The organism is Burkholderia sp. LFS061 (genome assembly GCF_047978125.1).
GTDB lineage: Bacteria > Pseudomonadota > Gammaproteobacteria > Burkholderiales > Burkholderiaceae > Burkholderia > Burkholderia pyrrocinia_C.
The window spans coordinates 1-55,712 of sequence record NZ_JBFPFS010000032.1; the positions used below are offsets into that span (position 1 = coordinate 1).

The 55,712-nt window shown below is 68.0% G+C and carries 47 protein-coding genes, 1 tRNA gene and 3 pseudogenes; 25 read left to right on the plus strand and 26 right to left on the minus strand.

Features of this window, described 5'->3' with window-relative positions; genetic code table 11:
• From ACNQQL_RS24600 to ACNQQL_RS24610, 3 genes and pseudogenes are all read left to right on the plus strand, one after another.
• Positions 1-946, plus strand: a pseudogene (locus ACNQQL_RS24600) (DUF802 domain-containing protein); the annotation flags it as partial.
• 3 nt (positions 947-949) lie between these two features.
• Positions 950-1,594, plus strand: a complete 645-nt coding sequence (locus ACNQQL_RS24605; RefSeq protein ID WP_347066311.1) for an OmpA family protein — start codon at positions 950-952, stop codon at positions 1,592-1,594.
• Positions 1,591-2,217 carry a DUF2894 domain-containing protein gene (locus tag ACNQQL_RS24610; protein WP_347066313.1) on the plus strand — a complete coding sequence of 209 codons (627 nt, stop codon included), beginning with the start codon at positions 1,591-1,593 and terminating at the stop codon, positions 2,215-2,217. Before ACNQQL_RS24605 ends, ACNQQL_RS24610 begins: the two co-directional genes overlap by 4 nt.
• Before the next feature lie 40 nt (positions 2,218-2,257).
• On the opposite strand, the gene ACNQQL_RS24615 is transcribed toward ACNQQL_RS24610, so the two are convergent.
• Both ACNQQL_RS24615 and ACNQQL_RS24620 read right to left on the minus strand, forming a co-directional pair.
• On the minus strand, positions 2,258-2,830 hold the full coding sequence (locus ACNQQL_RS24615; RefSeq protein ID WP_347066316.1) for an NADPH-dependent FMN reductase: 573 nt from the start codon (positions 2,828-2,830) through the stop codon (positions 2,258-2,260).
• Between the two features lie 104 nt (positions 2,831-2,934).
• Positions 2,935-3,561, minus strand: coding sequence for a histone acetyltransferase (locus ACNQQL_RS24620; protein WP_347066318.1), 627 nt, complete (start codon positions 3,559-3,561; stop codon positions 2,935-2,937).
• On the opposite strand from ACNQQL_RS24620, the gene ACNQQL_RS24625 reads away from it, so the two are divergent.
• Positions 3,560-3,808: a hypothetical protein gene (locus ACNQQL_RS24625; protein ID WP_347066320.1), complete on the plus strand. Its 249-nt coding sequence runs from the start codon at positions 3,560-3,562 to the stop codon at positions 3,806-3,808. The genes ACNQQL_RS24620 and ACNQQL_RS24625 overlap by 2 nt on opposite strands.
• A gap of 340 nt (positions 3,809-4,148) precedes the next feature.
• Here ACNQQL_RS24625 and ACNQQL_RS24630 read toward each other — a convergent pair whose 3' ends face one another.
• The gene (locus ACNQQL_RS24630; protein WP_347066322.1) at positions 4,149-5,432 is read right to left on the minus strand and encodes an isoprenylcysteine carboxylmethyltransferase family protein; all 1,284 of its coding nucleotides are present in this window, start codon (positions 5,430-5,432) and stop codon (positions 4,149-4,151) included.
• Positions 5,433-5,552: 120 nt separating this feature from the next.
• A complete protein-coding gene (locus ACNQQL_RS24635) occupies positions 5,553-7,727 on the minus strand; it encodes a collagen-like triple helix repeat-containing protein (protein ID WP_416392711.1) in 2,175 nt (724 codons plus the stop codon).
• A 366-nt stretch (positions 7,728-8,093) separates the two neighbouring features.
• Here ACNQQL_RS24635 and ACNQQL_RS24640 point away from each other — a divergent pair, with 366 nt between their 5' ends.
• Positions 8,094-8,492 (plus strand): carboxymuconolactone decarboxylase family protein, encoded by a 399-nt coding sequence (locus ACNQQL_RS24640; protein ID WP_072442106.1) that lies wholly within the window; start codon positions 8,094-8,096, stop codon positions 8,490-8,492.
• A 54-nt stretch (positions 8,493-8,546) separates the two neighbouring features.
• On the opposite strand, the gene ACNQQL_RS24645 is transcribed toward ACNQQL_RS24640, so the two are convergent.
• From ACNQQL_RS24645 to ACNQQL_RS24655, 3 genes are read right to left on the minus strand one after another with little or no spacing between them, the layout of a single operon-like run.
• Positions 8,547-9,533, minus strand: a complete 987-nt coding sequence (locus ACNQQL_RS24645; RefSeq protein ID WP_204422434.1) for an alpha/beta fold hydrolase — start codon at positions 9,531-9,533, stop codon at positions 8,547-8,549.
• Between the two features lie 7 nt (positions 9,534-9,540).
• Positions 9,541-11,124 (minus strand): NAD(P)/FAD-dependent oxidoreductase, encoded by a 1,584-nt coding sequence (locus ACNQQL_RS24650; protein ID WP_347066328.1) that lies wholly within the window; start codon positions 11,122-11,124, stop codon positions 9,541-9,543.
• Entirely contained in the window at positions 11,121-12,023 is a 903-nt protein-coding gene (locus ACNQQL_RS24655; RefSeq protein WP_347066330.1) for an SDR family NAD(P)-dependent oxidoreductase, read from the minus strand. Before ACNQQL_RS24655 ends, ACNQQL_RS24650 begins: the two co-directional genes overlap by 4 nt.
• A gap of 103 nt (positions 12,024-12,126) precedes the next feature.
• On the opposite strand from ACNQQL_RS24655, the gene ACNQQL_RS24660 reads away from it, so the two are divergent.
• A complete protein-coding gene (locus ACNQQL_RS24660) occupies positions 12,127-12,768 on the plus strand; it encodes a TetR/AcrR family transcriptional regulator (RefSeq protein ID WP_256345941.1) in 642 nt (213 codons plus the stop codon).
• Positions 12,769-13,085: 317 nt separating this feature from the next.
• Here the strand turns inward: ACNQQL_RS24660 and ACNQQL_RS24665 are convergent, their stop codons facing one another.
• Positions 13,086-13,349: a fucose-binding lectin protein gene (locus tag ACNQQL_RS24665; RefSeq protein ID WP_072442095.1), complete on the minus strand. Its 264-nt coding sequence runs from the start codon at positions 13,347-13,349 to the stop codon at positions 13,086-13,088.
• 209 nt (positions 13,350-13,558) lie between these two features.
• The gene (locus tag ACNQQL_RS24670; protein WP_347066333.1) at positions 13,559-14,503 is read right to left on the minus strand and encodes a LysR family transcriptional regulator; all 945 of its coding nucleotides are present in this window, start codon (positions 14,501-14,503) and stop codon (positions 13,559-13,561) included.
• A 127-nt stretch (positions 14,504-14,630) separates the two neighbouring features.
• Here ACNQQL_RS24670 and ACNQQL_RS24675 point away from each other — a divergent pair, with 127 nt between their 5' ends.
• The 11 genes from ACNQQL_RS24675 to ACNQQL_RS24725 all read left to right on the plus strand — a co-directional run bounded on the left by ACNQQL_RS24675 (position 14,631) and on the right by ACNQQL_RS24725 (position 30,981).
• Positions 14,631-15,305, plus strand: a complete 675-nt coding sequence (locus ACNQQL_RS24675; RefSeq protein WP_347066335.1) for a glutathione S-transferase — start codon at positions 14,631-14,633, stop codon at positions 15,303-15,305.
• Between the two features lie 35 nt (positions 15,306-15,340).
• Complete coding sequence (locus tag ACNQQL_RS24680) at positions 15,341-17,413, plus strand: pyridoxamine 5'-phosphate oxidase family protein (RefSeq protein ID WP_347066337.1); 2,073 nt, start codon at positions 15,341-15,343, stop codon at positions 17,411-17,413.
• 121 nt (positions 17,414-17,534) lie between these two features.
• Positions 17,535-17,738 (plus strand): DUF2970 domain-containing protein, encoded by a 204-nt coding sequence (locus ACNQQL_RS24685; protein ID WP_034182111.1) that lies wholly within the window; start codon positions 17,535-17,537, stop codon positions 17,736-17,738.
• A gap of 602 nt (positions 17,739-18,340) precedes the next feature.
• Entirely contained in the window at positions 18,341-20,572 is a 2,232-nt protein-coding gene (locus ACNQQL_RS24690; RefSeq protein WP_347066339.1) for a TonB-dependent siderophore receptor, read from the plus strand.
• A 59-nt stretch (positions 20,573-20,631) separates the two neighbouring features.
• Complete coding sequence (pnuC, locus tag ACNQQL_RS24695; RefSeq protein WP_347066341.1) at positions 20,632-21,264, plus strand: nicotinamide riboside transporter PnuC; 633 nt, start codon at positions 20,632-20,634, stop codon at positions 21,262-21,264.
• Positions 21,265-21,300: 36 nt separating this feature from the next.
• Entirely contained in the window at positions 21,301-22,491 is a 1,191-nt protein-coding gene (locus ACNQQL_RS24700; RefSeq protein WP_347066343.1) for a phosphotransferase enzyme family protein, read from the plus strand.
• Between the two features lie 229 nt (positions 22,492-22,720).
• Positions 22,721-24,022, plus strand: a complete 1,302-nt coding sequence (locus ACNQQL_RS24705; RefSeq protein ID WP_347066345.1) for a TolC family protein — start codon at positions 22,721-22,723, stop codon at positions 24,020-24,022.
• Positions 24,023-24,048: 26 nt separating this feature from the next.
• The gene (locus tag ACNQQL_RS24710) at positions 24,049-25,515 is read left to right on the plus strand and encodes an efflux RND transporter periplasmic adaptor subunit (RefSeq protein WP_347066347.1); all 1,467 of its coding nucleotides are present in this window, start codon (positions 24,049-24,051) and stop codon (positions 25,513-25,515) included.
• Between the two features lie 137 nt (positions 25,516-25,652).
• Complete coding sequence (locus ACNQQL_RS24715; protein ID WP_347066349.1) at positions 25,653-28,877, plus strand: CusA/CzcA family heavy metal efflux RND transporter; 3,225 nt, start codon at positions 25,653-25,655, stop codon at positions 28,875-28,877.
• Positions 28,877-29,560, plus strand: coding sequence for a heavy metal response regulator transcription factor IrlR (gene irlR, locus ACNQQL_RS24720; protein ID WP_006490455.1), 684 nt, complete (start codon positions 28,877-28,879; stop codon positions 29,558-29,560). Before ACNQQL_RS24715 ends, irlR begins: the two co-directional genes overlap by 1 nt.
• The gene (locus ACNQQL_RS24725; protein WP_347066351.1) at positions 29,557-30,981 is read left to right on the plus strand and encodes a heavy metal sensor histidine kinase; all 1,425 of its coding nucleotides are present in this window, start codon (positions 29,557-29,559) and stop codon (positions 30,979-30,981) included. Before irlR ends, ACNQQL_RS24725 begins: the two co-directional genes overlap by 4 nt.
• Before the next feature lie 82 nt (positions 30,982-31,063).
• On the opposite strand, the gene ACNQQL_RS24730 is transcribed toward ACNQQL_RS24725, so the two are convergent.
• On the minus strand, positions 31,064-31,348 hold the full coding sequence (locus tag ACNQQL_RS24730) for a DUF4148 domain-containing protein (RefSeq protein ID WP_347066353.1): 285 nt from the start codon (positions 31,346-31,348) through the stop codon (positions 31,064-31,066).
• 64 nt (positions 31,349-31,412) lie between these two features.
• Between ACNQQL_RS24730 and ACNQQL_RS24735 the strand changes: the two genes are divergently transcribed.
• Positions 31,413-31,886, plus strand: a complete 474-nt coding sequence (locus ACNQQL_RS24735; RefSeq protein WP_347066355.1) for a hypothetical protein — start codon at positions 31,413-31,415, stop codon at positions 31,884-31,886.
• Positions 31,887-32,089: 203 nt separating this feature from the next.
• Here ACNQQL_RS24735 and ACNQQL_RS24740 read toward each other — a convergent pair whose 3' ends face one another.
• A complete protein-coding gene (locus ACNQQL_RS24740) occupies positions 32,090-32,227 on the minus strand; it encodes a hypothetical protein (RefSeq protein ID WP_347066437.1) in 138 nt (45 codons plus the stop codon).
• A gap of 92 nt (positions 32,228-32,319) precedes the next feature.
• Here ACNQQL_RS24740 and ACNQQL_RS24745 point away from each other — a divergent pair, with 92 nt between their 5' ends.
• Both ACNQQL_RS24745 and ACNQQL_RS24750 read left to right on the plus strand, forming a co-directional pair.
• Entirely contained in the window at positions 32,320-32,595 is a 276-nt protein-coding gene (locus ACNQQL_RS24745) for a DUF4148 domain-containing protein (protein WP_347066357.1), read from the plus strand.
• 65 nt (positions 32,596-32,660) lie between these two features.
• A complete protein-coding gene (locus tag ACNQQL_RS24750; protein ID WP_347066358.1) occupies positions 32,661-33,164 on the plus strand; it encodes a hypothetical protein in 504 nt (167 codons plus the stop codon).
• 18 nt (positions 33,165-33,182) lie between these two features.
• On the opposite strand, the gene ACNQQL_RS24755 is transcribed toward ACNQQL_RS24750, so the two are convergent.
• Positions 33,183-34,478 carry an O-acetylhomoserine aminocarboxypropyltransferase/cysteine synthase family protein gene (locus ACNQQL_RS24755; protein WP_347066360.1) on the minus strand — a complete coding sequence of 432 codons (1,296 nt, stop codon included), beginning with the start codon at positions 34,476-34,478 and terminating at the stop codon, positions 33,183-33,185.
• 150 nt (positions 34,479-34,628) lie between these two features.
• Here ACNQQL_RS24755 and ACNQQL_RS24760 point away from each other — a divergent pair.
• Positions 34,629-34,730 (plus strand): annotated as a pseudogene (locus ACNQQL_RS24760) (methyltransferase); the annotation flags it as partial.
• 24 nt (positions 34,731-34,754) lie between these two features.
• On the opposite strand, the gene ACNQQL_RS24765 reads toward ACNQQL_RS24760, so the two are convergent.
• The 5 genes and pseudogenes from ACNQQL_RS24765 to ACNQQL_RS24785 form a co-directional block, all read right to left on the minus strand.
• Entirely contained in the window at positions 34,755-35,903 is a 1,149-nt protein-coding gene (locus ACNQQL_RS24765) for a DUF1176 domain-containing protein (protein ID WP_347066362.1), read from the minus strand.
• Positions 35,904-36,162: 259 nt separating this feature from the next.
• Positions 36,163-36,294 (minus strand): annotated as a pseudogene (locus ACNQQL_RS24770) (nucleotidyltransferase); the annotation flags it as partial.
• The gene (locus ACNQQL_RS24775) at positions 36,295-37,518 is read right to left on the minus strand and encodes an RtcB family protein (protein WP_347066364.1); all 1,224 of its coding nucleotides are present in this window, start codon (positions 37,516-37,518) and stop codon (positions 36,295-36,297) included.
• Between the two features lie 68 nt (positions 37,519-37,586).
• Positions 37,587-38,726 (minus strand): slipin family protein, encoded by a 1,140-nt coding sequence (locus ACNQQL_RS24780; RefSeq protein WP_213267291.1) that lies wholly within the window; start codon positions 38,724-38,726, stop codon positions 37,587-37,589.
• 258 nt (positions 38,727-38,984) lie between these two features.
• Positions 38,985-39,057 (minus strand) — tRNA-Phe (locus ACNQQL_RS24785).
• 336 nt (positions 39,058-39,393) lie between these two features.
• Between ACNQQL_RS24785 and rtcR the strand changes: the two genes are divergently transcribed.
• Positions 39,394-41,013, plus strand: a complete 1,620-nt coding sequence (rtcR, locus tag ACNQQL_RS24790) for an RNA repair transcriptional activator RtcR (protein ID WP_347066367.1) — start codon at positions 39,394-39,396, stop codon at positions 41,011-41,013.
• A gap of 49 nt (positions 41,014-41,062) precedes the next feature.
• Here rtcR and ACNQQL_RS24795 read toward each other — a convergent pair whose 3' ends face one another.
• From ACNQQL_RS24795 to ACNQQL_RS24815, 5 genes are all read right to left on the minus strand, one after another.
• Complete coding sequence (locus tag ACNQQL_RS24795) at positions 41,063-41,824, minus strand: class I SAM-dependent methyltransferase (RefSeq protein WP_347066369.1); 762 nt, start codon at positions 41,822-41,824, stop codon at positions 41,063-41,065.
• A gap of 13 nt (positions 41,825-41,837) precedes the next feature.
• Positions 41,838-42,464 (minus strand): LysE family translocator, encoded by a 627-nt coding sequence (locus ACNQQL_RS24800; RefSeq protein ID WP_347066371.1) that lies wholly within the window; start codon positions 42,462-42,464, stop codon positions 41,838-41,840.
• Between the two features lie 149 nt (positions 42,465-42,613).
• Positions 42,614-43,885: a type II toxin-antitoxin system HipA family toxin gene (locus ACNQQL_RS24805; protein WP_347066373.1), complete on the minus strand. Its 1,272-nt coding sequence runs from the start codon at positions 43,883-43,885 to the stop codon at positions 42,614-42,616.
• Entirely contained in the window at positions 43,882-44,394 is a 513-nt protein-coding gene (locus ACNQQL_RS24810; protein WP_072439119.1) for a helix-turn-helix domain-containing protein, read from the minus strand. Before ACNQQL_RS24810 ends, ACNQQL_RS24805 begins: the two co-directional genes overlap by 4 nt.
• 199 nt (positions 44,395-44,593) lie before the next feature.
• A complete protein-coding gene (locus ACNQQL_RS24815; protein ID WP_347066375.1) occupies positions 44,594-45,514 on the minus strand; it encodes a LysR substrate-binding domain-containing protein in 921 nt (306 codons plus the stop codon).
• Positions 45,515-45,622: 108 nt separating this feature from the next.
• On the opposite strand from ACNQQL_RS24815, the gene ACNQQL_RS24820 reads away from it, so the two are divergent.
• Complete coding sequence (locus ACNQQL_RS24820) at positions 45,623-46,705, plus strand: tartrate dehydrogenase (RefSeq protein ID WP_347066377.1); 1,083 nt, start codon at positions 45,623-45,625, stop codon at positions 46,703-46,705.
• 212 nt (positions 46,706-46,917) lie between these two features.
• On the plus strand, positions 46,918-48,228 hold the full coding sequence (locus tag ACNQQL_RS24825; RefSeq protein WP_347066379.1) for an MFS transporter: 1,311 nt from the start codon (positions 46,918-46,920) through the stop codon (positions 48,226-48,228).
• 55 nt (positions 48,229-48,283) lie between these two features.
• Here the strand turns inward: ACNQQL_RS24825 and ACNQQL_RS24830 are convergent, their stop codons facing one another.
• From ACNQQL_RS24830 to ACNQQL_RS24845, 4 genes are all read right to left on the minus strand, one after another.
• Positions 48,284-48,781, minus strand: coding sequence for a shikimate kinase (locus ACNQQL_RS24830; RefSeq protein ID WP_072439127.1), 498 nt, complete (start codon positions 48,779-48,781; stop codon positions 48,284-48,286).
• Positions 48,782-48,999: 218 nt separating this feature from the next.
• The gene (argG, locus tag ACNQQL_RS24835) at positions 49,000-50,334 is read right to left on the minus strand and encodes an argininosuccinate synthase (protein WP_175960555.1); all 1,335 of its coding nucleotides are present in this window, start codon (positions 50,332-50,334) and stop codon (positions 49,000-49,002) included.
• 329 nt (positions 50,335-50,663) lie between these two features.
• Positions 50,664-51,734: an FUSC family protein gene (locus ACNQQL_RS24840; RefSeq protein WP_347066382.1), complete on the minus strand. Its 1,071-nt coding sequence runs from the start codon at positions 51,732-51,734 to the stop codon at positions 50,664-50,666.
• A gap of 155 nt (positions 51,735-51,889) precedes the next feature.
• Positions 51,890-53,437 (minus strand): sensor domain-containing diguanylate cyclase, encoded by a 1,548-nt coding sequence (locus ACNQQL_RS24845; RefSeq protein WP_347066384.1) that lies wholly within the window; start codon positions 53,435-53,437, stop codon positions 51,890-51,892.
• A 587-nt stretch (positions 53,438-54,024) separates the two neighbouring features.
• Here ACNQQL_RS24845 and ACNQQL_RS24850 point away from each other — a divergent pair.
• Entirely contained in the window at positions 54,025-55,560 is a 1,536-nt protein-coding gene (locus ACNQQL_RS24850) for an amino acid permease (protein WP_347066386.1), read from the plus strand.
• The last annotated feature ends 152 nt before the right edge of the window (positions 55,561-55,712 follow it).

The following is a 55,712-nucleotide window of genomic DNA, read 5'->3' on the forward strand; positions in this document are numbered from 1 at the left end:
GACGAAGCTTGGCGACGAATGGCAGCGCGCAGGCGTGCACAGCGCAGGCCGTCAGCAGGAAATCTGCGATGCGCTCGCACAAACGACGCGCGACCTCACCACGCAGGCCGCCACGTTCGAGCAACGCTCGAACGAACTGCTGACGACGATCCGCGATTCGCACACGGGCCTGCAAACGCAACTCGCGGCGCGCGACGAACAGCGCCTCGCCGCATGGAACGATTCGCTCGCCGCGATGACGGCCGCGCTGCGCGACGAATGGGCGCAGACGAGCGCGCTGGCCGCGACGCGCCAGCAGGACATCTGCGACACGCTGGCCCGCACCGCGAACGACATCACCGCGCAGGCGCAGGTACACGCGAGCGACACGATCAACGAGATCGCGCGCCTCGTGCAGGCCGCGTCGGAGGCGCCGAAGGCCGCGGCCGACGTCGTCGCCGAGCTGCGCCAGCGCCTGTCCGACAGCATGGTGCGCGATACCGCGACGCTCGAGGAACGCAGCCGCCTGCTCGCGACGCTCGAAACGCTGCTCGGCGCGGTCAACCACGCATCGACCGAACAGCGCACCGCGATCGACGCGCTCGTCAGCACGTCGGCCGACCTGCTCGACCGCGTCGGCGCGCGCTTCAACGACACCGTCGATGCCGAAACGCGCAAGCTCGATTCGGTGGCCGCGCAGGTCACCGCGGGCGCGGTCGAGGTCGCGAGCCTCGGCGATGCGTTCGGGATGGCCGTGCAGGTGTTCGGCGAGTCGAACGACAAGCTGCTGACCCATCTGCAGCGCATCGAGGCCGCGCTCGAGAAATCGCTCGCGCGCAGCGACGAGCAGCTCGAGTACTACGTCGCGCAGGCGCGCGAGGTGATCGACCTGAGCATGATGTCGCAGAAGCAGATCGTCGAAGACCTGCAGCAGCTCGCCGGCCGGCGGGCGCCTGTCGGAGCGTAACGCATGCACGACGAAATCGACGGCGGCGCGCCATCCGCGCCGGTATGGCCCGCGTTCGCCGACCTGATGTCGGTGCTGCTCGGCGCGTTCGTGCTGATCCTCGTCGGCGTGATCGGCATGCAGCTTCAGCTCACGTCGAAGCTCGAGGAAGCCGTGCGTGCGCGCCAGCTCGAAGCGCAGCAGCGCAAGTCGCTCGAACAGGCGCTCGCCGGGCCGCTCGCGGCCGGCCGCGTGACGCTCGTGAACGGGCGCATCGGCATCAGCGGCAACGTGCTGTTCGCGCTGAATTCCGACCAGTTGCAACCCGCGGGCCGCGACCTGCTGAAGACGCTGGCCGCGCCGCTGGCCGCCTATCTGAAGACACGCGACGAGATCCTGATGATCAGCGGCTTTGCCGACGATCAGCAGGTGCATGCCGGCAATCGCCAGTTCGCGGACAACTGGGAGCTGTCGGCCAAGCGCGCATTGACGGTCACGCGTGCGATGATCGACGCCGGCGTGCCGGCGCCATCGGTGTTCGCGGCCGCGTTCGGCTCCGAACAGCCGGTCAGCTCGAACGCGGACGATGAAGGCCGCGCGAAGAACCGCCGCGTGGAGATTGCGCCAGTGCCGCGCAAGAGCGCATCGAACGGAGGGAAGGCGAAGTGACGGACGACTCGACGCCCGCCCGCGCGACGCTCGACGCATGGCGCGAGCAGGGCGCCGACCGGCTCGATCCCGTGCGCTTTCACCGGATCGACGCGCTCGAACGGCGCGCGGCCGTGCTCGACGGCGACGCACGCGACCTGCTCGACGCGCGGCTGGCAGCCTTGATCGACGGCTTCGCGGAGGTCGTCGCGCGGGCCGATGAAGCGAAGGCCGCGCGCGACAATGCGCAAGCCACGGCCGGTGCGCCCGTACGCGGCGCGATTGCGGAACTCGTCGAACGGCTCGCGCGCGATGCGCAGGCCGACCGGCGCGGGCTCGATCCCGATCTGGTCGACTACTTCCGCACGATGTGGTCGAAAGTCCGCACGGAGCAGCAGTACCGGCAATCGCTCGACCAGGTGCCGCGCAATGCGGGGCCGCTCAATTCGAATAGCCTCGTGCACCGGTCGCTGTCGACGATGCGCGAGCTGTCGCCGGAATATCTGCAGCAGTTCCTGTCGTACGTCGATGCGCTCGCGTGGCTCGAGGATCTCGCCGGCGGCGGCGCGCAGCCCGAGAAGGAAGCGCCGCGCGCGAAAACATCGAAACCGGCGAAAAAGGTGACGCGCGCCAAGGCGCGGTAACGCGGCACGCATTCACGAACGAACACCGGGTACGTGGCGGCTAGCGGCCCGGCGCTGTGTCGTCGATCGCCGCGCGCAGCGCGTGCAACGCATCGGCCAGCGCCGACGCGAACGGCGGATGCGCGGCGATGCCCGCCGCATCGAGCTGGCTCCCGAGGATCGGCAGCGCGATCGATGCGCGCTCGACGATGCGTGCGGACATCACCGACAGCGTTTCCCGCAGCGCCGCGTCCGCGTGCGTCGCGCGCGGCGACGCATTCAGCACCGCGACCGGCTTGTAGACGAGCGCTTCGCATCCGACGACCCAGTCCAGCGCGTTCTTCATCACGCCGGTCACGCCGTGCGCGTATTCCGGGCTCGCGATCAGCACGCCGTCGGCCGCGTTCAGCCGATCGATCAGGTCGCGCACGGCGGCCGGCGACGGGTATTCGGTATCGGGATTGAACAGCGGGAATTCGCCGAGGCGATCGAAGCGCGCGATGCGCATGCCGCGCGGCGCGACGAGCGCGGCTGCATCGAGCAGCGCGGCGTTGTACGACTGCGACCGGAGGCTGCCGCACAGGGCGACGATGTCGATGCGGCGGTCGGCGTCGGTTCGGGGATCGGTGGTCATCGATGAGCGTTTCGGTTGGCGTGGTGCGCTGCCGCGTCGCGCGGACCGGACGGATTATCGCATCGGCGTTCGGGCCGCGTGGTGCGCGGTGCGTGCCGCCGACGCTACGCGGTCCGCGCCGATGCGTTGAACCTTGTCGCGGAATCGCAGCGAGCCGCTTCGGCGTCGCTCATCCCGGCCGCCCGCGCGAATTCCGTCATCGCCCACCCGTTGCCGAGCAACAGCCGCCGCGTATGCAGCGCGCCGTGCACGTCGTCAGGAACGGTGTCGCCGAGATAACGCAGCGCGCGGCCCTCGACATCGACGAAGCCGTGCGGGTAATGCTGCGCGAGCGCCGTCCACAACTGCGCGGCGCCGACCGACTGGCGCGCGCCGCTGATTAGGCACAGGCCCGCGTCGAGCCCCCAGCGATACAGCGTAGTCGTGAGGCCCTTGCGTTGCGCCGAGCCGCGCAGCCGCGTATGCGGTGCGCGCAGGTAGCGGTCGGCGCGGCGCGGGATTTCGGGAAGGCGGTTGAATACCGTGTAGCCGGCGAGCTGGCGCGCGGCCGGATCTTCGACATACAGGAAGTATTCGCCGTCCGCTTCGCGGTGGCGGACGATCAGGCCCGAGCGGCCGAGCGCGACGGCCGGGAGGCCGTGCAGGCGGTGGCCCGGCTGGTGGAGGCGTGCGTGGAGCGTGTCGAGTTCATCGTCGATGTCGTGCTGGGAATGCTGTACGTCGATGCGCATGGCAAAGGTCGCCCGTCCCGGGCGGTTCGAGAAAGAGGTTCATCGCAACAAGGGAAAGGGAACGGGGGCGGCCCCCGGGCTCGGCGAAGCGGGCCGGGGCCGCGAATCAGCTGGGGATGTGCTGGAAACCGGCGGCGATCGCGGCGAGGCCCGCGATGCAGAGTGCGAACAGGATCAGGACTTTGTGGATCACGCCTCTTTCCTCATCAATGCGCGGTACCGGCGGGCGGCATCGCGGAGACGGTGAGCGGCGGGCACGGCCCGCACGGCCGTCGTGCGGGACGACGGTCGGGTGTCCGCGCGACGGTTCGAGCGCGGACGGCCAGCACCATACGCGAGGTGCCGGGGGCGGGCAATCGGACTGGCGGAGAAAAGCGACGAAAAGCGGGGAATCGCGGCGTTTCGCGACAATTGGCCGCAAGCGGCCGCGCGCCTTCGCGCCGAACGATGCGTGCGAACACGGATCGCATGGCGATTGGGGAAAGTGCGTGGCGACTGTCTTTGTATATCCGGAACCGGTGAAACGCCGACGTCCATTCGATGACCGGAGCGGCAACGCAGCGCCTCCCCGGCCGCCGGCCGACGCGTCACGCCGGCTGCTGCACCCCGAACGCCTGCCTGATCCGTGCAAACAACCCGTGCTGCGCGATCCATTCGGCGTACGCACGATAGTCCGGATCGCGCATCAGGTGGCGTTCTTCCGTCTTCGCGCGCAGGTAATAGATCAGGTTGACCGCGACGAGCGCGGCGCAGTGCATGAGCCCGACCTCCCAGCCGAGCGGCTCGACGAACGGCACCGACACCATCCAGTACGACAGGTTCTTCGTGATGTACGCCGGATGCTTCGTGAAGCGGTACGGGCCCGACGTGATGATTCCGCGGTTGGTGAGGTTCGAGAAGCGCAGCCCGAACGAGATCGTCGACAGCGCGTAGGTCATCAGCAGCAGGATGATCACGGCGCCCCAGATCACGCGCAGCGTCGGCGCGGACAGCAGCCAGTTGTCCCAGAACAGCGAGCCTTCGTAGCGGATGTAGTGGCTCGAGATCAGCGACCAGAACGGTTGATAGCAGATCAGCGTGGCGCCCCAGCCGAGCGCCGTCGGCTCGACCGTGCGCACGTGACTGTCGAGGATGCGGAACGTGCACAGGTAGCCGACGGTGCCGAACATCAGGTCCATCGTGAACGACAGGTCGTACAGGAACGAGAACGTCGCGAGCGACATCGGCGCATTCATCGCGTGCGCGAGCGACGCGGTCAGATGATCGGCGTCTTTCGACAGGTAGACGGTCATCAGCGGCAGGAAGAACGTCTTCACGCCCCAGCCGGCGAGCATCTCGCGCACCGGCTGCCAGCTTGCGGGCCGCTCGCGGCGGAACAGGAAGCGGCCCCACAGCAGGTACGCGTCATCGGTTTCGCGCTGATGGCGGTCCATCCACATGAAATAGAACGGCGCGGCGACGATCACGTACGGGGCGAGCGCGCGCAGCAGCGACCAGAACGGCCGGTAGAAATCGCCGTGATATTCGGGCAGCAGCCAGTACAGCATCCCGATGCCCGCATAGATCGACGTGAGCGCGCCGAGCCGCGTCGCGACGCGCGCGAGGCCGAGCGGCCGCACGGCCTGGCGTGACAGCCCGGCGCTCGGGCGCAGGTAGACGCGCGAGATGAGGATTTCGTGCAGCGCGATCGTGCCGATGATCGCGAGGCTCGCGATGATTGCGCGCGTCGCGGCGTCGAGGGCCGGCTGGTCGCGCGTGAACCACAGCGCGAGGAGCCCGGCCGCGATGCCGAGCAGGCCGGCACGGAAGGGCGTGGCGGAACGGGGCGGGCGGTCCTGGACCGCGGCGATGCCGTCGAGCGTGGAATTCATGATCGGATCCTCGTCGGGATGACGGCCGGCGCCCCCGCTTGGCGGGTGACGCCGGCCGTCGGCCGGGCTTTGTATTGATGCATGCCCGGCCATTGGCCTGTGGTTCTGGTCGGTAAAGCGTTACTTCTTGGTGCCGCCGCCCAGCAGACCGCCGAGCAGGTTCGTCACCGGCGACAGCAGGTTGGCTGCACCGCCCGCGGTACCGCCGTTCGAGCTGCCGGTCAGGGCCGCCACAGTGCCGCTGCCGGCCGGTGTGGTCGCCGTGCCGGCTGCGACGCCGGGGCTGGCCGTGCCGATGGCACCTGCCGAGCCGGCCGGCGTCGTCAGCGCGCCCGTCAGCGTGCCGACCGGGCCGCTCGTCAGCAGGCCGCCGACGGCGCCCGTCACGTTGCCTCCCGGCGTCGTGACCGTGCCGGTGAGGCTTGCTCCGAGCGGCGTCAGCGCGTTGACGAGGTTGGTGACCGGCGCCAGCAGGCCGCCGACGCCCGAGCCACCGGTACCGCTCGTGCCGCTCGAACCGAGGCCGCCGAGCGCGCCGGTCACGGTGCCGAGCAGGCCGGTGACCGGTGCAAGCGGGCCGCCGCCGGTGCCGCTCGTGCCGCCGGTACCACCCGTACCGCTGGAGCTGCTGCCGCCGCCGAGCCCGCCCGTCAGCGTACCGAGCAGACCGGTAATCGGGGCGAGCGGGTTGGTGCCGCTGCTGGAGCTGCCGCTGGACAGCAGGCCGCCTGCCGAGGCCACCGTGTTGCCGAGCTGGGACACGCCGTTGCCGGCGCTCGTGCCGACCGGGTTGCCGGTCGCGCTGCCGATCTGCGAACCGGCGAGGCCGAGGCCGCTCCCGAGCGTGCTCAGCAGTCCGCTGAGCGGGGCGCCGAGCATGGTTGCGCCGCCGAGCATCTGCGTGGCGCCAGGCGTCGTGACGCCGCCGGTCAGCGTGTTCGTGATCGGGTTGATCACGCTGCCGAGCTGCGTCTCGAGTTGCTGGACCGGCGCGCTGTTCAGCGCGGTATTCAGCGCCGATGCGGTCGAGTTGACCGCATTGCCGACCGTGTTGACGAGATTGCCGACCAGGGTCGTCGCCGGCGCGAGCGGCGACAGCGGACCGGTGCCGAGGCTCGTCACTGCGTTGCCGAGGTTGTTGACCGCGCCGCCGGCGCCGGTCAGCAGGCCGGTGGTCGACGTGAGCGTCGGGCCGAGCGGGTTCGGCGACACGCCGATCGAGCCGAGGCCGGCCGCGACGCCGTTGCCGAGCGACTGCACGCCGTTGCCGAGGCTCGTGACCGCGTTGCCGACGCTGGTGGCCGTCGTCGGGTTCGTGCCGGGGATCTGCACGCCGCCGATCTGCGCGCCACCGTTCGCGACCGTCGTGCCGAGTGCCGTCACGAGGTTGCCGGATTGCTGGAGGACATTGCCGAGCGGGGTGACGCTGGTGCCGGAAGTGCCCGAGGTGCCGGAAGTGCCCGAGGTACCGGAAGTGCCCGACGTGCCCGACGTGCCGGAGGTGCCCGAAGTACCCGAGGTACCGGAAGTGCCCGAGGTACCGGAAGTGCCCGACGTGCCGGAAGTACCCGAGGTACCGGAAGTACCCGAGGTGCCGGAGGTGCCCGACGTGCCGGAAGTGCCCGACGTGCCGGAAGTGCCCGAGGTGCCGGAAGTACCCGAGGTACCGGAAGTGCCCGACGTACCGGAAGTACCCGAGGTACCGGAGGTGCCCGACGTGCCGGAGGTGCCCGACGTGCCGGAAGTGCCCGAGGTACCGGAAGTACCCGAGGTGCCGGAAGTACCCGAGGTGCCGGAAGTACCCGAGGTGCCGGAAGTGCCCGACGTGCCGGAAGTGCCCGAGGTGCCGGAAGTGCCCGAGGTGCCGGAAGTACCCGAGGTACCGGAAGTACCCGAGGTACCGGAAGTGCCCGACGTGCCGGAAGTGCCCGAGGTACCGGAAGTACCCGAGGTGCCGGAAGTACCCGAGGTGCCGGAAGTACCGGAAGTACCGGAAGTACCGGAAGTACCGGAAGTACCGGAAGTACCGGAAGTACCCGAAGTACCCGAAGTACCCGAAGTACCCGAAGTACCCGAAGTACCCGAAGTACCCGAAGTACCCGAACTCCCGCCACCCGAAGTCCCCGACGAACCGCCGCCCGACGTACCGGACGTCCCCGATGTACCGCCGCCCCCCGACGTGCTCGGCTTGATCGACGGCGGGGTCGTCGGTCCATCGACCGAGCCGCAACCGTACAGCGCGAGCAGCGACGAGACGGCCATCGTTACCGTCGTCCTTTTGAAGATATTGTGCATGTAGGCCTCGACATTGGAAGTGTGTCCAAGCCTCCTCTGCAAATTCCGCGCCATGACGGATTTATCGAAACGGCGTCGCGCTTTGTTGCACGAATCGGGAATATCAACGCGATTTAAACGGAGGAATGGCGGTTTCGCGCGACGGGCACGCACCGTGCATGGATGCGGCGGTGGCGATGTTCCCGTAAGCCGCCGTAACGCGCGGCCGGATGTTACGTAGCGTTCGACCGCCCGTCACGCGAACAGCCGCGAACCGAGGGCTGCATCTTTGACGAAACGCGCCGGCCCCGTGAACATGGCGCGAAATCTCCCGGCCGCCGGCGACGCCGCCGCGGCCACGACCACGACTTCACCCAGGACACGGACATGAGCGAACAGGACAGGGAATACGGCAAGGCGCGGCGGATCGACGTGATGGGCGAGGCGTTCGTCGAGCGCGCGATGCGTGACCTCGACGGATTTTCGCGTCCGTTGCAGGACTGGCTGAACGAACACGCGTGGGGCAGCACGTGGCACCGGGGCGGGATCGACCTGAAGACGCGCAGCCTGTGCACCTGCGCGATGCTGGCGGCGCTCGGCCGCGGCACGGAACTGAAGGGTCACATTCGCGGCGCGCTCAATAACGGCGCGAGCCTCGTCGAGATCCGCGAGGTGCTGCTGCACAGCGCGCTGTACGCGGGCGCGCCGGCCGCGGTCGAGGCATTCCGCAACGCGCGCGAGGTGATCGCGGATCTCGGGCTGTCGGTGCCCGACGACGAAGCCTGATTCCGTCGCAGCACCGGCTGCACGGCACTGAATCGAGCCCCGCGTCGTTCCCGTTCAGGACTCGATACGCGCAGCTCGTGCGACGGCGTCGGCTGGCGCGGCGGCGACTTCGAGCAGCCAGTCGGCCGTCGCATCCGGAATCGTGACCGGCAGCATGTGTCCGCCCTCGACGACCTTCAGCCGCACGCGCGCCGATTTCTTCGCGAGCGCATCGCCGTGCTCGCGCCAGTTCAGGATCGGATCGGCGTGGCCGTACAGCACGTCGACCGGCAGCGTGAGCTCCGCGTAGCGGCGCACCATCGCGGGCAGGTCGACGGGCGCCGACAGCAGGTCGGTCGCGGTCGCGTAGAACACATGCGGCCGCATCCCGAGCAGGCCGCCGCCCTTGGTGGGGAAGTCGCGCGGCACGTCTTCCGGCGCGAACACCTGGCGCACGGCGTTGCGGCCGGTCAGGATCGTCAGCGGGATTGCGAAGGTCCACGACACGAAGCGGCGCACCAGCGGCGACGGCAGCATCAGCGGCCGGAACGGCGCCGGCGGCTCGGATTGCTCGTGCGACAGCGGCGCGATCAGTGCGAGCCGGCTCACGCGGTCCGGATGGTTGAGGCCGACCGCGAGCGCGATCGCGCCGCCGAGCGAATGACCGACCAGCACGGGCTTGTCGAGCCGCAGCGCGTCGATGAACGCGGCGACCGTGCGCGCCTGCGCGAACACGTTCGCCTGCGAGCCCGCGCCGCGGGTCGAGCGGCCGGCGCCGGGCCGGTCGATGAGGATCACGCGATGCCGCTGCGCAAGCCGCGCGAGCGGCAGGTACGCGAAGTTGCGCAGTTGCCCCGCGAGCCCGTGAACGAACACGATTGGCGGGCCGTTGCCGTATTCGACGTAGTGGATGCGGTCGCCGCCGATGTCGACGAAGCGGCCTTCGGGCGGGAACGCGCGCGTCACGCGGCTGGCGACGTAGCCGGAAAACAGCGCGAGCGCGGCGAGCACCGCGACGACGCCGAGCAGCACGTTCTGGATCAGATGGAGCGTAGGGGTCATGTCGGCCTCAGCGGGTTTCGAGTGCGGGTTCGGCAACCGGCGCTGTCGCAGCCGGGCCGGTTTTCGCGCGGCGTTCGAAATGCATCGCCGAATCGGCGAGCGCGCTGAACTTCAGCGATGCGAGATCGAGCACGTAGTTCTGGTGGAATTTCCACGGCTTGCGATGGCCCTGCTTCGGCAGGATGCCGGCCGCGCGCTGGATGTAGCCCGAGCTCAGGTTGACGGCCGGCACGTCGCCGAGATCGCCGGCGCCGAGCCGCGGCACGCACGTGTCGTAGCCGTTCGCGCGCATGTGGTTGAGCAGCCGGCACACGTAGCGCGCGATCAGCTCGGCCTTCAGCGTCCACGATGCATTCGTGTAGCCGAACGACGACGCGAGGTTCGGCACGTCGCTGTACATCATTCCCTTGTACGACACGGTCTCCGGCAGGTCGACCGTGCGGCCGTCGACCGTGACGCGCGCGCCGCCGAGCAGCTTCACCTTCAGCCCGGTCGCGGTGACGATCACGTCCGCGTCGAGCTGCTGGCCGCTCTTCAGCGTGAGGCCGGTCGGCGTGAAGCGCTCGATCTCGTCGGTGACGATCGACGCGCGGCCCGCGCGGATCGACTTGAACAGGTCGCCGTTCGGCACGAGGCACACGCGCTGGTCCCACGGCATGTAGCGCGGCGTGAGGTGCTTCGCGACGTCGAAGCCGGGGCCGAGCTGCTTGCTGGCCGCGCGGATGATGAACTTCTTCGTCTGGTCGGGCTTGCGGCGCGACACGTTGTACAGGTACATCGTCAGCAGCACGTTCTTCACGCGCACGAGCCGGTGCGCGAGCCGCGACGGCAGCACGCGGCGCAGCGCGTTCGCGATCCTGTCGCGCGCGGGCAGCGACACGATGTAGGTCGGCGAGCGCTGCAGCATCGTCACGTGCCGCGCGTCGGCCGCCATCGACGGCACGAGCGTGACGGCCGTCGCGCCGCTGCCGATCACGACGACGCGCCGGTTCGCGTAGGTCAGATCCTTCGGCCAGTGCTGCGGATGCACGAGTTTGCCCTCGAACGTGTCCATGCCGGGCCAGTCGGGCAGATAGCCTGCGTCGTAGTCGTAATAGCCGCTGCACATGAACAGGAAGCGGCAGGTGTAGACGAGCGTGTCGGTCGCGCCGTCGCGCGTGCGCTCGATGCGCACCGTCCAGCGCGCGCGGTTCGAGTCCCAGTCGGCCGCGACGACCTTCTGACCGTAGCGGATCGTCTTGTCGATCCCGTATGTGCGCGCGGTGTCGCGGATGTAGTCGAGGATCGTCTGGCCGTCGGAGATCGCGTTGTCGCTGTGCCACGGGCGGAAGCTGTAGCCGAGCGTGAACATGTCGGAATCCGAACGGACGCCCGGATAGCGGAACAGGTCCCAGGTGCCGCCGATCGCGTCGCGCGCCTCGACGATCGCGACGCTCGCATGCGGGCAGCGCTGTTTCAGGTGATACGCGGCGCCGATGCCGGACAGGCCGGCGCCGACGATCAGCACGTCGAGGTCGTTGCCGTCGCCACGGTCATGGCGGGCGCCGGGGGCGGGCGGCGCGTCGCGCCGGTCGGTCGTCGTCGAGGTCATGCGAGGTCCTTGGTCGGCGTGGCCGGGCGTGCGGCCGGGGCGTGGGTGCGTTCGAGATTGCGTGCACGGGCGCGGCGCACATGGCGCAGCATCAGCCGCTGGTAACCGGCGCCGAGCAGGCGCGCGATCCGGTCGAGCCGGCGCGCGTCGGCGCCGACGAGCACGCGGCGTGCATTGCGCTCGACGCCCGCGAGGATCTGCCGCGCGGCATCGTCGGCCGTCGTCGCGCTGATCAGGCGGTTCGCCTGCCGGCGGTGGGTCGCTTCGTCCTGGCCCGTGAGCGCGTGAATGCTGGTATCGACGCGGCCCGCATCGACGATGTTCGTCGCGACGCCGCCTGGATGCACGCAGGTCGCGCTCACCGGCGCGCCGTCGAGTTCGAGTTCCATCCGCAGCGCCTCGGTGAAGCCGCGCACCGCGAACTTGGTTGCGTTGTACGCGCTTTGCGTCGGCATCGCGACGAGCCCGAACAGGCTCGACGTGTTGACGACGTGGCCGTCGCCCGACGCACGCAGGTGCGGCAGGAACGCCTGCGTGCCGTGCACGACGCCCCAGAAATTGATGCCGACGATCCATTCGAGATCGGCGATGCGCGCGGTTTCGGCGCTGGCGGCCAGCGATACGCCAGCGTTGTTGAAGATCAGGTTGACCTTGCCGTGTTCGGCGCGGACGAAATCGGCCCACGCGAACACCGCATCGCGGTCGGCGACGTCGAGCCGCCGCGTGCTCACGCGCACGCCGTGCTGCGCGCACGCGGCCGCCGTGCCGGCGAGCCCGGTTTCGCCGACGTCGGCGAGCGCGACCTCGCAGCCGCGCCGCGCGAGCTCGACCGCGAGGCTGCGACCCATGCCCGAACCGGCGCCCGTGATCGCGGCGACCTTGCCGGAAAACCCGTTCATCCGTTGCTCCTCCCGCTCCGCTGGTACTGTGCCGGCGGAGCGTCTATTGTGGTGTTGGTCGTCACCACTTTAGTTTTAGGGTGTCCTGATGTCAAATAGCGGAATGGAGAAAGCACTCGAAACGAAAAAACGGGGCCGGTCGTACGGCGGCGTGGCGCCCGAGGTGCGTGCCGCCGAGCGGCGCGATGCGCTGATCCGCGCGGCGACGCGCGTGTTCGGCACGGTCGGGTTCCGCAAGGCGACCGTGCGGGCGATCTGCCGGGAAGCGAAGCTGAACGATCGCTATTTCTATGCGGCGTTCGACAGCACCGAGGATTTGCTGCGCTGCACCTACCTGCATCACGCGGAGCGGCTGCATGACGCGGTCGCGCAGGCGGTCGCCGCGCGCGGCGGCGATCTGCGCGAGAGCGTCGACGCGGGGCTCGCCGCGTTCTTCGCGTTCCTGCGCGATCCGTGCGCGGCGCGCGTGCTGCTGCTCGAGGTGATGGGCGTGAGCGCGGATACCGACATGACGTACCAGCGCATGCTGATCGACTTCGGCAAGCTGATCATGGCGATCGGCGCGCCGCGCGAAGCGGCGACGCCCGCGGAGCGCACCGAGCAGCGGCTGATCGGGCTCGCGCTCGTCGGCGCGATGACGAACGTCGGCGCGGCGTGGCTGCTCACCGACTATCGCGATCCGGAAGCGCAGATGGTCGCGAGCTGCAGGAAGGTGTTGCTGGGGACATTGCGGGAGATTGGATAACCGGATGGCATCGCATCGTTCGTGTTACCCCCCCCGGAAAATTGCAGTCTGAAAATGAAAAGAACGCAGCAATCACACGGCGCGCCGGACGTCGTGCCGATTTTTGCGTTTTAGTCGCCTTTTTAATAATTAAAGGGCGATCGATTTTTGGGGGTTAATGATTGTCAAAAAGTCGTCATTGTTTTTGATTCCGGTTCGATGTGGCGATGAATGGATGAAAACAATGTGGAGCGAATTAAAAAGCGGCGCAATGCAAAGAGTCAGCTCGCATTGCGCCGATCGTGGCGCGAAATCCTTCGCGCCCCAGGCACGATTGATTAGGAACCCGTGTATCCGCCCCGGGTCCAGCCGTCACCATCCCAGCAATACTCGGTCGTCGTGCCGCCGCTCGTCGCGTACACGCGGATGTGAACGGCGCTCCCGACCAGCCAGCAGGTGGCGGACACGTTGTCGCCGGCCTGGTTGAACGCGCCCGTGTACCACTTCTGCCCGTCGTAGCAGCGTTCGGTGATCTTGTTGCCGTTGGCCGTGTAGACACGAATCGACGGCGTGGTTCCCCATGAAATCGCAGCGGTTTGCATTTCCAGACTCCTTGTTTGATTGAATAAAACGGGGAATTGAAAACGTTTCGGTAAACGCGAATTGGCGTATTACCGGGAATAAGGTTAGTAGAAAATTTGGAAAGCAATGCGCTATTTTTTTGGGGAATAAAAGGGCGTATTTATTCGGGGCGGGAAAGCCGCGGGGAAAGGGGATTGGAAGCGGGGCAAAAACGCGTGGCGATCCGGATTCAGCCTGCGGCTCGTTTCGATCGTACCGGCGCCGCCGGCGGCGTTTCGCCGATCCTTTGCTTCATCGCATCGATGAACGCCCGCACCTTCGGCGAAGGCAGCCGCGTCGACGGATACACCGCATGAATCCCGGCCGGCGCCGAGCGCCACGCGGGCAGCAGCCGCACGAGCCGGCCGGCCGCGACGTCGTCGGCGGTCGAGAAATCCGTCAGCAGCCCGAAGCCGCCGCCCGCGAGCACGATCGCGCGGCATGCCGTTGCGGTGTTCGACACGACCGGCGCGACGCAGCGCACCGACACGCTGCCGCCGCGCGCGTTGTCGAGTTCGAACGTGTGCGGGCGCGGCAGCGTCGACAGCATTACGAACGGCAGCGCGGCAAGCGCATCCGTATCGCGCGGCAGCCCGTAGCGCGCGACGAACGCGGGGCTCGCGACCAGCCATTTCTCGTACGTGCCGAGCTGCACCGCGCGATAGTTCGAATCGGCGAGGCGGCCGATGCGGATCGCGACGTCGAGGTTGTCCGCGACGAGATCGACGATGCGGTCGTTCGCGACCAGCTCGACGTCGAGCCCCGGATGCGCGTCGCGCAACGCGACGACGGCCGGCGCGACGACCTGCGCGCCGTAGTCGATCGGCACGCTCACGCGCAGCGTGCCGCGCAGCGGCCCCGCGTCTGACGACACCGCGTCGAGCGCGGCTTCGGTGGCGCGCACGATGGCGCGGCACGCGTCGTAGAACGTACGCCCAGCGTCGGTCACGCTCAGCCGCCGCGTCGTGCGCACCAGCAGGTTCGCGCCGACCTCGGATTCCAGGCGCTGCATGTGCGTGCTGACGACCGTCTTCGCGAGGCCGAGCCGCTCGGCCGCGGCCGTCAGCGAGCCGGCATCGACCACCGCGACGAAGATCGCCAGTCGGTTCAGGTTCACGTCGCGCAGATCGGCCATCGTCGATTGTCCTATGAAAGCGGATAATGTTTCAGTGATTATCCGTCTTCTGGCCGCGAACCGCGAGCGCTACTCTGGGGCCGTTCGTCGCCGATTCCCGGCGACGCGAGATTCCGGAGTGTTTTCCATGTCCGTCGCCAGCAAGCCTGCCTCCGCAGCGCCCGTCGCCGGTAAGCCCGTCGCCCCGATTCGCGTCTATTCGTTCCCGCTGTCCGGGCACGCGCATCGCGTCCGGTTGTTCGTGTCGCTGCTCGGCCTGCCGTCCGAGACCATCGACGTCGACCTCGCGGCCGGCGCGCAACGCGAACCGGCGTTCCTCGTGCTCAATCCGCTCGGGCAGGTGCCGGTGATCGACGACGGCGGCACCGTGCTCGCCGATTCGAACGCGATCCTCGTGTATCTCGCTAAGCGCTACGGCGACGCGCACTGGCTGCCCGACGATCCGGCCGGCGCGGCGGTCGTGCAGCGCTGGCTGTCGTATGCGGCCGGGCCGATCGCGTCGGGGCCTGCCGCGGCACGGCTCGTGACCGTGTTCGGCGCGCCGCTCGACCAGGAAGCGGCCAAGCGCACGGCCGCGAAGCTGCTCGACGTGATCGACCGCGAACTGGCCGGCAAGCCGTTCGCCGCCGGCGCCGAGCCGACGATCGCGGACATCGCCGCCTACACGTACATCGCGCACGCGCCGGAAGGCGGCGTATCGCTCGAACCGTATCCGCACGTGCGCGCATGGCTGGCGCGCGTCGAGGCGCTGCCGGGTTTCGTCGGCATGCCGACGACGCGCGCGGGCCTGCTCGCCGCGTAACGCCAACCGAAGCCGCGCCTGTTCAGGAGAATGCGATGAATGCTCCGACCGCCGCCGTACCGGGCTGGGAACTCGACGCCGCGCCGTTTCACGCGGGCGAACTCGCGGTGCAGCAGCGCGCGGGCGTAACGGAAGCCGCGGGCGCGGCCGGCCGGCGCGGAATCCGGCGCTTCATGCCGGACCAGCACCGGACGTTTTTCGCGCAGCTGCCGTTCTTCGTGCTCGGCGGCGTCGATGCGCACGGCCAGCCGTGGGCGACGCTGCGGGCCGGTGCGCCGGGGTTCGTCACGTCGCCGGATGCGCGCACGCTGCGCATCGCGGCGCCCGCGCTGCCTGGCGATCCGCTGGGCGGCGCGTGGCAGCCGGGCGCGCCGCTCGGCGGGCTCGGGATTGAATTCGATACGCGGCGGCGCAATCGCGTCAACGGCGTCGTGCGCGCCGTCGACGGCGATGCGCTGACGATCGCCGTCGAGCAGAGCTTCGGCAACTGCGCGAAGTACATCCAGGGCCGCACGCCGACGTTCGTCGCGCGCGACGGCGATGCACAGGTCAAGCCCGACGTGTCGGACCGGCTGAGCGATGCGGATCGCGCGCTGCTCGCGCAGGCCGATACGTTCTTCGTCGCGAGCGCGAACACGTCGGCGGAAGCGGGCGCCGCGCGCGGCGCGGACGTGTCGCATCGCGGCGGGATGCCGGGCTTCGTGCGCGCCGACGATGCGCACACGCTGACGACGCCGGATTTCAGCGGCAACCGTTTCTTCAACACGCTCGGCAACCTGCAGCACGATCCGCGCGCGGGGCTGCTGTTCGTCGATTTCGACAGCGGCGACCTGCTGTACGTCGCCGCGCGCGCCGAGATCGTGTGGGACGGGCCGCTCGTCGCGTCGTTCGACGGCGCGCAGCGTGTCGTGCGGTTCCATGTGCGGGAGGTGCGGCGCATGCGCGCGGTGCTGCCGTTCCGGTGGTCGGCGGTCGAGCGCGCGCCGCAGTTCGCGGCGATGGCGGCGGCCGCGGGTGAAGCGGTGACGGCGGCGGTCGCGCCGGTGCCGTCCGCATCGGCACACCAATTAGCACCCGCATGGCGATCGCTGCGCATCGCGAAGATCGTCGACGAAGCGCGCGCGATCCGCTCGTTCCATTTCGAACCGGTGGACGGTGGCGCGTTGCCCGCATATGACGCCGGGCAGCATCTGACGCTGCGTGTTGCGTTGCCGGGCAGCGATGCACCGTTGATTCGTAGCTACACGCTTTCCGAGGCACCGGGCGGCGCGCATTACCGGATCACGGTGAAGCGCGAAGGGCGTGTGTCGGCATGGCTGCACGATCACGCGCGGGCGGGCATGACGCTCGACGCGCAGATGCCGCGCGGCCGCTTCACGTTCGATCTCGCGAGCCCGCGCCCGGCCGTGCTCGTGTCGGCCGGCATCGGCATCACGCCGATGATCGCGATACTGCGCCGCGCGCTGGCCGACGCCGCGCCGTCGCGCCGCGTGGTGTTCGTGCACGGCGCGCGCGAAGCGGCCGACCGGCCGTTCGCGGCGGAACTGGCGCGCATCGCGGCCGCCGATACGCGGCTGTCGCTGCACTGGTTCGACAGCCGTCCGCACGGCGACATGGCAGCGCGGGCCGGCCGCATCGACATCGCGCAACTGAAGCGGATCCTGCCGTTCGACGACTACGACTTCTACCTGTGCGGGCCCTCGGCGTTCATGCGCGATCTGTACGACGGGCTGCGCGCGCTGAACGTGCCGGACGAACGCATCCGCTTCGAGGCGTTCGGGCCGTCGAGCGTGGCGCGCAGCGTGACCCGAGCGGCAGGCACGGCAGGCTCGCCGGCGGCGAGCGTGCCGGTCGTGTTCCGGCGCACCGGGCGCGAAGCCGCATGGACGCCCGCCGACGGCACGCTGCTCGAATTCGCGGAAGGGCAGCGCGTCGCCGTGCCGTCAGAATGCCGCTCCGGTTCGTGCGGCACGTGCGCGACGCGCGTGCTGTCCGGCGCGGTCGACTACGAGCAAACGCCCGACGCGGCGGTCGAACCCGGCTGCGCGCTGCTGTGCGTCGCGCGGCCCGCGCAACGCGCCACGGAACCGCTCGTGCTCGACCGCTGACGCGCCTGCGACATGCGGCCGCAGACGGCCTGCTGCGCGAAAAGCGCGCGCAACTGCTTCTTTTTTCGGATGCCGGTTGGATCGACGATAGCGTCAACCGATTCGATGAAAGGAGCGCATCATGAAACTGCTCGGCATGATCAAGCTGGTCCTGTGGAGTTTCTTCGGCGTACGCAACAGCAAGGCGCACGCAGCCGATCTCGCGAACGTCAACTTCACGCTGCTGCCGTTCGTGGCGATCCTGCTCGCGCTGCTCGTCGGCGCGGTCATCTACGGCGTCGTGCATCTGGTCGTCGATCCGACCGTGACGATGCAGGGGTTCTGAGCAGCGCGTGAATTGCGAGCGGGAGATCATTCCCGCTTCGGTTTCCGGCCGCATGGCCGGCGCATGATTGCGCCGGTCTTCGAGGTTGCCCTGCGCGCCGAGCATCGCTGCCACATTGCCGCCGTTGCCATGTGGCACGAATTGCGTTTCCCCATTCCCGTTCTTTCCCGCCTCCCGTTCCGCTAGATTCCACGGCCTTGATCCCCGCCCGGGGTAAAATGCGCGCCACGCCGCGATGTCGCGTGCGACGGGTTGGCCGCCGTTCCGACGAACGGCGCGCACAACTGCCCGACGCCCGCACCGCGGCGTTCGAAGCGTCCCCCGCATGACATGACCGCGCGAGGCCGCCGGCCGCCCGACAGGCACCCGACGAACCCGTCGACGGCTGCGTCGGCTCCCGGTGCGTCACCCGAATCCGATGTCCCATCCTGCGTCTTCCCGATCGATCGACCGGCACGCATGCGTGCCGTCTCGTCCGATTCGTCCGATGAATGTCGTGCCGGCCGGATGCGCCGCGGGTGACGATTCGTCCGCGAGCGTGCGCTTCGCAGCTTCGTAACGTGTTTCGACAGGGTCGAGTGGCGAGTTTTCCATCCAGAACAATGACGGTGAATAAAACAACAGCGTCGCCCGTACGGCGGCGGCGCGCGAAGGTCGGGCTCGGAGTCGGTCTCGGCATCACGCTTTTCGCGGCGCAGGCTGCGGCAGCCCAGGGCGACGCGCCGGCACCGGACGCCGATGCGGCCGGCAGCGCGACGCTGCCGACGATCACGGTGAGCGGCGAGCGCGGCAACGCGTTTCGCGTGCGCAACGCGTCGGTCGCGGGGCTCGACGACACGCCGCTGCGCGATACGCCGGCGTCGGTGAGCGTCGTGACGCGCGCGCAGCTCGACGATCAGCAGGCGAAGCGGCTGAGCGACGTCGTGCGCAACGACGCGTCGGTCGTCAACGACTACGCGCCGGTCGGCTATTTCGAAGGCTTCGCGATCCGCGGCTTTCCGGTCGATCTCGCGAGCGCGATCCGGATCGACGGGCTGACGGTGTCCGGCGAGCAGAACGTGCCGCTCGAGAACAAGGAGCGCGTCGAGATCCTGAAGGGGCTTGCCGGCATCGACAGCGGTGTCGTCGCGCCCGGCGGCGTGATCAACTTCGTGACGAAGCGCTCCGCGAACGTCGCGAGCTTGACGGCCGGTGTCGATAGCCGCGGCTCGACGTCGGCGGCCGTCGATCTCGGCCGCCGCTTCGGCACCGACCATCAGTTCGGCTTCCGGATCAATGCCGCGAAGGAGAACATGCACTCGTATATCGACGGCACGAACGGGCGGCGCACGTTCGGCTCGATCGCCGCCGACTGGGACATCAGCCCGCGTGCGAGCCTGCAGCTCAACGCTGAATTCCAGCAGTGGATCCAGCGTTCCGCGCCCGGCTACCAGTTGCTCGGCGGCACCGTCGTGCCGTCGGTCAAGACGACGTCGAAGGCGCTCGGCACGCAGCCATGGGCGAAACCGGTGACGACCGACGCGCTGAACCTGAACGCGCGCTTCGACTACCGGTTCAACGACGACTGGAACGCATACATCGCCGCGGGCCGCAGCCGCACGATGATCGACGACAACAGCGCGTTCGCGTACGGCTGTTCGTACGCGGCGAGTTGCGCGGCCGGCGCGACGTCGCCGTTCTTCTTCGGCGCGAACGGCGACTACGACGTATACGATTTCCGCAGCCCCGGCGAATACCGGCGCAACGACGACCTGCGCGCGGTCACGACGGGCAAGTTCGCGACGGGGCCGCTGCGGCACGAGCTGACGCTCGGCGTGAGCGTGCAGCGCCGCGTCGTGCACATGGCCGACGCCGTGTACGACTACGTGGGCAGCGAGAACATCTACGGGCCCGACGTGGCGTTCGCGCCGTCGCCGAATTCGCCGGGCCCGTCGTATCCGCGCCTCGACGCGTGGCAGTACGGCGTGTTCGGGATCGACCGCATCAGCATCGGCGAACACTGGCAGGTGCTCGCGGGCGGCAAGGAAGTGCTGCTGCGCCAGCGCAGCTGGAGCAGCCTTGACGGCGCGGATACGCGCACCGACCGCTCCGTGTTCCTGCCGCAGGTCGCGCTCGTCTACAAGCCGGTGAACGTGCTGTCGCTGTACGCGTCGTACAGCAAGGCGCTGTCGCTAGGCGATCAGGCGCCGGTGCGCGCGACCAACGCGTATGCGTTCCTGCCGCCCGTCGAATCGCACCAGATCGAGGTCGGCGCGAAATACGACTGGCTCGACCGGCTGAGCCTCACGGCCGCCGTGTTCTCGATCAGCAAACCGTTCCAGTTCGCCGACCCGGACGCATCGGGTGCGACCTACACGTTCGTGCAGCGCGGCACGCAGCGGCACCAGGGGATCGAGCTCGGCGCGGCCGGGCGCATGACCGAGCGCCTCGCGCTGACGGCCAGCGTCGCCGCGATCCGCGCCCGCGCGGTCGATTCGGGTTCGCCGGCGTACGAAGGACACCAGATCATCAACGTGCCCGCGCTGCGCGCGTCGCTGTATGCGGACTATGCGGTGCCGGGCGTCGCGGGCCTGAACGTGCTCGGCGGCGTCGAGTACAGTGCGGCCCGCAACGCGAACGAGGAAGGTACCGCGCGCGTGCCGTCGTGGTTCGTGTTCAATCTCGGCGCACGCTATACGACGAAGATCGGCGGTCATCGCACGGTGCTGCGCGTATCGGTGGACAATCTGTTCAACAAGTTCTACTGGCGCGACGCGGGCGAGCAGCAGGGCGATGCGTACCTGTTCCCGGGTGCGCCGCGCACCGCGCGCGTGTCGTTGAGCTATGATTTCTGATCGTCCGGAACCGGCCGTATGACGCGCGGCCCCGGCAGCTACCCAGGAGAGCACAGACGATGTCCCCACTCGAAATCGCCGGCGTGATCGTCAGCGCGCTCGCGATCTGGCTGACCGCGAAGCGGCGCATACTGTGCTGGCCGGTCGGGCTCGCGTCGGTCGCGCTGTACGGCTGGATCTTCTTCGACGCGAAGCTGTATTCGGACATGCTGCTGCAGGGCGCGTTCGCCGTGCTGCAGGTGTACGGCTGGCAGCGCTGGCTCGCGCAGCGCGCGAGCGAAGCCGACGGCGGCGCGGCGCAGGCCGGCGACGTGGCGCCCGTCACGGGCGTGCGGCCGCGGCAGATGCTGCCCGACCTGATCGCGGCCGTCGTCGGCAGCGCGCTGCTCGGCGGCATGATGGCGCGCTGGACCGATGCGGCGCTGCCGTTCGTCGATGCGTCGCTGACCGCGTTCAGCCTCGTCGCGCAATACTGGACCGCGCGGCGCTACATCGCGTCGTGGGGGCTGTGGATCGTCGTGAACGTCGTGTACGTCGGGATGTTCGTGTTCAAGGAGCTGTATCTGACGGCCGGACTCTATGCGCTGTTCATCGGGCTCGCCGTCGTCGGCTGGCGCGACTGGAGCCGGACGGCCGCGGCGCTGCGCGCGGCGGCCGGCGGCGCGCTCGCGTCGGGCGGCGGCGCGCGCTGATTCACGCATCGATTCAACTACGGAGCAACGTCGTTCATGTCATTCCCACTCGAGCCGGACGGGCCAGTATCGCGTGACGTCGCGCCGCCGCAATTCGGCGTCGACGGCGAGCAGGCCGAACGCGACTGGCCGCTGATGACGCACGACGAGGTGGCGGCGGTGCTCGCGCGGATCGACGGTGCCGGCGAGCCGGCCCGGCTGACGTGGCACAGCCCGCGGCAGTTCGCGGCGGCCGTGCTCGTGCGGATGGCGGATGGGCGCGGGCTGTTTGTCAAGCGCCATCACGCGAGCTTGCGCGATGTCGCGGGGCTCGAGGAAGAGCATCGCTTCATCGCGCATCTGCGCGAACGCGGCATGCCCGTGGTCGACGTGCTCGCCGGTCGCGACGGCGCGACCGCGTTCGCATCCGGCGACTGGACGTACGAGGTGCATGTGCTCGCGCCCGGCGTCGACCCGTATCGCGGCGTGATGTCGTGGCAGCCGTTCGCGCATCCGTCGCATGCGTACGCGGCCGGCCGCGCGTTGGCCGAGTTGCACCGCGCGTCGGCCGGCTACGATGCGCCCGCGCGGCCCGTGCGCACGCTGCTGTCGAGTTTCCGTGTGCTGTCGTCGGCCGATCTGGCGGGCGCGCTCGAACGCTGGGTCGATGCGCAGCCGCTGCTCGTGCGCGCGCTCGGCGCGCGCGACTGGCGCGGCGACGTCGCCGACGCGATCGGCCCGTATCACGCGCGCCTCGTGCCGCTGCTGCCCGCGTTGCCGCCGCTGTGGACGCATGGCGACTGGCATGCGTCGAACCTGCTGTGGACCGATGCGGGGCCCGGCGCGCAGGTGCGAACCGTGCTCGATTTCGGGTTGTCGGATCGCACCTGCGCAGTGATGGACCTCGCGCTCGCGATCGAGCGCAATACGGTCGACTGGATGGCGCCGGCCGACGCGCGACGCATCGAATACGAGCAGATCGACGCGCTGCTCGACGGCTACGAATCGCTCGAACCGCTGAGCGACGATGCCTATGCGGCACTGGTCGCACTGCTGCCGATCGTGCATACGGAGTTCGCGCTGTCGGAAGTCGCGTATTTCGGCTGCATCATCGATGCGCCGGCCATCGTTGACATCGCGTATGACGGTTACCTGATCGGGCACGCGCGCTGGTTCGGCGAACCGGATGGGCGGCAACTGCTCGACTGGCTCGAAGGGCGCCGGCGGATGAAGTCGCGCAACATCTGAGCGTCGTGGCGCGCTCTTCGGTTCATTCAGACGAAACGCAGGTATTCTGATCGAGTGCGGCGGTTCTCGCCGCGCTCAAGTTCTTCTTTCGTGCGCAGCGCATGATCCCCGCGCGCCACGTTCCCGCCGGATCTCTTCAACGAAGATGACGGAAATATCATCTTCGCCTCATGTTTGCACTGCGGTTGCTCCGTAGCATCGGTCGCGAAACCGTAACCGCAGGCTCGCCATGTTCATGCACACCCTGGTTGCGCTCGCCGTCCTTGCGACGGCGGCGACAGCCCATGCCCAATCGTCCCCGCTACCCGCCGCGCCAGGCGAGCCGCCCTCAGCCGTTTCGCCGCAGCCCGACGTGGCCGGTGCCGCGCCGCTGACGCTCGCCGACGCGCTCGACGCGGCCGCGCGCAACAACCCGGCGCTGCGCGGCGCGCGCGCCGACGTCGATGCGTCGGCCGGCGCGCTGATGCAGGCCGGCGCGCGCCCCAATCCCGAAGTGTCGTTCCTGCAGGAGGGATTTCGTCGCGCCGAACGCACGTCGACCGCGATGATCACCCAGACGATCGAACTCGGCGGCAAGCGAAGCGCGCGGCTCGATGTCGCGTCGTACGGCAGGGAAGCGGCCAATGCGTCGCTCGACGAGCAGGGCGCCGTCGTGCGCGCCGACGTGATCGCCGCGTTCTACGGTTTGCTCGCCGCTCAGCGGCAGCTTCAGGTCACCGGGGAATCGGCGGCGATCGCCGCGCGCTCGGCGGATCTCGCCGGGCGGCGCGCACAGGCCGGCAAGGTGTCGCCGGTCGAGGCGACCAAGGCGCAGGTGGCCGCGGCGGCCGTGCTGATCGAAGTCGCGACCGCACGCGGCCGCGTCGACGTCGCCCGCGAAAAACTGAATGCGGCGATGGGCGGCGCGCGCGCCGATCGGCGCGATGCGGTTGGCGACCTCGAAGTCGTGCCGGCGGTCGACCCGCTGCCCGCGCTCGTCGAGCGGCTCGACGACGCGCCGCTCGCGCGCATCGCGCGCGTCGAGATGCTCCGCTCGAACGCGGCCGTGTCGCTCGAACGCGCGCGGCGCATTCCGGACGTAACGGTCAGCGCGGGCGTGAAACGCGTGACCACGGGCGGCGTGCCGGACAACCAGGCCGTCGTCGGCGTGTCGATCCCGATTCCGCTGTTCAACACGAACAAGGGCGCGCTGCTCGAAGCGACGCACAAGGCCGAGCGCGCGAATGCCGATCTCGATCGCGAACGCGCGCGGCTGCGGCTGGAGTTGACGCAGGCCTATGCGAACTTCGAGGCCGCCGCACAGGAGGCGCGGCGCCTGAAGACCGACATCCTGCCCGGCGCGCGCACCGCGCTCGACGCGATGTCGCGCGGCTACCAGCTCGGGAAGTTCGGCTTCCTCGACGTGCTCGATGCGCAGCGCACGCTGTTCCAGGGGCAATCGCAATACGTGCGCGCGCTCGCCGACGCCCATACGGCCCGCGCCGACATCGGCCGGCTCGTCGGCACGCCGCTCGCGGCCATCGCGCAATAAGCGCCCCTCTTACCTGAAGGATCGTCATGTCACGCAGCAGAATCTTCATCATTGCGGTGGCCGTGCTCGGCGGCGCCGGAATCGTGCTCGGCGCGCTCGCCGTCACGCGGGGCGGCGGCGCGCCAGCGCCATCGGCCGCCGAAGCCGCACCGCCGGCCGATGGCGCCGGCGCGCGGGGCGGCGTCGTGCTGAAGCGCGGCAGGCTGTCCGTCGAGATCGTCATGACGGAAAAGCCCGGCGACGCGCGGCTCGTCGTCTATCCGTTCGTCGACGGCAAGCCGGCCGACAAGGGCGTGACCGTGTCCGGCACGCTGGTCCGCTACGACCGCACGCATGAACCGCTGCGTTTCGACGCGGCCGGCCAGAAGTTCGTGTCAGCGCAGCCGATCGCCAAGCCGCACGTGTTCGATGCGACGATCGACGTCAAGGCGGGCGGCGACGCGGCGTCGTTTCCGTTCGCGCGCGCCGACGGCGCGATCGCGCTGACCGACGCGCAGTTGGCGACCTCGAAGATCGGGCTCGCGAAGGCCGGCCCCGCGCAGATCGCGACGCCGTTCCAGTTGCCGGGCGAGATCAAGTTCAACGAGGATCGCACCGCGCACGTCGTGCCGCGCGTGGCCGGCATCGTCGAGCAGGTATCGGTGTCGCTCGGGCAGAACGTCGCGAAGGGGCAGGTGCTGGCCGTGATCGCGAGCACCGATCTCGCGGACCGGCGCAGCGAACTGCTGACGGCCGAGCGCCGGCTGTCGGGTGCGCGCGCAACCTACGAGCGCGAACGCACGCTGTGGCAGGAGCGCATCTCGGCGGAACAGGACTACCAGCAGGCACAGGTGCAGTTGCGCGAGGCCGAGATCGCCGTGCAGAACGCGCGGCAGAAACTCGCCGCGCTGAACGCGCCGGCGGGCGCGGGCGCGCTGAACCGCTACGAGCTGCGCGCGCCGTTCGCGGGCACGATCGTCGAGAAGCATGCGACGCCCGGCGAGGCGATCGCCGCCGATGCAAGCATGTTCGTGATCTCCGACCTGTCGACCGTGTGGGCCGAGATGGCCGTGCCGGCGCAGCGGCTGAACGATGTGCGCGTGGGCCGCGACGCGACCGTCAGCGCGACCGCGTTCGAATCGCGTTCGAGCGGCCCGATCGCGTATGTGGGCTCGCTGCTCGGCGAACAGACGCGCACCGCGCCTGCGCGCGTCGTGTTGCCGAACCCGGACGGCGTGTGGCGGCCGGGCATGTTCGTGAACGTATCGGTCGACGCGGGCAAGCAGGGCGTGGCGCTCGCGGTCGCGAGCGATGCGCTGCAGGACGTTGACGGCGCGCCGTCGGTGTTCGTCCGCTCGCCGAAGGGGTTCGTCGCACAGGCGGTCGAGACGGGGCGGCGCGACGAGCGCGCGACCGAAGTGCTGAAGGGGCTCAAGCCCGGCCAGGAATATGCGGCGTCGAACAGCTTCGTGCTGAAGGCCGAGCTCGGCAAGGGGAGCGCGGAACATGAATGAGCGTCACGCGCGTGCCATTGCACGGTTTTCGACCCGCTATGCGGCCCGATATGCGGCTCGATTTGCGACCCGTCGAGTGACCGGTCGCGCGGCCCGTCCGGTGAGGGTGACCGTTCCCCGTTTCAAGGAATCCCGCCATGTTTGAGCGCCTGATCCGCTTTGCGATTGCGCACCGCTGGCTCGTGATGCTGGCGATCGCGGCCGTGGCCGCGCTGGGCGTCTTCAGCTACCAGAAGCTGCCGATCGACGCAGTGCCCGACATCACGAACGTGCAGGTCCAGATCAACACGGCCGTGCCCGGTTATTCGCCGCTCGAAGCCGAGCAGCGCATCACCTACCCGATCGAGACCGTGATGGCCGGGCTGCCGGGCCTCGAGCAGACGCGCTCGATCTCGCGCTACGGGCTGTCGCAGGTCACCGTGATCTTCAAGGACGGCACCGACATCTACTTCGCGCGACAACTCGTCAACGAGCGCATCCAGGAAGCGAAGGACAAGCTGCCGGCCGGCATCGCGCCCGCGATGGGCCCGACGTCGACGGGCCTCGGCGAAATCTACCTGTGGACCGTCGAAGCCGACGCGGCCGCGCGCAAGCCCGACGGCACGCGCTATACGGCGGCCGACCTGCGCGAGCTGCAGGACTGGGTCGTGCGGCCGCAGCTCAGGAACGTGCGCGGCGTGACCGAGGTCAATTCGATCGGCGGCTATGTCAAGGAATACCGCGTCGCACCGAACCCGGCGAAGCTGATGTCGTACGGGCTGACGCTCGCCGACGTCGTGCGCGCGCTCGAACGCAACAACGACAACGTCGGCGCCGGCTACATCGAAAAGCGCGGCGAACAGTATCTCGTGCGCGTGCCGGGCCAGGCGCGCACCGTCGACGACATCGCGAACATCGTGCTGACCAACGTCGGCGGCGTGCCGGTGCGGATGAAGGACGTCGCGCTGGTCGACATCGGCCGCGAGCTGCGCACCGGCGCCGCGACGTCGAACGGCGAGGAGGTCGTGCTCGGCACGGTCTTCATGTTGATGGGCGAGAACAGCCGGACGGTTGCGAAGGCCGTCGCCGCGAAGATGGAGGACGTGAACCGCACGCTGCCGGCCGGCGTGAAGGCGAATCCCGTCTACGACCGCACCGTGCTCGTCGAGAAGGCCGTCGCGACGGTGAAGAAGAACCTGCTCGAAGGCGCGATCCTCGTGATCGCCGTGCTGTTCCTGTTCCTCGGCAACATCCGCGCGGCGCTGATCACCGCGCTCGTGATTCCGCTGTCGATGCTGATGACCTTCACCGGCATGGTCAACGCGAAGGTGAGCGCGAACCTGATGAGCCTCGGCGCGCTCGACTTCGGGATCATCGTCGACGGCGCGGTGGTGATCGTCGAGAACTGCGTGCGGCGGCTCGCGCACGCGCAGGCGGTGGCCGGGCGGCCGCTCACGCGCGACGAGCGCTTCGCCGAAGTGTTCGGCGCGTCGCAGGAAGCGCGCCGCGCGCTGATCTTCGGACAACTTATCATTATGGTCGTGTACCTGCCGATCTTTGCGCTGACCGGCGTCGAAGGCAAGATGTTCCACCCGATGGCGATTACCGTCGTGATGGCGCTCGCGGCCGCTATGGTGCTGACCGTCACGTTCATTCCGGCGGCCGTCGCGCTGTTCATCGGCGAGCGGGTCGAGGAGAAGGAGAACCGGCTGATGGGCTGGGCGCGGCGCGCGTACGAACCGGTACTCGCCGCGTTCATGACGCGCCCGGTGCGCGTGATGCTCGGCGCGGGTGCGATCGTGCTCGTCACGCTCGGGCTCGCCACGCGGCTCGGCAGCGAGTTCATCCCGAGCCTCGACGAAGGCGATCTGGCGGTCGCCGCGCTGCGGATTCCCGGCACGAGCCTGTCGCAGTCGGTCGAGATGCAGAAGTCGATCGAGAAGACGCTGAAGGCGCGTTTCCCCGAGATCGAGCGCGTGTTCGCGCGCACCGGCACGGCCGAGATCGCTGCCGACCCGATGCCGCCGAACCTGTCGGACGGCTACATCATGCTGAAGCCGGCCGACCAGTGGCCGAACCCGAAGAAGCCGCGCGACACGCTCGTGCGCGAGATCGAGGAAGCGCTCGCCGAGCTGCCGGGCAATGCGTACGAGTTCTCGCAGCCGATCCAGCTGCGCTTCAACGAGCTGATCTCGGGCGTGCGCAGCGACGTGGCCGTGAAGATCTTCGGCGACGACATGGCCATGCTGAACCAGACCGGCGAGCAGATCGCGGCGGCTTTGCAGAAGGTGCCGGGCGCGTCGGAAGTGAAGGTCGAGCAGACGACCGGACTGCCGGTGCTCACCGTCAACCTCGACCGCGACAAGCTCGCACGCTACGGCGTGAGCGTCGCCGACCTGCAGGACTCGGTGGCGGCGGCTGTCGGCGGGCAGAAGGCCGGCACGCTGTTCCAGGGCGACCGCCGCTTCGACATCGTCGTGCGGCTGCCCGACGAGCTGCGCTCGGACATCGAGGCGATCAAGCGGCTGCCGATCGCGCTGCCCGCGCCGGCGGCCGGCGCCAGCGCGCCGCTCGTGGCGGCGCCGTACGTGCCGCTCGCGGAACTGGCGACAATCGATGTCGCGCCGGGCCCGAACCAGATCAGCCGCGAGGACGGCAAGCGGCGCGTGGTCGTCAGCGCGAACGTGCGCGGCCGCGACGTCGGCTCGTTCGTCGCCGATGCGCGCGAGCAGTTGCAGCAGGACGTGCGCGTGCCGGCCGGCTACTGGGTGTCGTGGGGCGGCCAGTTCGAGCAGCTGCAAAGCGCGAGCGAGCGCCTGAAGCTCGTCGTGCCGCTCGCGCTGTTCATGGTGTTCGTGCTGCTGTTCGTGATGTTCAACAACGTGAAGGACGGCTTGCTCGTATTCACCGGCATTCCGTTCGCGCTGAGCGGCGGCGTCGTGTCGCTGTGGCTGCGCGGGATCCCGCTGTCGATCACGGCGGCGGTCGGCTTCATCGCGCTGTCCGGCGTCGCCGTGCTCAACGGTCTCGTGATGATCTCGTTCATCCGCAACCTGCGCGACGAAAGGGTGCCGCTCGACGCCGCCGTGCGCGAAGGCGCGCTCACGCGGTTGCGGCCGGTGCTGATGACCGCGCTCGTCGCGTCGCTCGGTTTCCTGCCGATGGCGTTCGCAACCGGCACCGGCGCCGAGGTGCAGCGTCCGCTTGCGACGGTCGTGATCGGCGGTATCCTGTCGTCCACGGCGCTGACGCTGCTGGTGCTGCCCGTGCTGTATCGCGTCAGCCATGCGATGTCGTGGCGCGCCGCGCTTCTGGGCAGCTTCGGCGGCGGCTTCGGCATGGGCGTGCTGCGCCGGCTGGGTTTCTTCAAGGGTAATGCGTAATGCGAATTCTGATTGTCGAGGATGAACCGAAGACGGGCGCCTATCTGCGCAAAGGCTTGACCGAGGCCGGTTATGTCGTCGACTGGGTCGAGGACGGCATCACGGGCCAGCACCAGGCCGAGACCGAGGAATACGACCTGCTCGTGCTCGACGTGATGCTGCCGGGGCAGGACGGCTGGACGCTGTTGCAGAACCTGCGGCGCAGCAAGTCGACGCCCGTGCTGTTCCTCACCGCGCGCGACGACGTCGGCGATCGCGTGAAGGGGCTCGAACTCGGTGCCGACGACTATCTCGCGAAGCCATTCGACTTCGTCGAACTCACCGCGCGCATCAAGTCGATCCTGCGGCGCGGCCAGCCGCGCGATTCGAACACGCTGCGCGTGGCCGACCTCGAACTCGACCTGACGCGCCGCAAGGCCACGCGGCAGGGCGACACGATCCTGCTGACCGCGAAGGAATTCGCGTTGCTGTGGCTGCTGATGCGTCGCGAGGGCGAGATCCTGCCGCGCGCGACGATCGCATCGCAGGTATGGGACATGAACTTCAACAGCGACACGAACGTCGTCGATTCGGCGATCCGGCGGCTGCGCTCGAAGATCGACGACGCATACGAACCGAAGCTGATCCACACCGTGCGCGGGATGGGCTACGTGCTCGAAGCGCGCGGCGGCGCGGCCGCATGATCGCGCGCCTGCTGCCGCGCACGCTGCGCGGACGCCTGACCGCGCTGATCATCCTGTCGACGTCGGTGATCCTCGCGTCGAGCGGCGTCGCGCTTTATGAAGCGCTGAGCAACCGCGTCGAAACGACGGCGGCCGAGCAGATGGCCGGCATTTCCGCCGCATTGGGCACGCATCTGGCCGAAGCGCGCACGACGGCCGACGTCGCGCGCAACACCGACATCTGGATCGACCAGCTGCACGGCCATCCGAACATGGATCTCGCGATCTACGATGCGACGGGCACGCGCCTCGTCGGCACGCCCGGTTTTCGCCCGTACGCGACGCTGCTGTCGCTGGACGCGGGGCGCGTGCCGGTCGGCGTCGCGCCGCCCGGCGCGCGGCACCAGTACCTGGTGACGACCGTGCCGCTCGCCGGCGCGGGCGCTCCGGTGGTACGCGTCGCGGTGCAGTACGATCGCAGCGCCGACGTGCTGCTGTTGCGTACGCATGCTTATACGATCGTCGTGATCGAGGTGTTCGGCGTGGTGCTCGCGGCCGCGATCGCGTATGGCATCGCGGCGCTCGGGCTGAGTCCGCTGCGGCGTTTCGCGGCGCGCGCCGAGCAGATGTCGTCGAGTCGGCTTGCGCATCCGCTGCCGGAGCTCGATATGTCAGGCGAGCTGAAGGAGCTCGAGCACGCATTCAACGGGATGCTCGCACGGCTGAACGAATCGTTCACGCGGCTGAGCCAGTTCTCGTCGAATCTCGCGCACGACATGCGCACGCCGCTCACGAACCTGCAGGCGGCTGCGCAGGTCGTGCTGTCGCAGCCGCGCAGTGCGGACGAATACCGGAACGTGATCGAGTCGAGCATCGACGAGTATCAGCGGCTGTCGCGAATGATCGAGGACATGCTGTTTCTCGCGCGTTCGGAACGGGCCGGCACGTCGATCGGCGTGCGGCGCCTGAATGCGGCGGAAGAGGCCGGGCGTGTCGCCGGCTACTACGAGCCGCTCGCGGAGGATGCGGGCGTGTCGGTGAAGGTCGACGGCCATGCGTGGGTCGATGCGGATCTCACGCTGTACCAGCGCGCGTTGAGCAACCTGCTGTCCAATGCGCTCGCCTACGCGCCGCGCGGCAGCGTCGTTACGATCGACTGCGTGGAGCAGGGCGGCGCGACGACGATCGCCGTGTCGGATACGGGGCCCGGCATCGCGGCGGAACATGTCGGGCTGATCTTCGAACGCTTCTATCGCGTCGATCCGTCGCGGCACAATTCGGCATCGGGAACCGGGCTCGGCCTTGCGATCGTCCGGTCGATCATGGACAACCACGGCGGCGAATGCGGCGTCGACAGCGATCCCGGCCGGCGCACGACGTTCTGGCTGCGCTTCCCGCGACACCCGGCTGAGCCGACGCGGCCAGCCGCCATCCGCACCTGACATCGCGGGCGGGCACGCCCGCGCGTTCGCCGCCAGGCGGTTGCGCGCGGCACGTTGCCCGCAGTCATGCGACCGAGCGGCATCAACGCGTCGCCAGGTTGTCGTGGTTATCGGCCTGCGGCGCCTTCTCGCCGCCATGTGCGGAAATCCCGTGAAGCTCCTTGTTGCGCGCGATCATCTCGGCGGTCGGCGGGTACTGCGTCTTGCTTGTCGGTACGACGCCGTCGTGCTGCGCCTGCTTCAGTTCGTTGACGACCTGCGTGCGCGTCTTGCCCTGCGTTTGCGTTTGCGCGAATGCAGCCTGCGTGGCCATGCCGAGCGATAGCGTGACGGTGACGAACAGTGCTGCGAGTTTTGCCGTTTTCATTGAGCTCTCTCCTTGATCAGGGGCGCCGGGTGGCGAACCATGGACCCAGTATGCGAAAGCAGCCATGCGCCACCGTGATCGGCAGATGAAAAAAAAGTCAGATTTGCGCGAGGCGGCGGCGCGCCGTACGCGCTCGATCGACGTGACGCAATCGTCATGTTCGCGTCATGAGCGCGATGAGCGGGAAGCGGAACATGAAGCCTGCCGATGGCCCGCGCGGCCGACGGCATTCGCGCCGTTCGCGACAGCAGAATCGAAAGCGGGCGGTCATGTTCAGGCTTTCATTTCGGACCGGAAATTGCATCGTCCCGCCATTCTCCTATCGTTGATCGCAGTCCTGATCGTCCCGCTTCTCGCAGGCTGCGCATCGCCACGTTCCGACACCGGCACGACCGCGTCGTCCGCCGCGCGCAAGCCGGTGCCGGCCGACCTCATTCCCGGCGAGCAGATCGACTATGCGGGGCATCGTTGCGGCAATCCTAACCTGTACGTGAAGACGCATCCGTGTCTGTTCCCGAAACGCAATCCAGCACCCTGATCGTCTGCCTTACGATCAAAAAAAGGCCCGGTACTCGATGAGTCCGGGCCTAACGCGTGATCGTGCCGTGCGACAGCGACCCGCTGCGTGGATGGGAACAGGCATGGCCCGTTACCGTTCCGATGGTAGCGAAACGACGCATCGTGAACCTGATCGGAACATGAATTTTTTGTCACGCAGGCGCGAGCGTGCCGTCGCCGCGATCAGAATCGATGGCGAAACCCGAGATTGACGATGCCTTGCGTGCGCGTTCCGCCGTAGCCATAGGAGCCGATCGACGCCTGCGCCGTTGTTCGAGACGAGTTTACTTCGTACTGCGACGCGGTGAATGCGCGAACCATGACGAATCCGTCATGCCGGGATCACGATGCCGCACCGCCGCCGGATCAAAGTGACGGCTCCTGTCACGGATTCCAGGCTAGGAGCGAACGACATGAACATTCCGCGACCGATGATCGCCATGACCGTTGCCGCCCTGTCGATCGCGGCCTTCTCGCAGACCGTGGCCGCGCAGGCGAAGACCCGTCAGGAAGTGCGTCGGGAACTGATGCGCGCGCGGCACGACGGCGTGATCCCGAGCCCGAATCACGACTACCCGGCGAGCCCGGCCGCCGTTGCGCGCAATCAGGAAATCCATCGATCGACGGTTCACGGCGGCGAGAACGCACCGACGGTCGATGCGCACGACAACCGCTTCGCGGTGCGCTGATCGTTCATTCGCGGCCGGCTGCGACGCCGCTGCTCGCCGGTTTTCCATATGAAAAGGAGCATGCCATGCGCACTATCGCAACAGGAATCATGCTGTCTGTCTGTTTGATGTCGACGGCCGCGATGGCGGCCGGCTGGCCGGAACGGGCGCTGTCGCATGCGTCGGCGCACGACGCCGGCCGCCGCGCGAACGAGCGGATGCACTGCGAGTTCGCGGCCGTTCCGTCGGGCGAGTGGAGCGCGACGTTCACGCGCGGGCAATGCGAGCTCGACAACGGCCGGCTGACGTTCGTGCCGGCCGACACGGGCGGCGAGCCGAATGTCGCGGAGAAGCGGATCGTGCTGGGCGATGTCCGTACCGCGTCGTATCAGTCGCGCAAGTTGAAGGAACAACTGCAACTGACGACACGCGACGAAGTGATCGCACTGAACGTGCTGACCGACGACGGCAGCCGCAAGTCGCGCGAGCATGCGATCGACTTGTGGACCGCGTTGCGCAACGCGGGCGTCACGCCCGTCAACGGCGCGCGCATCGTCGACACGTATCCGGCGGGCGCGACGACGTGGTAGCCGGCGCGCCTGTTCCGGTCAAAGCTGCGCGAGCGCCTGGTCGAGATCGGCCAGCAGGTCGTCGATATGCTCGATGCCGATCGACAGCCGCACCGTTTCCTCCTTCACGCCGGCCTTCGCGAGCTCGGCCGGCGACAGTTGCCGGTGCGTCGTCGATGCCGGGTGCGTCGCGAGCGACTTCGTATCGCCGATGTTGACGAGCCGCGTGAACAGCTTCAGCGCGTCCTGGAACTTCGCGCCGCCGTCGCGGCCGCCCTTCACGCCGAACGTCAGGATGCCCGGCGCACGGCCCGACAGGTAACGTGCGACGAGCGGGTGGTCGGGGTGATCGGGCAGCCCCGCATAGTTCACCCACTCGACCTGCTCGTGGCGCGCGAGATGCTGCGCGATCTTCAGTGCGTTGTCGCTGATCCGTTCGACGCGCAGCGCGAGCGTTTCGATCCCCTGCAGGATCTGGAATGCGTTGAACGGCGAGATTGCCGCGCCCATGTTGCGCAGCGGCACCACGCGCGCGCGGCCGATATAGGCGGCCGGCCCGAACGCTTCCGTATAGACAACGCCGTGATAGCTGACGTCCGGCTCGTTCAGCCGCTTGAAGCGGTCCGCGTGCTCGGCCCACGGGAACTTGCCCGAATCGACGATCGCGCCGCCGAGGCTCGTGCCATGCCCGCCGAGATACTTCGTCAGCGAGTGCACGACGATGTCCGCGCCGTGCTCGAACGGGCGCAGCAGGTACGGCGACGGCACCGTGTTGTCGACGATCAGCGGGATCCCGTGGCGATGCGCGACTTCCGCGAGCGCGGCGATGTCGGTGACGTTGCCGAGCGGGTTGCCGACCGATTCCGCGAAGATCGCCTTCGTGCGTGAGTCGATCAGCGGCTCGAACGACGCGGGGTCGCGCGGATCGGCGAAGCGCGTCGTGATCCCGTATTGCGGCAGCGTATGCGCGAACAGGTTGTAGGTGCCACCGTACAGCGAGCTCGCGGATACGATGTTGTCGCCGGCTTCGGCGATCGTCTGGATCGCGTACGTGACCGCGGATTGCCCCGACGCGAGCGCAAGCGCGCCGATGCCGCCCTCGAGCGCGGCGATCCGCTGCTCGAGCACGTCCGTCGTCGGGTTCATGATCCGCGTGTAGATGTTGCCCTGCACCTTCAGGTCGAACAGGTCGGCGCCGTGCTGCGTGTCGTCGAATGCGTACGCAACGGTCTGGTAGATCGGTACGGCGACCGCGCGCGTGGTCGGGTCGGGACGATAACCGCCGTGCACGGCGATGGTTTCGAGGCGCCAGTTCGAAGAGGCCTGATCGGTCATGGGTGCTCCGTCTGTTGTTGTGATGTCGAGCGATTATAGGAGCACGTGTGCTGCTGTCCTTAGAACGAATGGTGTGTTGCTTATGGGGATGCCGCGCATGGAATGCAGTTTTCCGAAGACAGGAGGCGCGCGATGGATCAGGACCAGTGCTTCGCGCGTCTCGCTGCCGAGCCGAAGCTCACGACGACGGCCGTGCAGACGGTCGGGCAGAAGGGCTGGGACGGGTTCTCGATCTCGATCGTCGGCGAGTGACGTGACGGTGGCACGCCACGCGCGTCAGCGCTTTCCCGTCGCGTCGGCCCGGCGATACAGGCGTGGCCATTGATCCTGGAACAGGCCGTTGCAGGTGCCGTGCGTTGCGATGTCGGCGAGCAGGAAGCGCCGGCCGTCGAAGACCCACGACGCGGTCGAGCCGCAATCGCCGGCACTGCGCAAGCGGACCTTGCTCGACAGCGTCGCGCTGGCGGGATCGTAGCCGGCGTCGGTCAGTTCGTTCGCGAACGACGCCGAATCGAGGCCGGCGTTCGCGTTCTCGCCGAAGTTCATCGCCGTCGGCGCATACGGCGCCGACCGCCGCACGCGGTACCACAGGTCGGTGTGGTTATACAGGCTGCTGGTCTGGCACGGGATCGCGACGAGCGCCTCGTCGGCCGAGATCGCCACGGCGCGCGACGCCTTCCTGCGATCGCCGGCCGACATTTCGTCTTCGACATCGGCCGCGCATTGCTTCACGTCGGTGCCGAACTTCGCGAGCACGGCATCGACGAGCGGGCGCTGTTCGGCGGCCGACAGGCCGGCGACGGGCGGCGCCGGAACGACAGCGGGCGGCAGTGCCGGTGCCGCCGGCACCGACGACGCGGGCCGGTTGCCGGGGCGCAGCAGCGCCGTGACCGTGCCGACGCGGCCCTGCGTGTCGTCGATCAGCAGCAGCGCGGCATTCAATCCCGACAGCGGCGTGCGCGGCGTTTGCGCCGACGCCGGATCGCCGAAGCTCAGCAGTTGCGCATTGCGCGACGCGGCGAGCCATGCGGCAACCGTTGCCGGATCGCTCGTCCGGATCCGGAACGGGTGCGCGTCGTCATTGTCCGGTTTGTCGCCGAACGCATGCCATTGGGGCGGCATCGCATCGAACGGGCGGCCATCGGTGCGTGCCGTGCGCAGATCCAGTGGCGCCGACGCGAAGATGTCGAGAGACGGTTGCGCGTCGGGGCCGGCATCGCGCGTCACGCGCAGGATGAGATTGGTGCGCGCGTCGTCGATATCGTCGGCGTGGCTTTCGGCAATGCAGCGTTTGCCGTTGTCGCAGACGACCGACCAGCTCTTGAAGTCGCGCTCGACCGGCGGCCGCGCGAGCGGGCGTGCCTGCGCGGCGAGCGGAGAAGCGGCGAGGAGGGCGGCGAGGGCAAGCGAAAGGCGGTGCGACATGACGGTTCGTATCGGCTGTGAACGGGCGGGCGGAAGACGTCGGCGCTGCAGGCGCATCGTCGGCAAGCGGTGCACGTGGAGTGCAGTGGCGTATGACGCGGTGGGCTTTGCAGAACGGGATCAAGTATACAGCCGCAACGGGCAGCGTTCGGCGCGACGACGCGTAGTGTGCGGGCACGCACGTTGCTCACCGGCAGCGTCCGGGCGCATGCAGATGCGGAAACGGCGCGATGCCCACAGGCATCGCGCCGTTCGTCTTTCATCGAGCGTCGACCACGTCGCGCAGGAACGTATCGAGCATCGCCACATCGCCCCACGGCCGCTTGTATTCGCGATCGTGTTCGGCATCGGCGAGCATCGTCTCGACGAGCGCGTGGATCGCGGGCCGGCGCTATCCTTTCACGCACACCACCTGGCGCAGCGTATGCACCACTTCCACGAGGCTGCGCTGGGCTGCCATCACCGCGTCGATGTCCTTGTAGGCCATCGGAATCTCGTCGACGACACCGGCGTCCTTCCGGCATTCGACGCCTTGCGTCGCCTTCGCCTGGTCGTCGGCCGTGAAGCGGCGCTTCGCTTCGGTGCGGCTCATCGTCCGGCCCGCGCCGTGGCTGCACGAGCAGAAGCTTTCCGGGTTGCCGAGCCCGCGCACGATGAAGCTCTTCGCGCCCATCGAACCCGGAATGATCCCGAGCTGCCCCTTCTGAGCGGACACCGCGCCCTTGCGCGTCACGAGCACGTCTTCGCCGAAGTGGCGTTCGCGCTGCACGTAGTTGTGGTGGCAGTTCACCGCGTGCTCGTCGACCGCGAACGGCTTGCCGATCACGCCGCGCGCCGCGCCGATCACGGCGTCCATCATCGCCTGCCGGTTACGCCGCGCGTAGTCCTGCGCCCAGCCGACCGCTTCGACGTAATCGTCGAAGTGCCGGCTACCCTCGGTGAAATACGCGAGGTTGCGGTCCGGCAGGTTCGCGATGTGCTGGCGCATGTCGGCCTGCGCGAGGTCGATGAACAGGCTGCCGATCGCGTTGCCGACGCCGCGCGAGCCGCTGTGCAGCATGAACCACACGTGGTCCGCTTCATCGACGCACACCTCGATGAAGTGATTGCCGGTGCCGAGCGTGCCGAGATGCGCGTAGTGGTTCGTCTTTTCCAGCTTCGGATACTTGTCGACGATTCGCTGGAAACCCGGCAGCAGCGATTTCCACGATTCGGTCACGGCGGCCGGCGTGCGATCGCCCCACGCGCCCGGATCGCGGCGGCCCGGCGCACGGCCGTGTGGCACCGCGCGTTCGATCGCGCTGCGCAGCCCGCCAAGCGAGTCCGGCAGGTCGGACGCCGTCAGCGTCGTGCGCGCGGCCATCATCCCGCAGCCGATGTCGACGCCGACCGCGGCCGGAATGATCGCGCCCTTCGTCGGAATCACGCTGCCGATCGTCGAGCCCTTGCCGAGGTGGACGTCCGGCATCACCGCGACGTGGCGGAAGATGAACGGCATCTGCGCGGTGTTGCGCAGTTGCGCGCGCGCTTCGTCCTCGACGGCGACGCCTTGCGTCCACATCTTCACCGGCTTGCCGTTCGCCAGTTCCATCACCTGATAATCCATGTTGCTCATTTGTTTCACCATTCATTCATTTGCCCGGCGCGGTACACATGCACACATGCGCCGCGCCGTTTCATACCCTAAGCGCCCTTGATGCTGACGAGTCCGTTCAGCACCTGGTCGAGACCGCCGAACACCGAGATGCGGTCGATCCGTTCCGCGACGCGCTCGAGCGTTTCCAGCTCCTTGAGCCGTAGCGCGGTCGGGTTTTCTTCCATCACCTTCGCGGTGTTCAGCAGCGAACGCGTCGCCGCCGTTTCCTCGCGGCGGCGAATCACGTTCGCCTGCGCAGCCTTTTCGGCTTCGACCACCTGCGCGAGGATCGTCTTCATGTCGCCCGGCAGCACGATATCCTTCACGCCGACGCTGCGCACGTCCACGCCCGAGTTTTCGAGGCGCGCACGCACCTGTGCGATCACGACGTCGTCGATCGACTGCTTGTCTTCCAGCAGCTCGTCGAGCGAGCGCGTACCGACAGCCGCACGCAGTGCGAACTGCAACTCGCGATACAGGTGCTCGACCGGCTTCTGCAACTGGCCGAACGCATGCAGCACGTCCGCATAGCACCACGTCGCCGACAGGTTCAGCCGCAGCGCGACCTTGTCGCGCGTCAGGATTTCCTGTCCGCCGACTTCGAGCGCCTGCACGCGCAGGTCGACGAGTTCGACCGCGACGTCGCGGTTGAAGCGCCAGAACGCCGATACACCCGCGTCCAGCAGCCGTTCGATCTTGCCGTCGATCTTCAGCATGCCGACGTGATACGCAGGCACCTGCGCCAGCAGCACGCCCGTCAGGCCCGCCACACCGCGCGCACGCAGCGCCGGCTGCGCGATGCGCTTAACGAGCGCGGCCGGCAGCATGCTGTCCTGCGCGAGATCGACGCGTTCGAGCCGGTGCGCGATCAGGCCGCGCCAGTACAGCCGGCGCGTGCCCGGCGCCAGGATCTCGACGAGTACGTCGTCTTCATAGCGCAGGCCGGCTTCGTCGTCGGCCAGATCCATCGCGACGAAATAGTGCGCGAGCACGTCCTGCGCGTCGTGACGCAGGTAGTCGGCCAGCGCTTCGTCGGCGAGCGGCGCGTCGAGACGCGCGGTCTGCACCGACAGGCGCTTGAACGGATCGAAGGCCTTGAACACACCCGGTTCCAGCACCTTCACGAAATCGCCCTCGCTCATCAGCAGCGCGCGTTCGTTCTTTTTAACTACATGACGCTTCCACATATTCTTGTCCTTTTCTTTAACGACCGCCGGGTGACGCGCATCGTGCGAATCGCGGTGCGACGCAATCGGGCGGGCGGCGCGGGGGCCGGCGCGGGCGCTGCACGGCGACGCATCCTGCATCGCTTCGTCGTGCGCGTTCGCGCCGGCCGTCCGGCCGCCTGGCCGATCGCGCGGAACCATGACCGGTCCGACGCGCGGCGGGCCTCGCGGCCCGCACCGGCGGGTACTGCTTCCATCAAGAGACTGTCGTTGCGGACAGTGTTCGAGCGGGATTCGAACCCGCTACACACCGGCTTTCGCCGGCTGCTCTACCCGAATGAGCTACCGAACGGTGGGCGCCCCGGGATTCGAACCCAGGCGAGGCTCCAGTGCGCGCCCCTTTGCCTTCGTCTGTCCATGGCGGCATGCGCTGCCGCGACGAACGAGGTTCGGCGGCGGCGCACCAGCAGGGCTTTGTGAACCCTGGCTCGCGGGCCAGCGGGACATCCGGCGCCTTCTATTTAGCGAGGAGCGTGCCAGCGGGGAGTTCAGTGCTCGAAGAAATTTCCAGTTCGTTGAAATTAAAGGGGAATTGTCTGAGTCGAGTTGATTTGCGTCGGCCTTGCCTGCCAGGGTGGATTGAGAAAATCCGATACAATCGGATCGCTTCTTATCCGATGAGATAAACATGCGAAAGACAGTCGCAATCGGCTTTCTCGGCACGGTGCTCGACCAGGGCGGTCGCGCGCCGCGCCGCTACCGCAAATGGCGGCCGACGATCTCGTTGTGCGAGCAGCCCGACCTGCCGATCGACAGGCTCGAGTTGCTGCATCCGCTGAGCTACACGCGCCTCGCCAACCAGGTGCGGGACGATCTCGCGCACCTGTCGCCGCGCACCGACGTGCGGCTCACGCCGCTCACGATCCACGACCCGTGGGATTTCGAGGAGGTCTATGCGACGCTGCACGACTACGCGCGCGCCTATCCGTTCGACCTCGAACACGAGGATTACCTGATCCACATCACGACCGGCACGCACGTCGCGCAGATCTGCTGGTTCCTGCTCGCGGAAGCACGCTACCTGCCCGCGCGCCTCGTGCAGACGGGGCCGCCGCAGCGGACAGACGAAGGGCCGAGCGGGCCGGGCACGGTGTCGGTGATCGATCTCGACCTGTCGCGCTACAACCGGATCGCGCAGCGCTTCACGCGCGAACGCGACGAAACGGTGTCGTTCCTGAAGGCCGGCATCGCGACGCGCAACGCGCGCTTCAATGCGTTGATCGAGCAACTGGAGCGAGTGGCCGTGCGTTCGCGCGCGCCGATGCTGCTCGTCGGGCCGACGGGCGCCGGCAAGTCGTTTCTCGCCAAGCGCGTGTACGAGCTGAAGCGCGGCCGCCATCGGCTCGCGGGGCCGTTCATCGAGATCAACTGCGCGACGCTGCGCGGCGACGCGGCGATGTCGACACTGTTTGGCCACGGGAAGGGCGCGTTCACGGGCGCGCAGTCGGCACGCGCGGGGCTGCTGCGCGCGGCGGACGGCGGCCTGCTGTTTCTCGACGAGATCGGCGAACTCGGGCTCGACGAACAGGCGATGCTGCTGAAGGCGATCGAGGAGAAGCGCTTCCTGCCGGTTGGCGCGGACGTCGAGGTGGCCAGCGATTTCGAGCTGATCGCGGGCACGCACCGCGACCTGCGGCTGATGGTGGCGGCCGGCACGTTCCGTGAGGATCTCTATGCGCGGATCAATCTGTGGACGTACGAACTGCCGGGGCTTGCCGAGCGTCGCGAGGACATCGAGCCGAACCTCGAATTCGAGCTCGACCGTTTCGGCCGCGAGCAGGGCGAGCAGGTGCGGTTCAACGTCGAGGCGAAGCGGCGTTATCTCGCGTTTGCCGCGTCGCCGCGCGCGGCGTGGGTCGGTAACTTCCGCGAGTTGTCGGCGTCGGTCACGCGGATGGCGACGCTGGCCGATGCGGGACGGATCACGGAGGAACTTGCCGAGCAGGAGGTTGAGCGGCTGACGCGCACGTGGTCGTCGCCGGGCGACGCGGGTGCGTCCGACACGTGGGTCGATGCGGTATTCGATGCGCGTGCGGCGGAACTCGACCTGTTCGACCGCGCGCAGCTCGAACGCGTGCTCGACGTGTGCCGCGTGTCGGCGAGCCTGTCGGAAGCCGGACGCACGCTGTTCGCGGTGTCGCGGCAGAGCAAGAAGCAGCCGAACGATGCGGACCGGCTGCGCAAGTATCTTGCGCGCTTCGGGCTGGATTGGGAGGGGGTGCGGCAGGCGCTGGGCGCGGCGCGGTGAGTGCGGCGGCGCGGCCACCTGCGGTCGAGCGGGCGCGGTGTCCGGCCGCTCACGCGCGGCAGATCGCGATGATCTCCGCGCTGGTTGCGTCGTCGAACGGCGCGCGTTGCCAGTCGCCGCACCAGTCGGCCGACGCGAATCCGGCTGCCGTCACGCGCGCCTGCAATTCGGGCTGTGCGACGAAGCGCAACCGGCTCGTGTTCTTCAGCAACATGTCGTCGCGGCGGAAACGGTAGTACGTGTCGAACGTCACGATCGCGCCGTCTACCGCGCGCACCGCATGATGGAGATCGACGCCGCCGAATTCGCGCGATTCGACGCTGCATGCCGAATGCTCCGGCGTCCACGCACGCCACGGCGCGACGCACGGGTTGCGGGTGTCGAACAGGAAACGGCCGCCGTCGGCGAGCACGTGCCGCACGCCGTGCAACGTCGCGTCGATTTCGTCGTCGGTCAGCAGGCACTGGAATGCGTGCCCGGTCATCACGACCGCATCGAACGGCGCGCCGGGCGGCAGGCCGACCAGATCGCAGGCGATCCAGCGTACCGCGTCGGCGCCCGGCTGGCGCCGTGCGTAATCGATCATCGCCGGCGCGGGATCGATCGCGACGACGTCGTGCCCGGCCGCCGCGAGCCGGCGCGCGAACGTGCCGGTGCCGCAACCGAGGTCGAGAATGCGTTGTCGCGCGGCGCCGATCACGGATGCGTAGAACGCGAAATCGCGATCGCCCGCATTGAACAGATCGTAGACCGCGACGAGGCGCGGGTCGGTATAGAGGGCTTCGCCGGCGGGCGCCGTGCTGGACGTCATGCGGCCGCGCGCGTCAGCGCTGTTGCACGGCCACGCGCAGCCCAAGTGCGATGAAGATCGAGCCGATGATCTTCCCCTGCCAGCGCGTGAGCCACGTGAGCCGCTTCACGATGCGGCCGAGCGGGCGGATCGAGCACGCGATCAGCGTCGTATAAAGCGAGCTGAGCACGACGAAGATCAGCCCGAGCACCGCGAACTGCACGAACGTCGAGCCGCGTTCCGGATGCACGAACTGCGGCATGAACGCGAGGAAGAACAGCGCGGTCTTCGGATTCAGCACTTCGGCGGGAATCGCCTGCAGGTACGCGTTGAGCGGCGTGACGGACGACACCGTCGGCAGCGACGGATCGGACGGTTTCTCCAGCAGCGCACGCACGCCGAGATAGATCAGGTACGCGGCGCCGACCAGCTTCACGATGTTGAACGCGAGCGCCGACGTCATCAGCAGCGCCGACAGCCCGACCGCCGCGAACAGCGTATGCACGAAGTCGCCGCTCGCGACGCCGAGGCCGGTCAGGATGCCGGTCTTGCGCCCGCCCTGCACTGTGCGGCTCAGCACGAGCAGCACGGCGGGGCCGGGGATCAGAAACAGGCCCAGAACGACGGCCGTGAAGGTGGTCAGCGTGGTCACGTCGAACATGGCGGCTCCGGCAGGTTGGCGCAGCGGCGAGGGATCGGGGCATTGTATTCGGTTCGGAGCGCGTCTGCCGACGCATCCCGCGAACCGCCCGGCTGCGTCGGCACCTTTCTGGTATAAGCACGAAAGGAGGGGAGCTGAACGAAGGGCGGTCAATCGTTCGCGAGATGGAACGCGCCGGCCATCCGCTCCTGCTCCCGCGCGGGTAGCACGAGTCGCGTCGCTAGCGTTCTCCATTGGCTGACGACACTGCGGAAGTCGTCGATGATCTCGTCGGCGTCCTGCAGCTTGAGCCGAAAGTATTCGCATACCTCGCGGGCGAGGTCGAGGTTCAGTGCGTTGTCTGCTTCCGTAATGTTGAGCTTGAGGCCATCGGCGACGGCGACAGGATTCATGTCATAGGCCGCCGAAAGTCGCCACCCCGATCCCGGTACCAGAATGAATCCGTGATTGCGGAGATGATCGTCGGTGTTCGAGACCAGAAGGTTGAAGACGATTCGCGCCCATAGCTCGCGCAAGTCGGCATTCGGTTGTGCGCCGTGCCGCATGAGGACTTCGGCCAATTCCAGGTAGCTGACGCCTGTCGACGCATCGTCGCCGTCGACGTGACCGGTCATGGTCATTGCGGACGCGAAATGCAGGCGTTGGCCGTCGGCAGTCCGATCGAAACGCCGGACCAGGAAACAGTGATGGTCGCTGGCGAACTTTCGTGCCTCGGCGTGGGCGACGTTCAGGCCGCAACCCGCCGCTAGCGCATTGACGACCATTTCCCAGCCACCCACGTCGTAGTCGTCCCGTGCGCTCGGAAACTTCGCGATATAGAGACGGCCTCGATCGTCGGCGACGCTTGCCTTGGGTCTTGCGCCACCGAGCGAGCCGCCGGGGGCGATGAGCATCGACAGCCAGTCGCGGCCATTCGGGGCGGTATTGTCGACGTCTTCCTCCAGCGCGCGACTTGCGTGTTCCAGTTCACGAATCTCTGCAAACGGCGGCGCAGCGAGATCATGACGATCGTCGAGAAATTCTCCGTCGTCGTCGAGCCGGTAGCGCAGCGCGCCGACGCGGTAAAGGTCGTGAACGCCAAGCAGGTAGTCCGATTCGTGGAGTCGGGTGCCTTTCGGTCGCAGGCCGGCACGAATGTCTCGCTCCAGCCTGCGATCCATCAGCATGCGGCCCCACCGATCGGGGCTGGAATCGGCGAAGGCGCCGAACGCGTCCCGCGGCGGGGCCGGATATTGGGGGCCTTCAAAGAGACCGATTGCCGGATCGATCTGCACGCTTGCGAACTCGGGAGCCGCCAGTGCGGCAGAGGCGTACTGGAACTCGAACCGCTCGCTCGCCCGCGTCTTGCGGCTGTGCAGGAGTCCGAGCTTTCGCGGTTCAGGCAAGCCGTCCCAATCTGCGTAGACACCGATCGTCGTCATTTCCCGCGATGCTCCCCATGCCGTTTTCGTGCCGGCTTCAGCAATGCGACAAGATCGGCTGCCGTCGTGCCGCGGGTATCGCCGGGTTCGGTTGTTTCGGATGCCGCCGTGCCTGCTTCGGCCGCTTTCGTGGCGGAGGGAGCGCTTGCGCGCATGCGCCGATCGGGCGTGGGCGACGTGGCGGAGGAAAGAGACGGCGCGGTTCGTCGGGCGGATCGTGGTTTGACGAGGCGGGCGTCCTGAAGCTGGCGGCCGAATTCGTCCGTGGCGGCCAGCTTTTCCAGATCGTGCTGGAGCCCCAGCACCTGCATGACGGACAGATAGGCGCCGATGGTGACGCCCGACCCGCCGGCTTCCAGCGAACGAAGCGTCATCGGCGACATGCCGGCGCGTTCCGCAACCTGCTTGGCCGTCAGCTTCCGGCGTAGGCGCGCAAGCTTCAGCCGCTCGCCGAATTCGGCGAGCAGTTGGTTCGATACTGGCAGGAGCGGAGCCGTCTTTTGTGCCATAAGGCTAGTATTTCAATGTTTTGCTAACGAAGATGCCAAAATATTAGCACAATCGATGCAGCTCGCGATTGGCTTTGATGCTTGGTCGATATGCGGGAATGTAAATATTTTGGCGATTGACAGATGAATTCGCCAAAATAATTGGTTTTCGGGCATCCACTTCATGCGCGCGGAGCAGTCGTGCGCCCCATTCCGATTCCTACACCGTCCTCAACCGCCCCAACTCGTCCGCCAGAAAATCGACGAACGCGCGAATCCGCGCGGACATCTGGTGACGTTGCGCGTACACCGCATAGATATCGGCGCCCGGTGTTTCGTGGTCGGGCAGCACGACCACGAGGCGACCGTCGGCGAGATAGTCGCGGAGGTCCCATTCGGCGCGCATCAGGATTCCGTGCCCGTCGAGCGCCCACTTCACGGCGATCTCGCCGTCGTTCGTCGTCAGGTTGCCGTTGATCCGCACGGCTTCCGTGTGGCGTGCCGCGCCGCGCCCGCTGGTCAGGCGCCAGATCCCGTAACCTTCGTCGCCCTGCCGGATGCCGATGCAGTTGTGCCGCATCAGGTCGTGCGGCGTGCCGGGCATCCCGTGCCGCGCGAGATACGCGGGCGCCGCGCACAGCAGCCGGCGGTTCGGCGCGAGCCGCCGCGCGACGACGCGCGTGTCGGGCGGCTCGCCGAAGCGGATGCACACGTCGAACGCGTCGTCGGTCAGCGGCGGCGGCATCACCGACAGCTGCAGCTGCACCGACACTTCCGGATAGCGCGCGACGAAGCGCGAGATCGCGGGGCCGACGTGGCTGCGCCCGAAACCGAGCGTCGCGTTCACGCGCAGCAGCCCCTTCGGGTGCTGCTTCGCGCTGCCGAGCAGCTCGCCGAGTTCGTCCATCTGGTCGAGGATCCGGCGCGCGTAGTCGAGATACACGTCGCCTTCGGGCGTCAGCATCATCCGCCGCGTCGTGCGGTTGACGAGCGTCACGCCCGCGCGCCGCTCCATCTGCGTGAGCCGCTTGCTGACGGCGGCCGCGGTCAGCCCGAGTTCGCGCGCGGCCGCGCTCAGGCTGCCCGACGCGGCCAGTGTCGAGAAGAAGCCGAGATCGGCCGGCTGGACAGTATCCGCCATGACGGGATTCGTGAATTAAAGTTAAAGATGCTTTGATTCTAGCGCCGGTTCCTGCACTTCTGGTTCGGTAAAGTGCGTTCACGCTCACGATCAATCGAGGATGTCCGCATGAAGACCTACCGTATCGCAACGATTCCCGGCGACGGCATCGGCAAGGAAGTGGTGCCGGCCGGCAAGCAGGTGCTGGAAGCGCTGGCCCGCGGCTGCGACCGCTTCGCGTTCGAGTTCGAGAATTTCGACTGGGGCGCCGATTACTACCGCCAGCATGGCGCGATGATGCCGGCCGACGGCCTCGACGCGCTGCGCGGCAAGGACGCGATCCTGTTCGGCTCGGCGGGCGACCCCGACGTGCCCGACCACGTGACGCTGTGGGGGCTGCGCCTGAAGATCTGCCAGGGCTTCGACCAGTACGCGAACGTGCGCCCGACGCGCATCCTGCCCGGCATCGACGCACCGCTGAAGCGCTGCGGGCCACACGACCTGAACTGGGTCATCGTCCGCGAGAACTCCGAAGGCGAATACGCGGGCGTCGGCGGCCGCGTGCATCAGGGGCATCCGATCGAGGCCGCGACCGACGTGTCGATCCTCACGCGCGCCGGCGTCGAACGCATCATGCGCTTCGCGTTCCGGCTCGCGCAGTCGCGTCCGCGCAAGCTGCTGACCGTGATCACGAAGAGCAACGCGCAGCGGCACGCGATGGTGATGTGGGACGAGATCGCGAAGCAAATCGCGCAGGAATTCCCCGACGTCACGTGGGACAAGGAGCTCGTCGATGCGGCGACCGCGCGCATGGTCAACCGGCCGGCGTCGCTCGACACGATCGTCGCGACCAACCTGCACGCGGACATCCTCAGCGATCTCGCCGCCGCGCTCGCCGGCAGCCTCGGCATCGCGCCGACCGGCAACATCGATCCCGAGCGCCGTTATCCGTCGATGTTCGAGCCGATCCACGGCTCCGCGTTCGACATCATGGGCCAGGGGCTCGCGAATCCGGTCGGCACGTTCTGGTCGGTCGTGATGCTGCTCGAGCATCTCGGCGAAACGGAAGCCGCCGCGCGCGTGATGCAGGCGATCGAGGCCGTGACGGCCGCCCCGTCGCTGCATACGCGCGACCTCGGCGGCAGCGCGACGACCGCGCAGGTGACGGCGGCCGTTTGCGAGCGCGTCGCGAACGCGGCGGTCGCGGCCTGACGATCGACGCGGCGCTGCGCATGCGCGCCGCGATGTAGCGGCGGCGCGAGTGCGCAACCGGTAGCGGGCCGCTGCCCGTTCGTCGTCCTACTGGTTTTTTATGCCCGCGACTCGCGCATCCGACGCGAGCCGGGCGCCGGCCCGCGCGCTTCGGCGCGGCGCCGGCGAGTATTCACAGACAGAGCACGGCTCGACCTCGAAGGAGGAGACACATGCAAACGGATCTGGAAACCCGCGTCGCGCGGAAACTGATGTGGCGCATCATTCCGTTCGTGATGCTGCTTTATTTCGTCAGCTTTCTCGATCGCGTCAACGTCGGCTTTGCCGCGATGACGATGAACAAGGCGATCGGCCTGTCGCCGACCGCGTTCGGGTTCGGCGGCGGCCTGTTCTTCATCGGCTACTTCCTGTTCGAAGTGCCGTCCAACCTGATCCTCCACCGCGTCGGCGCGCGCATCTGGATCGCGCGCGTGATGATCACGTGGGGCCTCGTGTCGGCCGTGTCCGCGTTCGCGGCCGGGCCGACGAGCTTCTACGTGCTGCGCTTCCTGCTCGGCGTGGCCGAAGCCGGGTTCTTCCCCGGCATCATCCTGTATCTCAGCCTGTGGTTCCCCGCGAAGCAGCGCGCGGTGGCCGCCGCGTGGTTCATGGCGGCCGCGCCGATCTCGACCGCGATCGGCTCGCCGCTGTCGGGCGCGATCATGCAGATGCCGCCGATGTTCGGGCTCGCCGACTGGCAGATGCTGTACATCGTCGAAGCGCTGCCGGCGATCGCGCTCGGCTTCGTCGTGCTGAAGTGCCTGACCGATTCGCCGTCGAAGGCCGCGTGGCTGCGGCCGGACGAGCGCGACTGGCTGATCGCGAAGCTGAAGGCCGAAGCGGACGTGCGCCACACGCATGCCGGGCATACGGCCGGCGCGTGGCAGGCGCTGCGCGATCCGCGCGTGCTGGCGCTCGCGCTGATCTACTTCGGCACGTCGGCCGGGCTCTATACGCTCGGGCTGTGGGCGCCGCTGATGGTCAAGCAGTTCGGCTTCACCGCGCTGCAGACGGGCCTGCTGACCGGCATCCCCAGCATCGCCGCCGTCGTCGCGATGATCGTGTGGGCGCGGCATTCGGATCGCACCGGCGAGCGCACGTGGCACGTGGTGATTCCGTGCATGCTCGCGTGCATCGGCTTCGTATTCGCGGGGCAGGCGAGCACCGCGCTCCTGACCGTGCTCGCGCTGGTCGTCGTCAACATCGGGATCAGCGCCGCGAAGGCGCCGCTGTGGGCGATGCCGAGCGCGTTTCTCTCCGGCGCGGGCGCGGCTGCGGGGATCGCGATGATCAACTCGATCGGCAACCTCGGCGGGTTCGTCGGGCCGTTCGCGATCGGCTGGCTGAAGCACGCGACGGGCGGGTATGCGGCGGGGCTTTATGTGGTGGCGGGCACGCTCGCGGTGTCGGCGGTCGTCACGCTGATGCTGAGCCGGAAGGGGGCGCGGGAAGCGGTCGTGCCGGGCGTGCGGCATCATTCGTAAGTGCGGCGTTTGCGCCGAACCGCCGGACAGGCGCGCATCACGTGCCCGTCCGGCATTACGGCGCTGTCTCTGCAACCTGCTGCGCGATGCGCGCCGCACATGCGTCGGGCGTCGCGGCGGACGTATCCAGCACGACCTGGCTGAACGCCCGCGACGCATACCCTTCGCGATACATCTCGGCGATGCGTTGCCGCTCCCAGTCCGTCAGTGCGCGCGAACCGCGATTCGACGACGCGATCGCTTCAGGCGGCGCGAGCGTGACAACGAAAAGCCGTGCGTCGCGCGCGTCGCATGCCGCGCGCAGCCGTTCGAATTCCGCTTCGGCGATCGGATAGGCAATGACCAGATGACGCTCGCGCGTATCGGCGATCTGCGTGACGAGGCGTTCCAGCGCGATCGCCCACTGCACGTCGAACGGCGCATCGTCGGGCGCATCGTGATCGTCGCCGTCGATGAAGCGCGCATCGGGCAGCATGCGTGCGAGTGCGAGGCCGATCGTCGTCTTGCCGCTGTTGATCGGGCCGTTCAGGTGGATGACGGTGAGAGGGCTCATGAGGACAGGCACGAATCGGACGACTCGCAGCTTGCCATGACTGGCGCGACGTTGCAGTGCCGTTGGTGCGTGGCGCGGCGTGGTGCGATTGCGGAGGGGAAAGCGGAAAGGCGGGGAGAGGCGGAAGGAACGGCAGGCTGCGTGCGTGATGATCGGCCCACGCGGCCTGCCCGGCCGTGCCGCATTCAGCGATGCGGCACGGCGTCGAACGACGCGACTTACTTGTCGTCGCCCTTGATCTGCGGCAACGCCGACGATTCACCCGGCGTGAGCAAACCGACCTGCGCATACACGCGCAGCTTGTCGCGCGTATCGGTGATGTCGAGGTTGCGCATCGTCAGCTGGCCGATCCGGTCGCGCGGCGAGAACGTCGACGCGACCTTCTCCATCGACAGGCGTTCCGGCTGGTACGTGAGGTTCGGCGACTTCGTGCTCAGGATCGAGTAGTCGTTGCCGCGGCGCAGTTCGATCTTCACTTCGCCGGTGATCGCGCGTGCGACCCAGCGCTGCGCGGTTTCGCGCAGCATGATCGCCTGCGGATCGAACCAGCGGCCCTGATACAGCAGGCGGCCGAGGCGGCGGCCGTTCTCGCGGTATTGCTCGATCGTGTCTTCGTTGTGGATGCCGGTGACGAGACGCTCGTACGCGATGTACAGCAGCGCGAGGCCCGGGGCTTCATAGATGCCGCGGCTCTTCGCCTCGATGATGCGGTTCTCGATCTGGTCGCTCATGCCGAGGCCGTGGCGGCCGCCGATGCGGTTCGCTTCGAGCAGCAGCTCGACCTGATCCTTGAATTCGACGCCGTTCAGCGCGACCGGCTGGCCGGCTTCGAAGCGCACCGTCACTTCTTCCGCGGCGATCTTCACGTCGTCGCGCCAGAACGCGACGCCCATGATCGGGTTCACGATCTTGATGCCGCTTTCGAGGCTTTCGAGATCCTTCGCCTCGTGCGTCGCGCCGAGCAGGTTCGAGTCGGTCGAATAGGCCTTCTCGGCCGACATCTTGTACGCGAAACCGGCCTGGTTCATGAATTCGGACATTTCGGCGCGGCCGCCGAGCTCGTCGATGAACGTCTGGTCGAGCCACGGCTTGTAGATCTTCAGGTCCGGGTTCACGAGCAGGCCGTAGCGGTAGAAGCGCTCGATGTCGTTGCCCTTGTACGTGCTGCCGTCGCCCCAGATGTTGACGCCGTCTTCCTTCATCGCGGCGACGAGCATCGTGCCCGTCACGGCGCGGCCGATCGGCGTCGTGTTGAAGTACGTGACGCCGGCCGTCGTGATGTGGAACGCGCCGCTTTGCAGCGCCGCGATGCCTTCTGCGACGAGCTGCGCGCGGCAGTCGATCAGGCGGGCGCCGGCTGCGCCGTATTCGATCGCACGCTTCGGGATCGCGTCGTAATCGTCTTCGTCGGGCTGGCCGAGGTTCGCCGTGTATGCGTACGGGACGGCGCCCTTCAGTTTCATCCAGTGCAGCGCGGCGCTGGTGTCCAGGCCGCCGGAGAAGGCGATACCGACCTTCTGGCCGGTCGGGAGGCTTTCGAGAATCGTGCTCATAGGAATTACCGTGGATTGGGTCCGGTGGGATCGTATTTCGCGGAATATGCGAGTATCGGCTGTCCGGGAAGTTGGGGCAAGGGCTGATTTTCGCGCGGATACGTCGTCAGGCCCGTCGCGGCGGGCCCGGCGGGCAGTTAACCAGGCGGAGAACGCGGCGCGAATCGGCGCCGATCGGCGGCAGAAACGGGCTCGGACGCGCGCCGTCGCGGGCCGTGCTTCCGGGGCCGGATCGGCCGAACGGCGTACCCACCGCCGTCAGGATAGCGGTCCGCCAACCCGAAAGGAATATGAAAGTAAGGCGGGTGAAGCACGGAATCCCGCGAACCTCAGATATTCCACGACTGCGCGGTATCGAGCAGCTTCTCGCGCAACTGATCGACTTCGCCGGCCAGCTTCGCCGTGATCGACACGTAGCCGGACAGCTGCGGCGGCGGTGCGTCGTGCGGCGGGTCGGCCGGCCGGCGGCGCGGCGCGAGCCGGCTCGGCTTGCCGAACTTGAGCGCGCGGCTCGCGCCGACCAGCGTGTCGCGGATGCGCCGGTTCACGGCCTTCATCTCGACGCGCATGTATTCGCGGGCCGCCACGTCGTCGCGGGCCGGCACCGCGCTCGACAGGATCTCCAGATAACCGATGCACAGGCGCAGGCTGCGCTGGATCGCCTCGAGCTGCGTCATCGACGTCTCGCATTCCTTCGACACCGACGGCATCAGCGAACGCAGCTGCACGAGCAGCGCGCTCAGCGCGGCCATTTCCTTCAGGTGGGCGTCGTCGCTCACGTGGCGGTCGACGGCGAGCCGCGCGTGCACGGCCGCGCACGCGCGCAGCGCGTCGGCGAGCTTGTAGCGCCACGAGTAGGTTGCATAGAGCGGCAGCGCGAACGAGAACGCCAGCGCGATCGCGATGCCGATCAGCACGTTCACCGCGCGCCACAGGCCGTCGACGATCTCGTTGTCGCCGTGCCCGGCGACGATCACCATCGTGATCGCCGACAGCAACGCGATATAGCCGGCCTTGCCGATCGCGTGATACGCGCAGATGCCGCACGCGAGCGCCATCAGCAGGTAGATCGCGATCGGTGCGTGTGCGGCGGAATACAGCAGGATCAGCCCGAGCCCCGCGAGCGCGCCGATCGACGTGCCGAGCGCGCGCTCGGCCGCCTTCTTGCGGATGTTGCCGTGATGCTGCAGCCCGCCGACGACGATCAGCACGGTGATCGTCGACCACTCGCCGTGCGGCACGCGCAGGCCGGTGGACAGGCCGATCGACACGAGAATCGCGAGCGCGACGCGCGCCGCATGGATCAGCTTCGCGTGCCGGTAGCGGCGGTACGGATCGAGCAGCGGACGGAGCGCGTGGCGCAGGAGTGGCGGCAGCCGGGTAGGGAGCGGGGCGGTCATGACGGAGCTGGAGTGGCCGGAACGCGCACGGCGGCTTGCGCGGGGCGGCGCCGCGCCGCATGCGCAGCAGACGTAACGCTAGCCGAACGCGCGCGGGCTGTCCACGGCGCGGCTGTCCGGCGTGGCCGGCTGCCGCATCGTGTCGCGACGACACGTCACGCCATGTCACGCCATGCGTCGGCCGCGCTTGGCTGCGCGCCCGACACGCGGTTGCGTCCGCCGGACTTCGCGCGGTACAGCGCCTCGTCGGCGCGCCGCAGCAGCGTTGCGGCGTTCGCGCGGCCGTCGGCGGCGGTCGCCGTGCCGATGCTCGCGGTGACGCGCCCGTACGGGCTCTTCACGTGCTCGATGCCGAGCTCCGCGATCGCGCGCCGGATGCCTTCGGCGACGGTTGCCGCGCCATGCGCGTCGGTGTCGGGCAGCGTGACGACGAATTCCTCGCCGCCGTAGCGCGCGACGTGGTCGCCGTCGCGGCGTAGGCAGCGCGACGCGGATTGCGCGACGCGGCGCAGCACGTCGTCGCCGGCCGGGTGGCCGTAGTAGTCGTTGAACGCCTTGAAGTGATCGACGTCGACGAACAGCACGGACAGCGGGCGGCCGCTGCGCGACGCACGCTGCGCCTCCTTCGCGAGCACCGTGTCGAACGTGCCGCGGTTGTCGAGGCCCGTCAGCGAATCGGTGTGCGCGAGCCGGTACAGCTTCGATTCGGCGATCTGCCGGCGTTTCAGTTCGCGCGACAGCGCCAGCGAGCCCCACGCGATGAACCCGGTGAACAGGAACATCAGTACGATGGTCCAGATCGCGCGGTGGTGCCATGGCGCGTAGACGTCGAGCTCGGCCGGCGCGACGTCTACGATCAGCGGCAGGCCGGGCAGATGCTTGTAAACATAGATGCGCCGCACGCCGTCGATGCTGCCGATGCCCGACAGCACGCCTTCGCGGCGGCGCAGCGCCTCGATGAACAGTGGCGAATCGTGCAGGTCGAGGCCGACCACGCGCGCGTCGTAAGGCAGGCGGCTCACGAGCATGCCGTTGAGCTCGGCGATTGCCGCGCTGCCGTGCTTGCCGACCGCGAGGCCGTCGAGCAGCGCGCGGAAGTAGTCGATGCTGAGCGTGCCGACGACCACGCCGCCGAACGTGCCGTCGGACAGCGTGATCCGGCGGCTGAGCGCGATCGTCAGTGCGCCGCCGCGCAGCCGGGACGCGTAGGGCCGGCTGATGTAGAGGCCCTGCGCGAGCCCGTTGCGGTGCACGGTGAAATAGTCGCGGTCCGCATAGTTGCCTTGCCGCGCGGGCGACACGCTCGAATCGATCACGATATTGCCGTGCGTATCCATCACGAAAAGCGACCCGAGATACGCGCCGGTAGCGGCGCGGTCGAACAGCAGCCGGTGGCGCTGGCGCGGTGGCAATGTCATCAGTTCCGGATCGGCCAAGCCGTCGACGACGTTTTGCAGCGACAAATCGTAGAGTTCGATATTGCGCGCGATATCGCGTTCGATCAGCAGCATCAGGTTGCGTGCATTTTCGACCGCGTGCTCATACGCGTCGCGTCGCGCCTCGATTAAAAGCGACGTCGAAAGTCCCCAACTGAACATCAGCAGGACGATGCCAGCGACGAGCACGCCGCGGGGCGACAGAATGCGTGCCACGATCGACGCGGTATGGCGGCGCAGCGTGGCGGGCAGCGGGAGTGACTTCATCCTCGGGGGGCGGGGGCGGTGGATACTCGCGTTGTCGACGGTTCCGCGCGCTGATTATTTCGAATTAACCCGCATTATCTCGCGAATTCCTGCAATTCGTGTGTGCATGCAAAACATGCATGCGGAAACAGCGATTCGAAACGATTACGCATCATTACTGCATGGCGCGCGGGCGATTTGATTTGAATCAATTATCAGTATCGGTCGTTTTGTCTGATTAATGGTGCGACGCCCGGTCGATTTTTCGTATCGGCGCGGTATTTGGCGGATCAAGACAGGATTACCCGCTTATCGGGCGGAATGAAAAGCCGAATAACCCCGGGATACCCATGGTTTTCGCGACGGCAGGCGGCTGCGGTTGCGCCGGTGCAGCCAACTCCTTGATTCTGCGAAATCTCTGCGGCCGCGGCGGGCGTGTGCGCCTGAGCTCCCTCCATGGCGAATCAGGTAGAATCCGCGCTTCGCCGCAGGCGCCCGCCGCGCAACGCGTATCGGGGCCGCATCGAATGCATCGCAGGACGCGTACCGCGCTCCGATTCCGCATGCGCCGGCTACGGATGCCGGCCCGCTCAACGTTCGTCTCGTTTATGTCCGCAATTCCGAAATCCGACCAACCCGGTTCGTCCGCGAACCCACCCAAGCTTCATCGCGCGCTGAAGGCGCGCCACCTGACGATGATCGCCATCGGCGGCTCGATCGGCACGGGCCTGTTCGTCGCGTCCGGCGCGTCGATCTCGCAGGCCGGCCCCGGCGGCGCGATGGTCGCGTACATGCTGATCGGCCTGATGGTCTATTTCCTGATGACGAGCCTCGGCGAGATGGCCGCGTTCATGCCCGTGTCGGGTTCGTTCGCGACCTACGGCGCGAAATACGTGGACGAAGGCTTCGGCTTCGCGCTCGGCTGGAACTACTGGTACAACTGGGCCGTGACGATCGCGGTGGAGCTCGTCGCCGCGCAGCTCGTGATGCACTACTGGTTTCCGGACGTGCCGGGCGTGTGGTGGAGCGCGGCCTTCCTCGCCGTGATGTTCCTGCTCAACGCGCTCACCGTGCGCGGTTTCGGCGAGGCCGAATACTGGTTCGCGCTGATCAAGGTCGTCACCGTGGTCGCGTTCATCGGCGTCGGCCTGCTGATGATCTTCGGCATTCTGAAAGGCGCGCCGAGCAACGGCTGGGGCAACCTGACGATCGGCGACGCGCCGTTCGCGGGCGGCCTGCCGGCGCTGATGGGCGTCGCGATGATCGCGGGCTTCTCGTTCCAGGGCACCGAGCTGATCGGCGTCGCGGCCGGCGAATCGGAGCACCCGCGCACGACGATCCCGCGCGCGGTGAAGCAGATCTTCTGGCGGATCCTGCTGTTCTACGTGTTCGCGATCTTCGTGATCGGCGTGCTGATTCCGTACACCGACCCGAACCTGCTGAAGACGGACGTGACCGACATCGGCGTGAGTCCGTTTACGCTTGTGTTCCGCCACGCGGGCCTCGCGTTCGCGGCCGGCGTGATGAACGCGGTGATCCTGACGGCCGTGCTGTCGGCCGGCAACTCGGGCATGTACGCGTCGACGCGGATGCTCTACAACCTCGCGACCGAAGGCCGCGCGCCGAAGGTGTTCGCGAAGCTGTCGCCGGGCGGCGTGCCGCGCAATGCGCTGTATGCGACGACGGCCGTCGGCGCGTTGTGCTTCTTTACGTCGCTGTACGGCGACAAGACGGTGTACCTGTGGCTGCTGAACACGTCGGGGATGACGGGCTTCATCGCCTGGCTCGGCATCGCGGTCAGCCACTACCGGTTCCGCAAGGGCTACGTGAAGCAGGGTTATGCACTCGACCAGCTGCCGTACCAGTCGAAGTGGTTCCCGTTCGGCCCGCTGTTCGCGTTCGTGCTGTGCCTCGTGATCGCGCTCGGGCAGGACTATCAGGCGTTCCTCGCGAACAAGATCGACTGGGCCGGCGTGACCGCCACCTATGTCGGCATTCCGCTGTTCGTCGTCGTGTGGCTCGGTTTCCGGCTCCTGAACAAGAGCCGCTTCGTGCGCTACGAAGACATGGAGATCGCGCCGTGGATCGCCGCGAGCCGCGGCGCGCAGCCGCAGCCGGTGGCGAATCGCGAAACCGCGGGCTGACGCGGGCGCGGCAGGCGGCCGCGCGACATGCGATGAAACGGGAAGCCTCGCGCTTCCCGTTTTTTTTGCCCGGCTTTTGCCTGCACGGGGTCAAAGCCGGTTATATTGCCCGACCCTACCGGGCCACGGCCCGGCCGTCGCGACACGCGCAG

What these genes read in the sequence shown, in the direction of transcription:
- ACNQQL_RS24680 (WP_347066337.1), top strand. Translation starts at nt 15,341, where the DNA reads ATGAATGCTCCGACCGCCGCCGTACCGGGCTGGGAACTCGACGCCGCG.
- ACNQQL_RS24740 (WP_347066437.1), bottom strand. Translation starts at nt 32,227, where the DNA reads ATGGTTCGCGCATTCACCGCGTCGCAGTACGAAGTAAACTCGTCTCGA.
- ACNQQL_RS24725 (WP_347066351.1), top strand. Translation starts at nt 29,557, where the DNA reads ATGATCGCGCGCCTGCTGCCGCGCACGCTGCGCGGACGCCTGACCGCG.
- ACNQQL_RS24795 (WP_347066369.1), bottom strand. Translation starts at nt 41,824, where the DNA reads ATGACGTCCAGCACGGCGCCCGCCGGCGAAGCCCTCTATACCGACCCG.
- ACNQQL_RS24730 (WP_347066353.1), bottom strand. Translation starts at nt 31,348, where the DNA reads ATGAAAACGGCAAAACTCGCAGCACTGTTCGTCACCGTCACGCTATCG.
- ACNQQL_RS24705 (WP_347066345.1), top strand. Translation starts at nt 22,721, where the DNA reads ATGTTCATGCACACCCTGGTTGCGCTCGCCGTCCTTGCGACGGCGGCG.
- ACNQQL_RS24805 (WP_347066373.1), bottom strand. Translation starts at nt 43,885, where the DNA reads ATGACGACGATCGGTGTCTACGCAGATTGGGACGGCTTGCCTGAACCG.
- ACNQQL_RS24605 (WP_347066311.1), top strand. Translation starts at nt 950, where the DNA reads ATGCACGACGAAATCGACGGCGGCGCGCCATCCGCGCCGGTATGGCCC.
- ACNQQL_RS24845 (WP_347066384.1), bottom strand. Translation starts at nt 53,437, where the DNA reads ATGAAGTCACTCCCGCTGCCCGCCACGCTGCGCCGCCATACCGCGTCG.
- ACNQQL_RS24750 (WP_347066358.1), top strand. Translation starts at nt 32,661, where the DNA reads ATGCGCACTATCGCAACAGGAATCATGCTGTCTGTCTGTTTGATGTCG.
- ACNQQL_RS24700 (WP_347066343.1), top strand. Translation starts at nt 21,301, where the DNA reads ATGTCATTCCCACTCGAGCCGGACGGGCCAGTATCGCGTGACGTCGCG.
- ACNQQL_RS24710 (WP_347066347.1), top strand. Translation starts at nt 24,049, where the DNA reads ATGTCACGCAGCAGAATCTTCATCATTGCGGTGGCCGTGCTCGGCGGC.
- ACNQQL_RS24635 (WP_416392711.1), bottom strand. Translation starts at nt 7,727, where the DNA reads ATGCACAATATCTTCAAAAGGACGACGGTAACGATGGCCGTCTCGTCG.
- irlR (WP_006490455.1), top strand. Translation starts at nt 28,877, where the DNA reads ATGCGAATTCTGATTGTCGAGGATGAACCGAAGACGGGCGCCTATCTG.
- ACNQQL_RS24615 (WP_347066316.1), bottom strand. Translation starts at nt 2,830, where the DNA reads ATGACCACCGATCCCCGAACCGACGCCGACCGCCGCATCGACATCGTC.
- ACNQQL_RS24650 (WP_347066328.1), bottom strand. Translation starts at nt 11,124, where the DNA reads ATGACCTCGACGACGACCGACCGGCGCGACGCGCCGCCCGCCCCCGGC.
- rtcR (WP_347066367.1), top strand. Translation starts at nt 39,394, where the DNA reads ATGCGAAAGACAGTCGCAATCGGCTTTCTCGGCACGGTGCTCGACCAG.
- ACNQQL_RS24640 (WP_072442106.1), top strand. Translation starts at nt 8,094, where the DNA reads ATGAGCGAACAGGACAGGGAATACGGCAAGGCGCGGCGGATCGACGTG.
- ACNQQL_RS24715 (WP_347066349.1), top strand. Translation starts at nt 25,653, where the DNA reads ATGTTTGAGCGCCTGATCCGCTTTGCGATTGCGCACCGCTGGCTCGTG.
- ACNQQL_RS24745 (WP_347066357.1), top strand. Translation starts at nt 32,320, where the DNA reads ATGAACATTCCGCGACCGATGATCGCCATGACCGTTGCCGCCCTGTCG.
- ACNQQL_RS24625 (WP_347066320.1), top strand. Translation starts at nt 3,560, where the DNA reads ATGGCAAAGGTCGCCCGTCCCGGGCGGTTCGAGAAAGAGGTTCATCGC.
- ACNQQL_RS24735 (WP_347066355.1), top strand. Translation starts at nt 31,413, where the DNA reads ATGCGCCACCGTGATCGGCAGATGAAAAAAAAGTCAGATTTGCGCGAG.
- ACNQQL_RS24620 (WP_347066318.1), bottom strand. Translation starts at nt 3,561, where the DNA reads ATGCGCATCGACGTACAGCATTCCCAGCACGACATCGACGATGAACTC.
- argG (WP_175960555.1), bottom strand. Translation starts at nt 50,334, where the DNA reads ATGAGCACGATTCTCGAAAGCCTCCCGACCGGCCAGAAGGTCGGTATC.
- ACNQQL_RS24655 (WP_347066330.1), bottom strand. Translation starts at nt 12,023, where the DNA reads ATGAACGGGTTTTCCGGCAAGGTCGCCGCGATCACGGGCGCCGGTTCG.
- ACNQQL_RS24800 (WP_347066371.1), bottom strand. Translation starts at nt 42,464, where the DNA reads ATGTTCGACGTGACCACGCTGACCACCTTCACGGCCGTCGTTCTGGGC.
- ACNQQL_RS24665 (WP_072442095.1), bottom strand. Translation starts at nt 13,349, where the DNA reads ATGCAAACCGCTGCGATTTCATGGGGAACCACGCCGTCGATTCGTGTC.
- ACNQQL_RS24815 (WP_347066375.1), bottom strand. Translation starts at nt 45,514, where the DNA reads ATGGCGGATACTGTCCAGCCGGCCGATCTCGGCTTCTTCTCGACACTG.
- pnuC (WP_347066341.1), top strand. Translation starts at nt 20,632, where the DNA reads ATGTCCCCACTCGAAATCGCCGGCGTGATCGTCAGCGCGCTCGCGATC.
- ACNQQL_RS24820 (WP_347066377.1), top strand. Translation starts at nt 45,623, where the DNA reads ATGAAGACCTACCGTATCGCAACGATTCCCGGCGACGGCATCGGCAAG.
- ACNQQL_RS24690 (WP_347066339.1), top strand. Translation starts at nt 18,341, where the DNA reads ATGACGGTGAATAAAACAACAGCGTCGCCCGTACGGCGGCGGCGCGCG.
- ACNQQL_RS24825 (WP_347066379.1), top strand. Translation starts at nt 46,918, where the DNA reads ATGCAAACGGATCTGGAAACCCGCGTCGCGCGGAAACTGATGTGGCGC.
- ACNQQL_RS24675 (WP_347066335.1), top strand. Translation starts at nt 14,631, where the DNA reads ATGTCCGTCGCCAGCAAGCCTGCCTCCGCAGCGCCCGTCGCCGGTAAG.
- ACNQQL_RS24840 (WP_347066382.1), bottom strand. Translation starts at nt 51,734, where the DNA reads ATGACCGCCCCGCTCCCTACCCGGCTGCCGCCACTCCTGCGCCACGCG.
- ACNQQL_RS24645 (WP_204422434.1), bottom strand. Translation starts at nt 9,533, where the DNA reads ATGACCCCTACGCTCCATCTGATCCAGAACGTGCTGCTCGGCGTCGTC.
- ACNQQL_RS24830 (WP_072439127.1), bottom strand. Translation starts at nt 48,781, where the DNA reads ATGAGCCCTCTCACCGTCATCCACCTGAACGGCCCGATCAACAGCGGC.
- ACNQQL_RS24670 (WP_347066333.1), bottom strand. Translation starts at nt 14,503, where the DNA reads ATGGCCGATCTGCGCGACGTGAACCTGAACCGACTGGCGATCTTCGTC.
- ACNQQL_RS24810 (WP_072439119.1), bottom strand. Translation starts at nt 44,394, where the DNA reads ATGGCACAAAAGACGGCTCCGCTCCTGCCAGTATCGAACCAACTGCTC.
- ACNQQL_RS24685 (WP_034182111.1), top strand. Translation starts at nt 17,535, where the DNA reads ATGAAACTGCTCGGCATGATCAAGCTGGTCCTGTGGAGTTTCTTCGGC.
- ACNQQL_RS24755 (WP_347066360.1), bottom strand. Translation starts at nt 34,478, where the DNA reads ATGACCGATCAGGCCTCTTCGAACTGGCGCCTCGAAACCATCGCCGTG.
- ACNQQL_RS24630 (WP_347066322.1), bottom strand. Translation starts at nt 5,432, where the DNA reads ATGAATTCCACGCTCGACGGCATCGCCGCGGTCCAGGACCGCCCGCCC.
- ACNQQL_RS24780 (WP_213267291.1), bottom strand. Translation starts at nt 38,726, where the DNA reads ATGTGGAAGCGTCATGTAGTTAAAAAGAACGAACGCGCGCTGCTGATG.
- ACNQQL_RS24850 (WP_347066386.1), top strand. Translation starts at nt 54,025, where the DNA reads ATGTCCGCAATTCCGAAATCCGACCAACCCGGTTCGTCCGCGAACCCA.
- ACNQQL_RS24660 (WP_256345941.1), top strand. Translation starts at nt 12,127, where the DNA reads ATGGAGAAAGCACTCGAAACGAAAAAACGGGGCCGGTCGTACGGCGGC.
- ACNQQL_RS24765 (WP_347066362.1), bottom strand. Translation starts at nt 35,903, where the DNA reads ATGTCGCACCGCCTTTCGCTTGCCCTCGCCGCCCTCCTCGCCGCTTCT.
- ACNQQL_RS24775 (WP_347066364.1), bottom strand. Translation starts at nt 37,518, where the DNA reads ATGAGCAACATGGATTATCAGGTGATGGAACTGGCGAACGGCAAGCCG.